We start from the raw sequence: 57,671 nt of genomic DNA, 5'->3' as shown, positions 1-57,671 counted from the left end.
GCCCTTTAGCAGTGGCAGTTGCACTGTATTTGAAGCCGGAGACTATCACTGTGCCTGTTGCAATAATTTATTGTTTTCAGGGGACGAAAAGTTTAACAGTGGTACAGGTTGGCCGTCATTTACAAAGCCGGCCTATTTAGAATCGATAGCGTATATTGGCGATAACAGCCATGGTATGCAGCGAGTCGAGATTGTTTGTAATGTGTGCGATGCACATTTAGGTCATGTATTTCCTGATGGACCACCACCGACGGGTTTGCGTTATTGCGTAAATGCGTTATCGATGACAAAAGCGTAACCTTAAACAATCATTCTACCGAAAGTCCCAGCTCATCGCAGGTGACTTTCAGTTTGTTTAAACGTTCTCTCTGATCTGCATCTAACTCAACATTATTTAAAAGTGCAAAGCACTTATTAAGTAAAGGAGTGTTGATGGTATTTTCTTTCTGATGATTCTTATCTAATAAGCATTGCGCCAAATTAAGGGCGATGCTGGCATTTTTTGGCATGACTCTAAACGCTTGAGTAAATGCCTCAAGTGCAACATCAATTCTACCTCGATTGAATTGAGTTACAGCATGGTTGTTAAGCTCTTTTGGCCCCATGCTAATATCTTGTTTTTCAGTTTTTTGTTGATGTATATAATGCAGGGTAGTGGGGTCGCTAATCCCTTTATGGCGCTCGCAGTGTTGAATAATCTGAGTGAATAAATCCTGAGCTTTGTGCTGCATCCCTAGCTCGTGACAAGCCTTGGCTTTATCGAGTGCAGCATCAATGGAGCGTATTGTTGGTTCATCATCTAATTGGTTAATTAATTGACGAGCTTTTTGATGCTCATCTTTTAAATAATGAATACGCGCGTTTAAAACATCTAGCTGGGTTTGATTGTCAGCATTTGGGAACTGCTTTTTTAAATCGCCTAAGTATTTTTGCGTTTGTCGTGTAATACGATTAATTTGCTCTGTTTGATCTGTGGCAAGGGCGAAATCAATCCCCGCTCTCGCTGCGTTTAAATAAATTTCTGGGCTATCATGAATAGAATGTTTAGCATACTGAGCAATATCTTTATGGGCATTATAGCTTGATTCATAATCATGATTAATTGATGCAACTCTTCCTAGGCTTTTTTGTCTTTCAATATTTCGAGGTGCCATCTCTGAAGCTTGTTGTAAAAAAGCTTGCGCGTTCTCAAATTGGTTTAACTGCATCTCCAGACGACCAAGTAAATCAAGCGCGACTAGCCGAGTTTCAGAGCGCTCCAACATGGTCTTTAGCATGCGTTGTGCAAGCACATGTTCTTTATTAGCTATTAATGCTTCGACTAAACCAATCTTGGCCCAAGCGAATTTTTGTAAAGAGAGTGCTGATTTGTAAAATGTTTTAGCCTCATCAACCCTTTTTAACCTAAGTAGCGCTTCACCTTTAAGCTTGAGCATGATCGGGCTGTAAGTATTGTCGTTATTATCGAGCTCTTTATCGATAAACTTGACAGCTTTTGAGTCATTACCATCGTCAATAAGGGTAAAAATTTGTTTGAGCGCAGACTTTCGCTTTAATACGCGGGTAAGCCGAGTTTTTAATTCTTTTATTGAAAATGGTTTAACTAAAAAATCATCGGGTTGAAGCTCAAGTACGCTATGAACCAGTTCCCCGCTGGTCTCTGCTGAGACAAAAATAAAAGCCGTAGTGTTCTTAATTAGAAATTTACTTTTCAGCTCTTCATAAAGTTGATAACCGTTTTGTCGTTTAGTTAAATCAAATGAGCAAATAATTAAATCAAACTTTTCATTAGCACATAGTTCAATTGCTGCAACGGCATGCTCTGCAATATAAATATGCTTAAACTGTAGCTGCTCTAATGAGCGCCTGAGGTGGCTCAGAGCGAGAGGCTGTTCTTCTACAATTAACAGCTTGATATTGCTAAAGTTGTTTAAGCTCATTGAATTAATTAGTAACGTTTAGGGCTAATGACAGTCTAGACCTTTAATGGGCTTTTTTAAATAGTTTGGAGATAAAACAGAGTAAGATTAAGAATTTAAGATTGGATTATGTGGTGGGTCGTACTGGACTTGAACCAGTGACCCTCGCCTTGTAAGGGCGATGCTCTCCCAACTGAGCTAACGACCCACATAATAATTGAGCTTGATATGGTGGGTCGTACTGGACTTGAACCAGTGACCCTCGCCTTGTAAGGGCGATGCTCTCCCAACTGAGCTAACGACCCATATCAATGTACTTTGCAAACCAAAAGAGTGGTGGGTTGTACTGGACTTGAACCAGTGACCCTCGCCTTGTAAGGGCGATGCTCTCCCAACTGAGCTAACAACCCGCAAAGTGTTTCTAAATGGTGGGTCGTACTGGACTTGAACCAGTGACCCTCGCCTTGTAAGGGCGATGCTCTCCCAACTGAGCTAACGACCCATTTAGAAAATGGTGTGTAATATGGTGGGTCGTACTGGACTTGAACCAGTGACCCTCGCCTTGTAAGGGCGATGCTCTCCCAACTGAGCTAACGACCCATATTACAGTTCTATAATGGTGGGTCGTACTGGACTTGAACCAGTGACCCTCGCCTTGTAAGGGCGATGCTCTCCCAACTGAGCTAACGACCCATTATAGATAAATTTAGATATGTGGTGGGTCGTACTGGACTTGAACCAGTGACCCTCGCCTTGTAAGGGCGATGCTCTCCCAACTGAGCTAACGACCCATATCTAAAAACAACACGTTACCGCGTCGTTGTGGAGCGGTATTATAGGGAGACTTGCAACAGAGTCAATAGCTGAATTTACAATTTTGATCTGTCTGCGGGTTTTATCATCAAATTGCAATTGCTCTTCATTATATAGCAAGCGCATTTTCATGCTAAAAAATCTTAAAAAGCTAAGAAAACTGACTCATTGAAAAATAAATCAGAACTAAAGTGTCCAATATTATGAATTAAATGCTGGGCTATTTTAGTTGGTAAATTAAAAAGTTTATGGTCTTTAAGCTTTTCTTAAAACTAATGATAGATGCTCTTTCTATAAGTCGGAATAGAAAGCTAAATTAGTAAACTTCATAACGCTAGCTGATATCTAAGTGCGGTAGGGAATAAAACAGAACAATTTGAGGGGTAGGGTGATGATATAGTGAGGGTTTAGTTGCCTCAAAACGCTTGTTGTGGTTATATATGCGCCTGTTTGCTGTTTTTTAAAGCGAATAGTAAAAAGTTAAGGAAAAATTGTTGACTTTAATTTTTCGGGTGCATAGAATGCGCCCCGCACTCAGCGATACAGGTGACTAACTGAAAGGTTAGATAAGCCCAAGGTAAGGGGCTATAGCTCAGCTGGGAGAGCGCCTCGCTGGCAGCGAGGAGGTCTGCGGTTCGATCCCGCATAGCTCCACCAATCTTCTAAGTGCAATTGTCCTAGAGAACACAGTTTTGTGTCCCCTTCGTCTAGAGGCCTAGGACACCGCCCTTTCACGGCGGTAACAGGGGTTCGAATCCCCTAGGGGACGCCAATTTCGCTACTTCTTCGAATGGAGTAGGGAAATTATGAAATACTCGTATGGTAAGAGTTTAAATAACCAGTCCTAGTGACACATTATCTACATGATACTGCGTCCCCTTCGTCTAGAGGCCTAGGACACCGCCCTTTCACGGCGGTAACAGGGGTTCGAATCCCCTAGGGGACGCCACTTTACTAAAAGTGCTCAAGATATATGCTCATATGGTAAGAGCCTAAATAACCAGTCCTAGTGACACATTATCTACATGATATTGCGTCCCCTTCGTCTAGAGGCCTAGGACACCGCCCTTTCACGGCGGTAACAGGGGTTCGAATCCCCTAGGGGACGCCACTTTACTAAAAGTGCTCAAGATATATGCTCATATGGTAAGAGCCTAAATAACCAGTCCTAGTGACACATTATCTACATGATACTGCGTCCCCTTCGTCTAGAGGCCTAGGACACCGCCCTTTCACGGCGGTAACAGGGGTTCGAATCCCCTAGGGGACGCCACTTTACTAAAAGTGCTCAAGATATATGCTCGTATGGTAAGAGCCTAAATAACCAGTCCTAGTGACACATTATCTACATGATACTGCGTCCCCTTCGTCTAGAGGCCTAGGACACCGCCCTTTCACGGCGGTAACAGGGGTTCGAATCCCCTAGGGGACGCCACTTTACTAAAAGTGCTCAAGATATATGCTCGTATGGTAAGAGCCTAAATAACCAGTCCTAGTGACACATTATCTACATGATACTGCGTCCCCTTCGTCTAGAGGCCTAGGACACCGCCCTTTCACGGCGGTAACAGGGGTTCGAATCCCCTAGGGGACGCCACTTTACTAAAAGTGCTCAAGATATTTGCTCGCATGGTAAGAGCTTAAATAACCAGTCCTAGTGACACATTATCTATATGATACTGCGTCCCCTTCGTCTAGAGGCCTAGGACACCGCCCTTTCACGGCGGTAACAGGGGTTCGAATCCCCTAGGGGACGCCACTTCATTCTGATCCTGACTTTCTTTTCCTCCTTTAATAAAAAAACTCTATTCAGAATCTTATTTTTTTATTTTCATTAAATATCTAAAACGTCTATATTTTATTAGTTCGGTATTCTCAATTGATCTCGATCAAATTTTGATAACGAAAAAGCTTTCCTCAATTTCTAATAAAAAATTATCATATCTTTTTTAATAAGTGTGAACGACGATGACCAAAGGCAGAAACCAAGTGACAAACAGAGAGTATGATTATCCCAATCATTACAACCTGTTATCTACAACTAACACCAACGGCCAAATTAAATATGCGAATAAGCAATTTTGCGAAGTCGCGGGATTTGAGCTACACGAACTAGAAAATAAACCGCATAATATTGTTCGCCACCCGAGCATGCCAAAAGCTGCTTTTAAAAATCTTTGGGATTATATTGGTAGTGGGCAATCTTGGATGGGAATGGTGAAGAACCGCTGTAAGAATGGTGATCACTATTGGGTGAATGCTTTTGTTACGCCAATAAAAGATGCTTCAGGTAAAACCGTTGAGTATCAATCGGTGCGAACTAAACCAGACAGATCCGTAGTTAATCGTGCAGAGAAAATTTATCAAAAGCTTAACTCAGGCAGTGCAGCTGAAAAAATATTAACTCCATCATGGTCTTTACCAACGCAAATCATGGCAATAATAGTCGCTTTTTATCTGTTGACTATGTTCCTTACTTCCTTACCTGCACCTTGGAGCTATATTTCGGAAACAGTACTTTTAATCGCTATTTTGGCTTTTACACATAAGCAATTGGCCCCAATTAGAAGACTCAGTGAGAAAGCGAAAGAAGTTTATGATAACCCATTAATGCAAAAAATTTATTTAGGAAAGGTAAATGATATTGCAGCAATTGAGTTAGCACTTTTAGCTAGAGAGTCTGAACTAAGGGCTGTATTAGGGCGAGTAAAAGATGCCAGTGCAACGGTTACTGAGCAGGCTAATGATACAGTGAGCGAATGTAATCGCAGTGCAGAGTTACTAAATAGCCAGCAAGCGCAGACAGATGCACTTGCAACTGCCATAAATGAAATGACAGCGACAATATCAGAAGTTGCAAGCAACACCACTAACGCTGCTGAGCGCTCTGAAGCTGCTTTAGAGTCGGTGAAAATTGGTAATAAAGCCGTTAATGAAAATATGCAAAACAACTATGCATTGGCAGAAGAGTTATCACAAACACAAACAGACATAGAAGAGTTAAATGCCCAGACGGTTAATATAGGCAGTGTGGTTGATGTGATTAGAGGGATCTCAGAGCAAACGAACTTACTGGCACTTAATGCTGCGATTGAAGCGGCACGTGCAGGTGAACAAGGAAGGGGGTTTGCTGTTGTAGCAGATGAAGTAAGAGCACTTGCACAGCGAACTCAAGATTCGACTAAAGAGATCGATACCATTATTGCAAATTTACGAAGCCGAGCTGAGCAAGCAGTTCAAGCTATTCAAAATGGTGTAAATAAATCAACCGAATGTGTATCTCAAGCCGAGGGCACACAGGCTAGTTTAGAGAGCATTAATGCTATAGTGAACGATATTTCAGGTTTAAACTATCAAATAGCTACGGCAACTGAAGAAATGTCAGGTGTATCTAATGAGCTAAATAACAATGCAGTACATATCTCGCAACTTGCGAATGACTCTATGCAAAGCTCTGATAGAACAATCTCAACCATGTCAAAGACACAAGAGTCACTCAATGCACAGTCTGCATTGGTTGATCAGTTTATTAATAAATTTATACGATAACTCACCTTAATGGAGAGGCTGAGCAAGTTTAAATCAGCCTCTTCTTGTATTCCTCTATTTATGCCTCTGCAGAAATTGATAACTCAGTTTTGAATGGTAGCTCATGTTTATAGGCTGAAAAGTCTAATCCTTTTATAAGTAACCAACAGCCAACACCTAATTCAAATAATGCACCTGGAAACATCACAAACATGGCTTCTCTTGGCAAATCGGCAATCAATAGCTTGGCAACAGGGTAAATGATTAAACTGCTGTAAGTGAACATGCCCCACACTGACCAAGCTTTTGGGATGTAATTGGTTTTAAAAAATAGATAGAAGGTCATGATCCCGGCCACGCCCATAAATATCCAGCTATATTCACTAGCAGGCTGTCTAAAGCTTGAAGCAATGACGATGATATGACGTATTTGTTCAGCGTCGAATACATTCAGTAAATAAGTTTTATTAGACAGAGCCAACATAGACATACTCACAGTGACGACAAAACTACCTATAATAATTTCAACTAACCGAAAACAAAGCGCAGTTTGCATAAGTGGTTTATTGATGGGTTTTAAAGCAAGGTAAAAACCCATTGATGCGGTTGTTACCGCTGTAAACATCACTATTTCTGCGAGTACACCCCAGCGAAAATGTTGCTCGTTGGCAAACACGCCATGACTTAAGAATTGTTCACTAGAAGCGAGCGTCGAGCTTAAAATAAAATTATCTAAAATGCCGGCAAGGGTGAAAATAATGTAGGAAAGGCCTGCTACTCGGGCGTAAAATTGCTGATTTTTATGTTGTGTATTCATTCTGCGTTCCTTTTTAAAGAGGCAAGTTCGTTTTTCTTCCAAGTTGCAGCGAGATAGATAATGAAAATTCCGGTGCATATCTCAAAGAAACTAAAAAATAGGTAGTGAAGACTGCCACCCATGGTGACGGTAAAAGCTTGTATTGATGTTGTAATTATTCCGGCAATAAGGTTAGCGTATTTATTTAACGGAAAAGCCAGCACCCTTGATAGTACAATCATGATCATGGGAATTTGCATAATGAAGGCAAATATCAATAAGAACTCTTCTGTGATGCTTATACTGCCAACTTGCCCAGCTAAAAAAGCTTCCAAGTAAGGTGCAAGATGTAGAGTAAAAACATCACAGTAAATGTAATTGACGGTGATAAATATCCATAACAAAGATAATAAGTGCTGTCTTTTTTCATGCCATTCAAAGATTTTCATAGGTCGCTTTAATTAGTTATTTTTGATGCGAACAAGATTGCCGAAAAAGTAAAAGTTGTGCGCCTTGATGGGCCTATTTGAACGAAATAATAGAAATTAATGCATTCTTTTTGAGTGAAAAATAGTTTGATAACGGGTTATTTTTACTTAAAAAAGATATAAAAGTTTCGAGATGTAAAATAAAATTAGCAATAGTATCAGGTGGATAGGTGTTGGACTGTAAGAAGAGTTAGATATATAGTTAGGTCGCTTATTTTAATAATTTATTGAATACGTGAATGGTTAATGTATTTCCGACAGTTTTGTACTCTTGCATGATAGGGATGGCTTTTATTGCCTTATTAGACTTGTTTAATCGTGGCAAAGAAAGGCAAAATTTATTTTTAAAAGGCTTACTTCTACTCCTTGTTATCCACTTAGCCGGTGAGCTGTTTATTTATTCGGGTGCCTATGTGTACGCCCCTGAATTAGCAGGGTTACAGTTTCCCTTTAGAATCTTAATGGGCCCAGCGCTGTTCTTTTACGCTCACGCGACAATGTCTGCTGATAAGAAAATAGATAAAAAGTATTGGCTGATGGCTTTATCGGGCCCTGCACTCGTAGTCATCGTTATGCTGCCATTCTTATTCATGATTACGCCTGCTGAAAAGCTCGCTTTGGCAAACCCAGCCACACGAGACCCTGAGTTATGGCGAATTTCAATATTAACCTGCTCGATCGTGACGACTCTGTTTATCATTTACACTGCGTATTTTTTATTGCTGGCTTTTCAGCTTCATAGAGCCCATAACCAGCAACTTATGGAGCGTTTTTCTGACATTGAACAGCGTTCTGTAGATTGGTTTAAACCTATACTGGTGATTTGGGGAGCAGTATGGTGCATGTTTGCGATAGAATTTACGCTTAATGCATTAGGTTGGCGTTGGTTTGGCACAGGTAGATTGCTGCCAGCTTTAGAGGTCGTTGCTTTAGCCATATTTATACAAAAAGCGTTAAGCCAAAAAGTACTCAGTCATGTCGACAAAGGCGTACCTAAAACACAAGGCACACGGACGGCTTTGTTGAGTGAGGATAAAATGCAAAGTATTGCGAATAAGCTCAGGCATGCTATGCAAAGTGAACAGCTATTTTTAGATGAGTCACTTTCTTTAAAACGTTTATCAGAAGAAATACGCGAGTCTGAAAATCATATATCAGAAACTTTCTCACAGCATTTAAATACAAATTTCTTTCAGTTTGTGAATGGTTTCAGGATTGAAGCTGCAAAAACGGCGCTGACCGAAACCACAAAGCAAGTCACAATTATAGCCTTCGAAGTCGGCTTTAATTCTAAGTCGACATTCAATACGGCTTTTAAAAAAATAGTTGGCCAAAGCCCCTCGGTATATCGTAAATCATTCTTAGAAAATAATTAGAGGGAGCAAGCTCCCTCTAATCTACAAAGCGCATTTTGTTTTGCCGTTTTCCACATAAACTTTTGCTGTTTCGCACGTTTGTTCTGGCAGCTTTGCCATAATATGGGCTCGGAAAGTCTTAATCTTGTTGTTCTCAACATTTTCTTTCAAGCTAATTTTGAGCGCCTTGTCTAGGGTCTTTATAGCCAGGGTGTTGTCTCCTTTACCTTCATACAAATAGGCGAGTCTGAAATAAGCATCAGTGCGAGTAGGGTAAGTACTGATAAGTTGTGTGTATATGTCAATGGCTTCGGCGTAGCGTTTGTCTGTAATGGCCTTTTCGGCAGCGTATCTGTAAGCCAGATAATCAGGTTTTAAATTGACCCCATACTGCGTAGAGAGTTGAGCATAGCATGCATCAATACCTGTTAAGCCCAGCGCAGCAAAATCAGGAGAGCATTTGAATTGTTCAAACAACTCAACATAGGCTCTGTTTTGTCCCACCATTGCTGATGTACTGTGATTCTCATTTTTTATGAACTCTAAATCATAATCAAAGCCTAGACGTGTTTGATTACCTAGTAATTCACGATATTGCTCAAAAGAACTCAACATATGGCCAGTTTCATCAGCGAGGTTTAAATATAAATAGTTATTTAGATTTTTCTTTTGTTTGTAAAAAGTGTGAGCTTGTTTTAACACTTTCCCTTTGTGCCACCAAAGGCTTGGGCTAAAAGCAAAATGCGCTTGGAATAACTGAGGTCGGGTTTGTAATGCATAGATTGATAGCAGTCCACCGAGCGAGTGGCCTGATAACACCTTAAAGCCATTGCTACGGTAGCGTTTATTGATATGAGGAATAAGCTCTTTTTCTATAAAGTCCAAGAAGTTATCAGCCCCGCCAGATACACCCCACTGGTTATAGCTTTCATCGTAAGTTGGCGTGAAATCGCGTGTTCTGTGCGTATTTTTAATGGCGACGATGATCATTTCTTTAGCATGATCAGACTGAGTTAGTAGATCTAAAGTACCAGCGGCATGTTTAAAGTTTCTTAACCCATCCGTCAAATATAAAACTGGGTAAGTTTGCGACTTATTTAGGTGATAAGCATTGGGTAAGTGAATTAATAGACCGCGATGCTCAGATAAAATAGAGGAATAGATCCCATCTTCTATCGTGGTGCCCCGTTCGGATGCATAAGCACTTAAATTAAATATAAAACATAGAGTAAATATAAAGACGATAACTTTCTTCATTTTAATTCCTTTAGTTGTACTAATTAACCTGTGTTTAAGTTGCTAGGAAAACCGCCGAAAGTAATGAAATTTGCAGGAAAAAAAGGGATGAAAAAAGGATAAATCGTTGCAATGCAATCAGTTTTTGCTCGATGATTGTTCGGACGTTTGTTTTTTGTACCTGTTAGATACTGTGATAAAGTGCTGAAATATAAATTTTTATCTATTGATTACAATTGTTTATGCTTAAGTTTGGCGATTTTATTTTTGACAGTCAGCAGCAACGTTTGCTCACAACACAAAACACGCAAGTAGAAATCGAGCCCAAACTCATTGCGCTTTTAGAGTTTTTTCTCACCCATCCAGAACAGTTAATTTCAAGACAAACGCTGCTAGAAACGGTATGGGCTAATACCTTAGTGACAGATAATGCGATTAATAAATTAGTTGGCAATCTGCGCAAAGCCCTTAATGACGACCCAAAACAGCCTAAATATATACAAACGGTACCAAAGCGAGGGTACCGATTTATTTGCACTATTTCTGAGTATAAAACTTCGCCTGTTAATGAAGAGTCAACGGTTAATGATAGGCAAGGTAATGAAGCCGCTAACTTTAATCTGTATCGTCAGCGCCTAGTTATCTTTCTGGGTTTGTTTCTACTTACTGCTGTTTGGTTTGTGTTTGAGCAAAGTGACAATGACAAGCTTGCTTATTCAATGGCATTAACGAGAGAGCAGGGGATAGAATTTTCTCCACGTATGCACCCAGATCAAAACCACTTGTTTTATTTAAGAACGCGTAATGTGTCTGATGATGTTGAACTATGGGTAAAAAATATAAATACCGCGTCTGTAAATCGAGCATCTCTGCCTCATCCTATCAGCGAAATTATTGCTGTTACTGAGCAAGATACGCGGAGTGACTTAATTTATTTAGATAAAGGTAAGGGACGGTGTGATGTTTATAAAGCCCGCTTGAATTATCAGCAAAGTAAGGGTTTTAGTGTCGCTGATGAAACGATGTTATTTAACTGCCAGGATAAAAGAGTCAAAGACATCGCTTATCACGTCCAGAAAAACGTCATTTATTATACTGCTCAGCCTGAAAACTTCTGGCCTAACCATATATATGCTTATGACCTTAATAAAAACGAACATGCTCTACTGAATCAACCTGCACCAAAAGGGTGGGGATATCACCACTTAGATGTGTCACCAGATGGCGAGAAACTATTGGTTATGAGCACAGGGAGTGACCATAAAACTCAACTGTTGTCATTCAACTTGATAAATCACCAAGTCACAGCTGGCAAGCAATTTGATAGGCCTGTTTATGAAGCCATTTGGGCACATGACTCTGAGCAAATCTTTTATTATTCGTCTTCGTCTATGCAGAAGATTATGCAAAGTGACTTTGATGGTGACAACAGTCGAGTTGTGGTTAATGTTTCAGAGCGACTTTCTAAGCGATTAAACCGTATAGCTGATGGGCATTCTCTACTGTTTAGCACTGAGCCAGATGACTATAATTTGAGGTTACTATTAGATGAAGAAACACGTTCGCTCTATAATTCGGCTGTGTTTGATTCATACCCAGCCTTGTTTCATCAAAGTGATGATTACTTATTTGCTTCAAATCGCAGTGGTGAAATGCAGATCTACTTTGTAGACAGTCATCGAGCACAATCAAAAATATTAACCCAGTTTACGTCATCTTATGCCCTGAGTAATATGGCGATTTCACCCGATGATAAACAAGTTTTACTCGTCATCGACAACGATGTCTTCGCGCTCCCACTCCATAAGCTGAAGTCTCAACAACCGCTCGATGTTCTTTCAGATGAAAAAGCTATTTTTACCAGTGATGTACCTGTGATCGCCGTAGATTGGCTTTCAAATAATATGGTTGCAATCACAGCGGTTAAACATGCCAAACCTAATCTGCATATTCGCAATCTAGTAGGAGAGCGCATCGATTTACCGCAAGGGGAGTGGGCTTATGGCTTATCTGATAATACGCAAATGGGAAATGCTTACCTCATTGAGCAAGGAAGTCACCGCTTGTATCAAGTGAGGTTAAATACCGCTAGTGATGGCCATCAAATTGAGCCGACCCCTTTGACTTTACCTAATGAGTTCTACTGGGCCAAAATAGATAACCAACACCTTTATTATATGAATGCAGAAGGTGAGAGTGAATACTTACATAAAGTGTCTATTAATACTGAGAAAAGCTTAACAAAAATGAAGGTAAATGCCTTTTCAAGTTATGATGTGAAGCAAGGTCGAGTAATGATAAGTGATAAGGCAAATCGCTCAGGGGATATACATAGAACTTATCATTAAAAGTCATGTGCGCCTTTAAAACGTTTTCTTGATTAGAGCCAAACTCCATGGCTCTACTCATCTAATCTGTTTTTTCTTTAAATTCACACAAATCTTCAATAATACATGAGCCGCACTTTGGTTTACGGGCAACACAGACATAGCGACCATGTAAAATCAGCCAGTGGTGTACGTCGACTTTAAATTCTTTTGGTACTACTTTTTCAAGCTTTTCTTCAACGGCAACCACGTCTTTACCCATGGCAAACTTGGTGCGATTTGAAACGCGATAAATATGGGTGTCGACTGCAATGGTTGGCCAGCCAAACGCGCAGTTTAAAACCACATTTGCAGTTTTTCGACCAACGCCTGGTAGGGCTTCTAATGCTTCACGGTTTTCAGGTACTTCACCACCGTGTTTATCGATGAGGATCTGACACATCTTATAGACGTTATTGGCTTTAGAATTATATAAACCAATGGTTTTAATGTGATCTCTGAGCGATTCTAAGCCAATATCTAAAATACCTTGTGGGGTATTTGCTTTTGGAAATAGTTTGGCCGTCGCTTTATTCACACTCACATCGGTGGCTTGTGCTGACAAGGTGACAGCAACAAGCAACTCAAAAGGGGTGGTGAAATCCAACTCTGTTTCTGGGTTTGGATTGTCATCACGTAAACGGGTTAAGATCTCAAGTCTTTTGGTTTTGTTCATTGTTCGTAACCCGTTTAAGTTAAGCTAGTAACACGTGCTCTGGGTGCTTTTTCAGCTTCTTGTGTAGGTTGTGCTTTAGCTTTAATTTGCGCATCAATGACATTTTTAGCGGCAATTAATAAACCCAAACCTAAGAAGGCACCGGGCGGTAAAATGGCCACTAAGAATTGGTTATCAAATTGGAAAACTTCAATACGCAGAACCGTCGCCCAATCGCCTAATAGTAAGTTTGCACCATCAAACAAGGTACCTTGGCCAATTAACTCTCGCATTGCGCCTAGTAGCACCAGCACCACCATAAACCCTAGGCCCATCATGATGCCATCGAATGCAGATAATAGCGGGGTATTTTTAGAAGCGTAGGCTTCGGCACGACCAATAATGGCACAGTTGGTTACGATTAATGGAATGAAGATCCCCAGCGCTTGATATAAGCCGAAGGTATAAGCGTTCATTAATAACTGTACGATGGTTACAAACGCGGCAATGATCATGACAAATACAGGAATGCGAATGTCTTTTGGTACAAAATTACGTACCAATGATACGGTGACATTCGAGCCAACCAGTACCAGAAGGGTTGCGATCCCCAAGCCCATAGCATTGGTAATGGTGCTGGTTACAGCAAGCAGTGGGCATAAACCAAGTAGTTGAACAATGGCTGGGTTGTTGGCCCACATGCCATCTTTTATGAGGGTTTTATATTCGCTCATTGTGTTTCTCCTGCGCACAGGTTGTCTTTGGCAAATAAAGCATCAAAGTGAGTTGTTGCGTACCAAGCGGCTTCTCCCACTGAACCAGTCACTGCTCTAGGCGTGATGGTCGCGCCAGTAAATTGGTCAAACTCGCCACCATCTTTCTTAACTGCGAAACGGGCATCATTTGCGCTATTGATTTGCATGCCATTAAATGTGGTGATCCAATCAGATCTAGAAAGCTCCACCTTATCACCAAGGCCGGGTGTTTCTTCATGACGGGTAACACGTACACCTGTGATTTCGCCACGTTTTGTAACTGCAGTTAAGATATCGATATTACCGCTATACCCTTTTGGAGTGATGTGACGAACAAGCAAAGCCGCGGGCTCGCCGTTTAATCTTGCACGATAAATAATATGCGGGCCTGCTGGGCCAAGCTCAGGCGCATCACTTTCTACGCAGTCAAGGTAGAGTTGGTTGTCGTAACGCTCACTTGGAATAACTTGAGACAGCAAAGACATCAGTTGTGCTTTTTCTTGCTCTGCGATCCGTGTTTCAGTCAGGCTCTGAACCACAGCTACACTGCCTGTGGTTGCCAATGCAAAAGCACACAATATGGCGCCATTTTTATACATAGATTTGGCTATCATTGTGCACCTCCATGACCAAATGTGCGCGGTCGACTGTAGTGATCAATCAATGGCACTGCCATATTCATGAGTAACACAGAGAAGGCCACAGCATCTGGATAGCCGCCGTAAGTACGGATGATATAAACCAGTACGCCAATGGCTGCACCAAAAATTAATCGGCCTCTATCTGTGGTACAAGCAGAAACCGGATCGGTGGCAATGAAGAATGCCCCTAACATAGTTGCACCACTGAGTAGGTGGAAAATAAGGCCTGCATGGCTACCTGGGGCAATGATGTAACCCACAGCACTACAAAATGCCAATGCAAAAATGAAGGCGACTGGGATATGCCAGTTAATAATGCTGCGCCAAAGTAAGAAAAGACCACCGGCCAGATAAGCTAGGTTAACCCACATCCAGCCTTTACCGGCGTAATCGGCAAACACGGCGCTTTGCATCGCCTCAGTAACTGTATAGCCCTGAGAAACAGCTGTTTTTACTGTATCGAGTGGTGTTGCCATAGTAACACCATCAATACCTGCTCTGACTTGCTCTAGGGTTAAACCTGACGTTGTGGTTTGCGTGAAAATTAAAGCAAGTTGATCAATAAAACTCACTGGTGTCACTAACAGTTCAGACACTGGCGACCAAGCTGTCATTTGCACCGGGAATGAAATAAGCAGTAAGACATAACCTGCCATTGCCGGGTTGAATAAATTAAAGCCTAAACCACCATAAAGCTGTTTCACGATCACAATGGCAAACAGGCAGCCGATGACGATGACCCACCAAGGTGCGAGAGGCGGGATACTGATTGCCAGCAGTACACCAGTTAGCCAAGCAGAGCCATCACTTAATGATGGCCAAATAGCTTTATTACGGATCTTCATGATAGCTGCTTCAAACGCACTGACAGAAATGAGTGCGATGAGTATTTGAATTAAAACAGCAGAGCCAAAAAAGTAACACTGAGCGATGATCCCGGGCACACACGCAGCGATCACTGTCATCATTAATTTATTCAGTGCTTTATGGCTATGATTGTGGGGCGATGAAGCCATGGTTAATTTCATGACGGTTCATTTCCTTCTTCTGATTCTTGCTTTAATTGTGCTTCTTTGGCTGCTTTCTTTGCTTTGGCACGTGCAATAGCGGCTGCAACAGCTGCTTTACGCGGATCTTCTGGCTCGCTACTTTGTTCTGCTTGCTCAGTTTGAGTATCCGTCTCATCTCTTTCTTCGCTAGCTGCTAGTTCAGCTTCTTTTGCAGCCTTTTTCGCTTTAGCTCGGGCGATGGCTGCAGCAACAGCCGCTTTACGCGGATCTTCTGGCTCGCTGCTTTGTTCTGATTGCTCAGTTTGAGTATCAGCTTCGACATTGTCTTCGCTAGCCGCTAGTTCTGCTTCTTTGGCCGCTTTCTTTGCTTTAGCACGGGCAATGGCTGCTGCTACTGCAGCCTTGCGTGGATCTTCCGGCTCGCTATCAACTACAGTTGCATCGCTTTGTTCAGCTTCTTTAGCTGCTTTCTTTGCTTTAGCACGTGCAATGGCCGCTGCAACTGCGGCTTTGCGTGGATCTTCTGGCTCACTATCAGCTACTGTTTCATCGCTTTGTTCAGCTTCTTTAGCTGCCTTTTTTGCTTTCGCTCGAGCAATGGCAGCTGCAACCGCGGCTTTACGTGGATCTTCCGGTTCGCTATCAGCTACAGTCTCATCGCTTTGTTCAGCCTCTTTAGCTGCCTTTTTCGCTTTTGCTCTAGCGATAGCTGCTGCAACAGCGGCTTTGCGTGGATCTTCCGGTTCGCTATCAGCTACAGTCTCTTCGCTTTGCTCAGCTTCTTTAGCTGCCTTTTTGGCTTTTGCACGGGCAATGGCGGCAGCAACAGCGGCTTTACGCGGATCTTCTGTGCTTTCAGTTTCAGCTGGCGCTTCATCTTGTTCTGCGTTTTGTGCCGCTTTCTTTGCTTTTGCACGGGCAATGGCGGCAGCAACAGCGGCTTTACGCGGATCGGTCGATGTATCAGTCTGAGTTGTTTGCTGTTCTGATTTTACATCATCAGCACCGGTTTGTTGTGCGGCCTTTTTCGCTTTCGCACGCGCAATGGCAGCGGCAACAGCAGCCTTATTATCTTTAGGCTTATCGGCACTGTCATCAGTGGCTTTCTCAGCCTTGTATTGGCGAGCTTGCTCTTTACGCTTAGCGCGTTCTAATGCAACAGCACTATTATCTGGTTCGAGTGAACCATCAGCCGCTTTTTTCGCTTTAGCTCGGGCAATTGCAGCTTCAACTGCTGACTTTTCTGGTGTTTTCTTGTTTTTAACACGCTCAAGTGCTTCAGCCACTTTTTCTTTACTTTGCGCTGATTGAGTAGAACGGCTAGCTGAACGTTTATGACGGTTTTGACGTTCTTCTTGTTCTCGCTCTAAACGTTCTTTACGGGCTTCGAAACGCTCTTTTGCTCGCTCAGCTTTGATTTGTTCTAGTTTTTGTTCTCGGATCTCAGCTTTAGCAACCCGGTAATATTGCACCAGTGGAATTTCACTCGGGCACACGTACGAACACGCACCGCATTCAATACAATCAAACAGGTTGTATTCTTCAAGCTTTTGATACTCTTTGCCTTTAGCAAACCATTGTAATTGCTGTGGTAGTAAAGTTTGCGGGCAAGCATCGGCACACGCACTACAGCGAATACAAGCTTTTTCATCGTTTGGCTCAGCCAGTTCTTGATTGTCAGGTGCCAAAATACAGTTGGTGGTTTTGACTACAGGAATGCGCACTGTTGGTAAGGTGAAGCCCATCATTGGCCCACCCATGATGACACGCTGCGCAGTAACTGGTTCGAACCCTTGGCTATCGAGTAGATGCTTAATCTCAGTGCCCATCAGTGCCCAAACATTTTGTGCTTGTTTGATGGTGTTACCGGTTACCGTAACAACACGCTCAATGAGCGGTTTGCCACGAAGCACAGCGTCACTTATCGCAAATAATGTACCGACGTTTTGCACTAATACGCCAATGTCTGCAGGAATGCCTGCACTGGGCACCTCGCGAGAAGTCAGTACTTTAATCAGCTGTTTTTCACCACCAGAAGGGTATTTGGTTGGCACCGAGCGAACTAAGATTTTATCGTTATGTGCTGAGGCTTTTTGCATCGCAGCAATGGCTTCAGGTTTGTTGTCTTCAATACCAACTAACACATATTTTGGAGAGAGTAGGTGCTGCATGATCTCAATGCCTTGCACGATTTGCTCAGCATGCTCACGCATTAACATGTCATCGGCTGTGATATAAGGTTCACATTCAACGCCATTGACAACAAAAAAGTCAATTTCTGCTTGGCTGCTGGCTTTCACATAGGTTGGAAAGCCTGCGCCACCCATACCGGCAATGCCTGCATCATGAATTTTATCGACCAGTTGTTGCTTAGAAACCTCTGCATATTGTTCAAGTGGTTCAAGCGCACACCAAGTGTCTTGACCATCAGGCTCAAGTACGATGCTCGGCTCTGGCAAAGCTGAAGGGTGTGCAGATGGTCTATGCTCAATGGCGGTGATGGTGCCTGAAGTAGCGGCATGGATAGGTAAAGACCAATTGCCAGCGGGTTTTGTCAATGCCTGGCCCTTTAAAACATGATCGCCCACATGGACAAGCAGTTGACCGTTGGCACCAATATGCTGCTTTAACGGAATAACCAATTTATCAGGTAAGGGTAACTGGCGAATTGGGAGTTGGTTCGACAATGTTTTTTGTTCAGGTGGGTGAATACCACCAGGAAATTGCCACAGTGCTCCACGTTCAATTTGTTCAAATAACGATTCCACGGCAACCTCTAATCAATCTGAGTGACGTTAATGGCGTTTAACTGCCATTTCCATGTTTGCTTAGTTTCAGCAACAGGGATCATATCAATACAATCAACTGGACATGGCTCAACACATAAATCACAGCCGGTACATTCATCTTTTAATACGGTATGCATTTGTCTTGTGGCACCAACAATGGCGTCAACCGGACAAGCTTGAATGCATTTAGTACAGCCGATACATTCATCTTCACGAATATATGCCACAGTTTTAACAGGTTCAGCTTCTTCGCCGCCAGCTAAAGGTTTAGGCTCAACGCCCATTAAATCGGCTAACTTTTTAATGGTGGCATCACCACCCGGTGGACATTTATTAATTTCGTCGCCATTGGCAATGGCTTCAGCATAAGGGCGGCAGCCAGGGTAACCACATTGGCCACATTGTGTTTGCGGTAAAATGGCATCGACTTGGTCGACAACAGGGCTACTTTCGACGCGATATTTTACCGCGGCATAACCTAAAATAAGGCCAAAAATCAGCGCCAGTGAACCTAGCGCAATGAGTGCATAAAACAAGGTCATGGTTAAAACTTCACTAATCCAGAAAAGCCCATAAAGGCAAGAGACATTAAGCCAGCGGTGATCATGGCGATTGACGCACCTTTGAACGGGGTTGGTACATCAGCAACAGCAAGACGTTCACGCAGTGCTGCAAATAAAACCAGCACCATAGAAAAACCGACCGCGGCACCAAAACCGAACACGGCTGAACTCATAAAGGTATGCTCATTTTTAATGTTTAGAAGGGCAACACCTAATACTGCACAGTTAGTTGTGATAAGCGGTAAGAAAATACCTAGTAGACGATAAAGTGTAGGGCTGGTTTTTTTAACCACCATTTCTGTAAATTGAACCACCACAGCAATAACAAGTATGAAGCTCATGGTGCGTAAAAACTCTAATTCGAGAGGTTGCAATATATACTCGTTAACAAGGTAACTCGTTACTGAGGCTAGCGTGAGCACAAAAGTGGTGGCCATTGACATACCAACGGCAGTGTCTAACTTGCCTGATACGCCCATGAAAGGACATAAGCCTAAGAATTGTACTAACACGAAATTGTTTACTAATACTGTGCCGATCAGCAACAGAATATATTCAGTCATTATAGCCCCTAACGTTGACGCCTTTTTATTGAGTGCCTAGCGATTGTTAATTTTACCAAGTTTGGCGCTGAATATCACAACAAAAACGGCAGAAATGTTTTGATAAATGGGTATTTTTGTAAAGATTTACGGATATACGCAGCGAAATCAAAAAAGGCCCTGAAAGGGCCTGGTTTTTGCTGCTATATTTCTTTGGGTTTCTCTATGTAGTAACCCTGAACACCGTCGAGGCAGAGTGTTTCGACTACGTGTTTTTCTTCTTGGTTTTCGACCCCTTCAGCAAACACACTCACACCAATTCGGTGAGCAAGATCAACCATCAAACGCATGAAGTATTGGTTATTTTTATCTTCTTCTAGACCACGGGTATAACTTGCATCCATCTTGATGAAATCAGGTTTTAAATCTCTGAAGAACTTAAATGAGGTTAAACCAACACCAAAACGCTCAACGGTGATACGCGCACCAACGCGGTGAACCATATCGATAAAGCGTTTGCTGGCTTTAATATTTTGCTGTAAACCAAACTCGCTCACTTCAAAAATCAATTTCGAAGCAATGTTGGCATCTTTTAACAAACGACGTTCTAGCCAGATCACAAATTGATCTGAGTGAGCGCTTGACGCGGTAACATTGATGCCAAAAAACTTTTCAGTGAAGTTACGGGTTTTTATTAGTTCGAGTGACGTATCTATGATCAACTTATCAATTTCAATGGCCATCTCAAGTTTTTCTGCCATGGCTAAGAAAGACGCTGTTGGCAGCATTTGATTATCTTCAGTTTTAAAGCGGGCTTGAATTTCTGCGTAGGCTTTAACATTTTTACCAATCGGCATAATGTTTTGCATCATTAAACTGACACGCTTAGATTCGATCACATCATGGATCACCTTACGCCAGTTTTGATTACCAAAGCCTGCACCAACATTATTGATGAGATCAGACTCACGTTGTATATGCCACGCATTTGCTTGTTTACTCTGGGCCATACTCATGGCGTTATCGACCACAGATAATATCTCGCCTAATGGCTTACCGGTTTCGTATGGGACAATCCCCGTATTTGCTACAGAGCTGAGTTCTTGGTTTTGCTGATATTGAGTGAATCTAGCTTGTAATGTCTCACCAAAATGTTCGGCTTCTTTTGCCGGAATGTTTGGCAAAATAACCGCAAAATCAGAACTATTTAGTCGGAATGTTTGCCCGCCAGTGTAGGTACCACAAACATGAGTAATAATCTCAGACACGGACTTTATGTACTCGTCACCTTTTTGGTAACCGCGAGTTTGGTTGATCACTTGTAGTTCACTACAACGGATCATGGCAAGGGTACCGAAAGATTTTTTACTACTTGATTCAATATGGTGCTCGTAATATTCCACGAACATGTTACGGTTGCCTAGACCAGTTACAACATCTTTATATGCTTCTTGTTTGATACTTTGTGCGGCGCTTTGAATATCTTCTTGTTTACTCTTTAAGAAGTGGGCTAAACGGTTAAATGAGGGGGCCAACTCAGCGCCAAGAGCTTGAACTTTGCTTGCATTAAAATCATTTTCGATGCTTTCTGTAACTTGATTTTGAGTGATATACATATCTACCGCATCGGCAACAGTCATACTTACGTTTCGATTTAAACGTTTGTAAATGGCTTTCATATAGAAGACAGGGATAAAAGCGAGTAGAGCTGTAATAATAAACATCATAATAACGGCTTGTTGCAGAAGCTGAGCTTGACTTTGCGCATTTATAATAAATTCAATTTTGATGTCTTTGGTCACATTTACTGCAAATTGCGGACGAATGGCATTAATATTAGATTCGATGATTTCAGCAATAAAGGGCAGGGGATTATGTGTATTCACATTTAAAACCGTATCACCATTAAAGTCTCTAACAATGAAGGTTGAAAAGACGTTGCCGTTCGCGAGTGCTTGTCGAATATGTTGAGGCGTGACCTCAGCCATGGTTTTTTCTTTAATATATTGAGTCACCATAACCTGCGCACTTTGCTGAGCTTTTGACACTGCAGAGTCAAAGCTAGTCGCAAAGAAAAATATTCCAACAAGTGAAAACAGAAGCCAAGAGATCAACTGCACAAATATAAGTTTTTTAAAGCCTGCCATTATTGTGTCTTTCAGTTCTTTTTAGTTTTATTCCAATCTGCAAATCATTTAGGCGCGATTTTGAGAACCTAAATTTTTTGAGCGCATAATTTTAGCCAAGATAATACGGTACCTTATCGTCAGGCCAATATAAAAATTGAGGAACAATCATCGCAAAATGAGCAAAATTTTAATGATTCAATTAAGCCGAACTAGCGATTTTAAAGGAAAAATTTAACAGTAGTAGGGTAGTGCAATGTGTGTGAAAAGTCTATTAGAATCTGAATATTGGCTCCCCCTCCCCGACTCGAACGGGGGACCTGCGGATTAACAGTCCGTCGCTCTAACCAACTGAGCTAAGGGGGAACAATATAAAAGAGATGGTAGTGTTGGCTCCCCCTCCCCGACTCGAACGGGGGACCTGCGGATTAACAGTCCGTCGCTCTAACCAACTGAGCTAAGGGGGAAATACACTATAACGATTGGCTCCCCCTCCCCGACTCGAACGGGGGACCTGCGGATTAACAGTCCGTCGCTCTAACCAACTGAGCTAAGGGGGAATCGTTATTATTAAGAAACTTGGCTCCCCCTCCCCGACTCGAACGGGGGACCTGCGGATTAACAGTCCGTCGCTCTAACCAACTGAGCTAAGGGGGAAGCGTGTCTCTCAACGGGGCGAAATATTAATGACCCCTTGGCAAGGTGTCAACAAATAAAATGAGAGAAAGTTAAAAAATCCGTTTATCCGCTGGTTTTATATCCGATTTGTCGATTTTTTAGTGGAAGTTCGACCATTGAAATAAAGAAAAATCCTGAAAGCCTTTTTTTGTTGTAGTTAAAATGAACAAAAATGCTTTTTTTGAACATCTAAAGTGAGATTTAGTCTTAAAGGCTTAAATTTTAACTTTTTAACTTGATCTTACTTTTATTTGTTCTATGGGATCTGGATCGCAAAAATGCAAAGTATATTGTTTGTTACATTTATTCGTTTTGTGCAGAAAATAGACATATAAAATTGTTTGATAGCATAAAATTTATGATATGTGTTTATTTGGTCTTTTAAAATAAGGGGTTACATAAAGATTCAATAACTTAAATCGCTTGTAGAACGTCTGTTTATAACAGTAAAGTTATCAACAGACGAACAAAATGATCATTTCTTGTCACATTTATGAAGTAAAGATCCTTTTCTCTTGGTGCTTTACTGATCTTTTGATCGCCCTATAAGTCTTTATTTTATTAGCTTTGTGACAGTTACCCACAGAATCTGTGGATAACATTGTTTATTAATCTTTAAAAAGTATTGCAAAGCCATATGTGTCGGGCTGTAGGGGCTTTGCAATACTTTTTGTTAAATTTTTTTATTTTAATAGAATCAATGGTTTGCTGTTTTTTGTTCTGGTTTGGGTGGTTTTTGCTCAGTACAGTATTTTTTATAGTCAAATAAGCGTCATACTTGTGCAAAAAAATCTCAGTGGCTACTAAAGCGACAGGTTAGTAAGTGCTTATAAAAGATGTTTTTGTACTTTTTTGGTGCAAAATAAGCTCTAAATTGTATTAGGGCTAAGATCTCAGAGTTGTTTTATTATTTATTGTTGATAAATGATCACGATCCTCTGGGTTTAGTTTTCATGATGATCTAGAATGCTCAATCCACTGGTCGGGCTTATCTTAAGGTTTCTATTTAATATGGCATCAGCGCAGCAGTCTCAAGTCTCCAATGACATCCTAGAAGGGGACATCCCGTCCACACTTAAACGTATGACCATTCCCATGATATTTGGCATGATCACGCTGATGATGTTCAATTTAGTCGATACTTTTTTTATTAGTATGTTAGGGACTGAAGAGCTTGCTGCCGTTAGTTTTACTTTCCCTGTTACTTTTACGGTCATCAGTCTAGCAATAGGTTTGGGCATAGGTACGTCAGCGGTGATTGCCAAAGCGTTGGGTGCTAATAAAGTAGAAGAGGCCAAGTTTGATGCCACCATTGCACTTTTATTATCAGCAGTGATGGTGTTCTTGTTGTCTTTATTTGGCTTTTTGATGATAGAGCCGATTTTCAAACTACTGGGTGCTCACGCTGAAGTCATGCCACATATATATGACTATATGTCTATTTGGTTCTTGGGCAGCGTATTCTTAATCACGCCTATGATTGGTAATTCAGTACTACGTGCCAGTGGCGATACTAAAACGCCAAGTATTATTATGGGCGCAGCAGGTTTGATAAATGCAATCCTCGACCCTTTACTTATTTTCGGTATAGGCCCATTCCCTGAGCTAGGTGTTAAAGGTGCAGCGATTGCTAGCGTGATTGCTTGGTCTGTGGCTGTAGGCATTATCTTTTATTTACTCGCAGTGAAAAAGCGCCTACTCAGTGTTAGCCCTGGAGAGCAGGGTGTTATGCAGGCAGTGAAGAAAATCCTAAAAATTGGTTTTCCTGCTGCAGGCGCGAATATGCTGACACCTATTGCCATGGCTGTTATGACAGCGATTGTCGCAACTTACGGACCTGAAGCGGTTGCGGCTTTTGGTGTAGGTAGCCGTATTGAATCTATCGCGAGTTTAGTAGTGCTTGCATTGTCGATGACATTGCCGCCTTTTGTCAGTCAAAATTATGGGGCGCAAAATTACCAGCGTGTGACAGAAGCCTATAAAACTACATTAAAGTTCGTAATGGTTTGGCAGTTTGCTATTTATATCGTATTACTTCTTTGCTCAGGCTTAATTAGTCAAACCTTTGGTGCTGAAAAAGAAGTTCAGCGTATCATTGAGCTGTTTATTTATATCATGCCATTGAGCTACGGTTTTCAAGGGGTGATCATCTTAAGCAATTCGTCATTTAATGCCCTTCACAAACCAATGAATGCATTGTTACTGAGCGTGATCAGGTTGTTTGTGTTTTTCGTACCATTCGCTTATTTAGGATCGCATTTAGCTGGTCTGAAAGGGTTATTTATTGGTGCTGCAATCGGTAATTTGGTCACAGCCATTGTGGCGTATAATTGGTTCTGCGCAAGTTTAAACCGAATGCAATCTGTGCCTGAGCAGGAATTAAAACATGACTGATGTATTTAAACTTCACTCTGAATTTTCACCAAATGGGGATCAGCCAACGGCTATCGCGCAATTGTGCGATGGCTTAGAAGCGGGCCTTGCACACCAAACTTTACTGGGTGCAACGGGTACGGGTAAAACTTTTACCATGGCGAATATAATCAGTAATCTGAATCGCCCGACCATTATTCTTGCACACAATAAAACTTTGGCGGCACAGCTCTATGGTGAGATGAAAGAGTTCTTTCCTGAAAATGCAGTCGAGTACTTTGTCTCATATTATGACTACTATCAGCCTGAAGCGTATGTGGTGGCAAGTGATACCTTTATAGAAAAAGATGCGTCGATAAATGAACACATTGAGCAAATGCGTTTATCGGCAACCAAAGCGTTATTAGAAAGACGAGACACCATTATTGTTGCGTCTGTGTCGGCCATTTATGGTCTTGGTGATCCTGATTCTTACATGCAAATGATGTTACTGCTGAAAGTCGGTGACACAGTTGATCAGCGTGACATCCTTCGTAAGTTAGCTGAGCTGCAATACACTCGTAACGACATTGATTTTAGTCGGGGTACTTATCGCGTAAGAGGAGAGGTGATCGATATCTTCCCTGCAGAATCGGACGATATTGGTGTGCGTGTTGAAATGTTCGATGATGAAATCGAACGTTTGAGCTTATTTGATCCGCTGACGGGTGCCATTGAAAAGCACATCGTTCGTGCAACTATCTATCCGAAAACCCACTATGTTACTCCCCGTGAGAAAATCCTAGATGCCATTGAAAAAATAAAAGATGAGCTAAGAGATAGAAGAAAGCGCCTTCTCGATGACAATCGCTTAGTTGAAGAGCAACGTGTTGCTCAGCGTACACAGTATGATATTGAAATGATGACCGAGCTTGGTTATTGCTCTGGCATCGAAAACTACAGCCGCTACCTTTCTGGCCGTGCGTCAGGCGAGCCGCCTCCAACTTTACTCGATTATTTGCCTGATGATGCGTTAATGATCATTGATGAGTCTCATGTGACCGTCTCTCAAGTGGGCGCCATGTATAAAGGGGATAGAAGCCGCAAAGAAAACTTAGTGGAATACGGGTTCCGTTTGCCATCGGCTATGGACAACCGACCGCTAAAATTCGATGAGTTTGAAGCAATTTCACCACAGACGATTTATGTATCAGCGACACCAGGTGATTACGAATTAGAGAAATCAAATGGCGATGTAGCAGAGCAGGTTATTCGTCCGACGGGCTTACTTGATCCTGAATTAGAAGTACGCCCAGTTGGGTCACAAGTGGACGACTTACTCTCTGAAATTTATAAACGTGTAGAGAAGAAAGAGCGCGTCTTGGTGACCACATTAACCAAGCGTATGGCTGAAGACTTAACTGATTATCTTAATGACCATGATGTGAAGGTGCGTTATTTACACTCGGACATTGATACCGTTGAGCGTATGGAAATTATCCGCGATTTACGTAAAGGCGTATTTGATGTGCTAGTGGGCATTAACTTACTTCGGGAAGGTCTGGATATGCCAGAAGTATCTCTTGTCGCAATTCTTGATGCAGACAAAGAAGGCTTCTTACGCTCTGCACGCTCTTTAATACAGACAATTGGTCGGGCGGCACGTCACTTAAATGGTAAAGCAATTTTATATGGTGATGTGATCACCAAGTCGATGAAAAAAGCCATTGAAGAAACAGAACGCCGTCGCTCAATACAAGAAGCTTATAATGAAAAACACGGCATAGTGCCAACGGCATTGAATAAGAAAATCACGGATGTTATGGATGTTGGTGAAAGTGTCGATGAGTCATCAAGCTCACCGGTATCTGCAAAAGTGGCAGAGCCTAAAGCGGGGTATCTAGATCCGAAACAAATTGCAGAGCAGATCAGCGCACTTGAAACACAAATGATGCATCATGCTAGAGAGCTAGAGTTTGAAAAAGCGGCCAAGTTACGTGATGAAATCCACCAATTACAGCAGCAATTGATCGATGCTTAGTAATTCTACGTTTTAACACTTTAAAAGAGTGAAAAGGTCATGACAGAGAAGAAAGCTCTGAATGTATTGGGCAGTGAATTACAGCTGTGTTGTAGTGATCCGTTAACCGGGTTTATGAGGGACGGGTTTTGCAACACAAATCATCTTGATATCGGTACTCACGTTGTGTGTGCAGTTGTGACAGAAGCGTTTTTAACGTTTACACGTTCAAGAGGCAATGACCTAAGCACGCCGATACCTGAGTATGGTTTTCCAGGGTTAAAACCTGGTGATGGCTGGTGTTTATGTGCATTACGCTGGAAAGAAGCATATGAAGCAGGCGTTGCGCCACCGGTAAAACTTCATGCAACCCATGAGAAAGTTCTGGACTACATACCGCTTGATGTTCTAAAAACACATAGCTTGGATTAATAAATCCATTTATCTAAAAAAGGTTAACACTGGTGTTAACCTTTTTTGTTTTTACTTTCGTTGATGAGCTGAATTAAAAACGGTAGCTTAAACCTACACCCAGTGTATAGGTATCTAGGTCACCCATATCCATGTACTGGTAAGATGCATTGATGCCGAGACCATTATTAAAATCATACTCCCAACCTAGCTCAGCAAACAAGCCTACGCCATCATCAGAATTTAGCACTTTGCTGTTTTGTTTAATGTCGTAATCGTAAAAGTTCGCACCTAACTTAGCATAAAGGCTATTGTTTTTTGTTAGGTAGTATTCACCTTTACCTGCAAACACTAAGTTACTGTACTCTAATTTATTTGCATCTAAATTAAACAGCGGCTTATCGTTATTCTTACAGGTGAATTTATTATCGTTCTCTTCAGTACATTCCCAGTCATCAGCTTCACTGCCGCCATTTAAACCGACTTCTAAAGCCAACATTGGTGAAAACTGGTAGTTATAGTAAAGATACGCTTGACCAACACCGTCACCGTCTTTACTTGAGCCTTTGTATTCTGCACCACCACCAGAAAGTTGAATACCAACTTTGTGTTTTTCTTCAGAAGCCTGAGCTTGGCCCATTAGAGTTGTTGATGATAGTAAAGCCATTAATAATAGTGCGCGAGTTTTCATTATGAACATTCCTGTTTGGTTTTGATGTGCTCATAGTAGAGCGCAAGCTTGTTAGAGTCTGTTGGAGGAATGTCAGCGGTTGTAGGCGGAATGTATGAGAATGTGAAAAAGTGTCAGATAAGATGTGTAGATATTTCAATTTTTTATATTTATGGCCAGTTTACTGAAAAAGTTCTCATAGTCTGACTGAGTTGCTCATAAATCTCGTGGGAAATAGGGTTACGCAGACTTTGACTGCGGATCAAAGCTACATTAGCACCGGGTAAAGTGGGTAACTCAGCGTTACTTAACACGCTATAGTCTGCTGTAGATATATTTGCGATTGCACCGATGGCGACACCTTGTTTTACCAAACCCAGTAAAGCCGCAAGGCTGCTACAACTTGCGACGACTTGAAAAGGAATTTTTGCTTTCATGAGTCCTTCAATGGCACCTTGGTGAAAGCGACAATCTGGTTGAAATACTGCAATTGGCAAAGGTGATTTAAGGTGAGCCGTGTGCTCAGGGTTATACACCCACACCCCTTTGTCTTGGTAAATGAGCTGGCCTTCTTCAGAGTCGGGAGAGCGGGTAATAAGCCCAAGGTCTAAATCGCCCGCATCCAATAATTGTTTGATTTTAAAACTTGGCAAACAAGTTATTCTTAAGTCCAAATTATAGAATTGCGCATGCAAGAGCTTAATCAGCTCAGGTAAAAGGTTGTCGGCATAATCATCTGGGCAACCCAGTCTGAGCAGCGTATTGCTCGCGCTGTGACGCATCGTCTGCAAAGTTTCATCATGGAGCTGCAATAGCTGCTTAGCATAGTGACTAAACTGGCGACCATCTTGGCTTAGGGTTAATAATCGACCTTGTTTTTCAAATAGGCATTTACCGACATCTTCTTCAAGCTTTTTCATCTGCATACTCACTGCAGCTTGGGTCCGATGCACCTGTTTTGCAGCGCGAGTAAAACTGCCTGTTTCTATAAAAGCTAAAAAGCTGCGCAGCGCGTCAATATCCATTATGAGTACCTATTCGAATTTCTTATAGGTTGTATAAGAATAATCAGTTAGTCAAGGTTTATAAAAATACTTACATTGACGTTCAAACAGAACAAAGCCGTTAACAAGGAAATCATTTATGCAGCTATATATCGCCAATAAAAACTACTCGACTTGGTCATTAAGAGCCTGGCTTATGCTCGAAAAATCAGGTGTTAATTTTGAAGAGACTAAGCTCAATTTAGAAACACCTGAATTTTTTAGCACGCTTAAAAATATCACGCCTACAGCGAAAGTCCCGTGTTTGGTAGATGGTGATAGCCTTGTGTGGGAGTCCCTTGCAATTTGTGAGTATATAAGTGAAACTTATTTATTAGGGAAAGGTTGGCCGAGTGAAATCAGTCAAAGGGCAAAAGCAAGAGCGCTTGCCTCTGAAATGCATGCAGGGTTTAACGCTTTACGTAACGAAATGCCGATGAATATCCGAGCGAAGCGTAAACTTGTCTTAAGCGAACAAGCAAAGCGTGATATTCAACGTATTGAGCAAATATTCACGGAGCAATATGAGCAACATCGAGGCTGGTTATTTGGTGAGTGGTCTATCGTGGATGCCATGTATGCGCCAGTGGTGTTACGTTTTCAGACTTATGGCATTGAGCTTAATGAGTTGGCAACTGCCTATATGCAGCAAGTACAGGATTGCCCCGCTTTGCAAAAGTGGATCAAAGCAGCCCTCGAAGAAACTGAATGGGTAGAAATGGATGAAGCTGGAGAAGATATTACCTAACGCTCATAATTCTCCATACGCCCATTCATCTTGTTCTAACCAAAAAATTTTGCCAAAGCCTGCGATAAAGCGGGCTCTTACCATATTCAATTCCCAAATATGAAAATCGGTTAGATCTTTATATTGCTCGCTACTTGGGAAGTGTTCTACAAATTGGGCAATTAAACCTTCACTGTCATCTCTAGCAAATTTAGTGGCCTCAGCGACGAGAGTTAAGCGCGACATTTGTGGGTCATCACAGTCTTGTTGCTCAAATACCGTTAGAGATAATTTGTTGTCATGAGACAAGTTTTTAGCGTGCTGAGCTATATCGCTAATGAATAGATAGACTTGTCCCTTGGTATTAGCAAAAAACTGTACTGTTGAACCAAACGGGAAGCCTGGCAAAGTATTTGAATGAGTAGAGAGCACCGCAATCTTAGCGTTGGTGAGTAGCTGCTTGGCTTCTATCAGGGCTTGTTCGCGCATGGCGCTCTCCTTGTTTATACAAATGTTACTTCGGCTCGACAACCTTGTTCAGGGTTACTTTGTAGTGAGAATTGCCAATGGTATTTTGCACAAATATCTTCAACAATTTGTAAACCCACACCAAACCCTTCATAGCCTCTGGGCTTTTCATCAAGTCCTATACCTGAATCTATCACGACGACACCTGATTGACTGACGAATAAATCAACTTCGCCATCAAAGGTACAGTTTATGGCATTGTCTAATAGATTATATACAAGTGTCTGCAACAGGATTGCTTCACAGTTTATCTCAAAAGGTTCTTGTAATTGCCAATTTAAAGTGACTTGATTCGCCTGGCATTTACTTTGTAGAGGTGCAATGAGCATTTCAACCCACCTATTATCGAGTGTAATTGGAGTAGGCGCTAGCTCTGACTCTCTGGCCAAACACAAAAAGGTGTGAATTAATTCATTCACGTTATCTAAGGCTTTATTAATTCCTTTCAATTGTTTATTGTCGCCATGTCGCTTTTGTAACACAGACACATTCCCCTTAATGGCCATCATAGGTGTTCGCAATTCATGGCTGACATAGCGAGTAAAGGTTTGCTCTCTATGGAGCATTTGTTTCATCCGTTGGCGATAATGGTTCACAGCCGTTTCGATGTGATAGATCTCCGCGCAACTTTTCTCATTGACAATGTCTGTATCTAAATCATCTTTGTTTTTATCGCTGATATGATGCACTAAATCCTGAAGCGGTTTTGCTAAACGGCCCGCTTGAACACGGATCAGATAAGTTGCCAGTAAAAAAAGTAAACCACCAGCACCGGCAAAAATAACCTCAACTTTTAATAAATCAGCATCACTCCACTCAATTGGGTTCACATCCTCTACGGCATAATAGGTGTGTGTCTGACCATCTAAAGCGGCTGCATATACACTAAATTCACTGTCATCATCAAACTGGAAAGTTTGCACACCTGTCCAACCCTCTGAGATAGCCGCTTGTATCTTTTGGGGTAAAGACGAGTAATCTTTGTAGAGTGTTAGGAGTGGGTTTATCTCTATCTCAGGTGTTTCGGTCGTTGCAAACTGTTTAAAATGATGGGGGGCAATAATACTGAGTCTCTGTTCACTACTTCTATTTTCGGTATACATAATGGCAGAGCTCAATACCAATGTATAAATAGAGATAAGCATAATTGCGCCGAGCCACGTTGCTCTAAAAAGTTGCTGTTTAAGAGTTTTCATCTGCGATCAACTTATAGCCAAATTTAGGCATGGTTATTAACATATCTTGCTCGAAAGGTTTATCAAGCGCTTTACGCAATTGGTAAATATGTCGGCGTAATAGATCTTGGTCGGGCACGTCATCGGGCCAAAGTGCGTGTTCAATTGCCTCTCGAGTCACTGGGTTCGGGCTTTGTTTCGCTAGTGCCAGTAAAATTTTATAGCCACTGGGATTAAGCTTGATTGACTGACCTGCTCGGCTGACTTCTCGAGTATTTAAATCAATCATTAATGAACCCACAATTAATTGTGTTTTAAAACCAATGCCTTGGGTGCGTCTGATAACCGCTTTGATCCTGGCTTCCAAGAGCATAAGGTCGAAGGGTTTAATGATGTAGTCATCCGCACCACAATTTAAGCCACCTAGCATGTCTTGCTGGGTATCTCGGGCTGTAAGCATGATGATTGGGGTATTGTTTCCATGTGCGCGTAAGCGTTTACAAATTTCGATGCCGTCGAGACCAGGCAGCATGATGTCTAAAATAATACAGTCATAGCGATTAGCGCAGGCCAATTGCAATCCCATAATGCCATTGGCTGCATAGTCTAATTCGTACTGTTCTTCTTCAAAGTAGTCGAAGATGGTCTCAGCGACTTGCTGAGAATCTTCGACCAATAAAATGCTCAACGACTTTTCTGTGTGCACGTCAGTAGAACCCCTTTTTGACTCGTGTTAATAGTTAAGCAGGTATGCGTGCTGGGTAAAGTGAGTATCTTTTTTTGTGTATGTGTCAGCACCAAATAGCTTTGTTTCTGAGTATTAAGTATGTCTGATAGTTCAGCAACTTGCTCAATTAATTGTGCTTTGCCACAACTGTAGAAGCGTGCTGAAAATGGTCGTTTTTCTATATAGAAAACAGGCACCGAAGGGCAAGGCTTCGCAATCACTTCGAGTAGTTCGATTTCAGAGTATTTACTGTGCCAGCCTTTAATGACAGCTGTGATGATTAAACTATATAGTGCTAAACACACTAGACCTATTGTCAAAAACGGCTTATCAGCCTTTGTTTGTAATACAGGCCTATTTGATACAGCTAGCAGTTTTTCATGTGAAAACACGATGGCCATCAATAGTGCAAATGCAGGTAAGCCTGGGAGCACGTAGGCAGATAAAATATTACTCGCCAGTGTAAACAACAGCATTGGTGCAATGGCCCAAGCAATCAGGTAACGATTCAGGTCTATTTTGCATAAAGCTTTTAGTTGTTTCGGTGCGGTGAGTAATTTAAAGATTAAGGTAAACGACCACGGAAAAGCCACACCTAGCCAGAATAGCCAGATAGTGCCTTTCGTTTCTAAATGAGCACTGCCATATAAGTCACCTTGCCAACCAGGTTCTAAAAAGCGTTGAATATGCTCGCCAATAATGAAGTAATTTATAAAGCCCGGCGTCTTTTGCTCAGCAAGTAAATACCATGGTGCAAAAGTTACGATAAAGACGGTGAGCCCTAACACCCAAGGTAACGATTTGATGGCATTGAATAGCTGGTTTTGCCAAATAGCCCAAACGACAAGGGCAATCCCTATGATAACAACGGCAACAGGACCTTTTATAAGCATACCTAGTCCACATGCGAAGAAGAAAACAAGGCCTGCTAGGCGGTTTTTTTCTGTATAGCAGAGCCAAAAGCTGGTCATGGCTAAAGTACTTGCAAAAAGGAGTGCCGGATCGGTCATCACCATGCTGGTGGCGACAAAAAAGCCCAGACACGTGACCAAAATAAAACTGCTATATATGGCAAGAGTGTGACCTAGAATACGTTTGGTAAAAGCGAAAAGTAATGCAACTGTTGCCGCGCCCATTAACCAATGTGCAAAGCGCGCGCTCCATTCATTGATACCAAATATCTCAAAGCTGAGAGCGGTGATCCAAGTATGGGCAGGAGGCTTGCCCCAAAACGGCACATTGATATCAAACCAAGGGGTGATCCAATCTTGGCTTTGCACCATTAATCTGGCTATCTCTGCATATCTTGCCTCTGTTGTATCGTACAGCGGATACATGCCCAATGTGAATAATCTGATTAATAGCAGTAGGGCAGTAATGACCAACAAGCAATGACTAAACCTCATGGCGCTGCTCCGCAGTGTGACAAGGTTTATAATGCTCTGTCATGACTAAGTAGATAGGTCGTTGTTTTGCTTCGGTAAACAGCCTTGCTATATATTCCCCTAGAATGCCAATCGCCAGTAATTGCACTCCACCCAAGGCGAGCATAGTGAGCATCATACTCGGGTAACCTTGTACGACTTCGCCAAATACAAGCGTCTTTATCACCACCCAAGCGGCAAAAATGAAGGCATATAAAGACACTAATGCCCCCATCCAAGTTGCAAAACGCAGCGGTTTGACACTAAACGAGGTGATCCCTGACAATGCGAGTTTGATAAGTTGAAAGTAGTTCCACTTGGTGGTGCCAGCTGCGCGTTCGGGGCGTTCAAATTCTAATGTTATTTGTTTAAAGCCGGGCCAGCTCATTAAACCTTTCATGTAGCGATTTCGCTCTGGGAGTTGTTTAATTGCCTCAACGACATTGCGAGATAATAATCTGAAGTCTCCGACATCTTCAGCAACAGGGCTGTCTGATACCCAATTTAGAAGGCGGTAATAGGCATGCGCACTGGCTATTTTGAACCAAGATTCGCCTTGACGACTTGCGCGTTTCATATTGACCACGTCAGCACCTTGTTGCCAAGCTTGTATCATTTCAGGGAGCAATTCAGGAGGGTCTTGTAAATCGGCATCAAGTAGCACCACTGCATCACCAGTTGCATGTTCGAGGCCTGCCGTAACGGCAGCTTCTTTGCCAAAGTTACGGCTCAGTTGTAAGCATCGAACATCACAGAATTGATGAGTCAGGCTTTGCAGAATTTGCCATGAGTCGTCATGACTGCCGTCATCGATATATACAAGTTCGAAATGACATTGTTTAATGCCTGCGCTCACCGAACATACTCTATGGTGAAATGCTCTGAGCACCTCTTGCTCGTTAAATACAGGCACAATGAGGCTAATAACTGGCTTGTTTTGAGTGCCTTCTTTTTGCTGTTCAATGGATACTGCTTTTTGAGATTGTGTATCACTAGAAGGGCTCAGCTTAACCAATGAAAGTGGTGTCATTTTGACTACTCCGAGTTGTTCAATACGCACAGTTTAAACAGGAGAATGTCGAAAAAATGTCGCTCAGTTGTAGACATTTTTTAGACCTGCCTTTTTGTAGTTTTTAACGGTGTTTGTCATTTTGGAGATAGGTGTTTGGGTCAGCAGTTTATTAAATTTGCCATGGTGGGGGTCCTCGGTTTTGTGGCCGACCTAGTGATATTTTATCTTCTGGTTTTTATGAATATAGAGAGTTTGCTTGCGCGGGTATGTGCTTTTTGGTGCGCCACAATAGTGACTTGGTTGGGCAATCGTCTTTTTACTTTTGCAACCTATGACTCTGGGTGGTTTAAACAACTTATTCGGCATCTATCGGTGAGCCACTTGTTTGGTATGGTAAATATCAGTGTGTTTTATTGCCTTAGTTTGATTGTGCCACTCTTTTTGGCTTTTGCGGTGGGCACGACAATAGCTATGCTAGGGAATTATACTTTTAGCAAGTTTTGGGTATTTTCTGAGAAAGATGAAAAAGCCGCAACCTGAAAGGTCACGGCTTAGCACAACTTTTACATGTTGAAGTGACGATTAAAGAAGTTTGTGATCGTCTGGTGTAAGTGTGTTTGTACTTTTTTACCACGCAAGCTGTGCTTAGACCCTGGATAAGTCATCATTTCAAATGGCTTAGCATCGTCTTGCAGTTGCTTAAATAGCTTAGTTGCGTGTGTAAATAATACGTTGTCATCGGCCATACCGTGATAGATCATCAGTGGACCTTTTAGGCCATCAGCATACGGGAATACCGCACTCATTTCGTAGCCTTTTGCATTTGTCGCAGGGTGGCCTAAATAACGCTCAGTGTAGTGTGTGTCATACAGCGCCCAATCAGTTACTGGTGCACCAGAAACACCTGCTTGGAAGTAGTCGCCAGCTTTGAACATGGTCATAAGCGCCATGTAACCACCGTAACTGTGACCATAGATACCAATGCGGTTTGCATCGACATAATCTAGTGTGCGTAAGAACTCAACGCCGCGGATCTGATCTTGTACTTCAACTTCGCCTAGATACTTGTAGATAGGATCTTCAAACTTTTTACCACGGTTGTACGAACCACGGTTATCTAATTGGAAGATCACATAACCTTGTTGCGCCATGTATTGGAAGTATAAGTTTTTGCTACGCCAGCTATTAGTTACACGTTGTGCGTGTGGACCGCCGTAAACGTTAACCATAACAGGGTGCTTCTTACCTTTTTCCATGTTCGCAGGTTTGAAGATACGGTAGTGCATTAGCTGACCATCTTCAGCTTTAAGCGTACCGTATTCTGGCTCAACTAAGTTACTTAGGTAAGGTGTAAGAGGGTGCTTGTCATCTAGCTTGTTTTCTTCTAACCAAGTGATGAAATCACCGTTCACTTTACGTAAAGCGACAGAACTTGGTTTGTTTACTGATGAGCTCTTATCGATAAAGGTTTTCGCGTCTTTTGCTACAACTACACGGTGGAAGCTACCTGGTTGAGTGATGCGAGTGATATGACCTTTTTTGAATAGCGGTACGCTGTAAAGGTGGCTTTCTAATGGCGTATCTTTACGACCAGAGAAGTAAACAATGCCTTTTTTCTCATCGATTGCCTTGATGCTTTCAACAATCCAATCACCTTTTGTGATTTGGCGAATAAGCGTGCCGTCTGTGCGATATAAGTAAAGGTGCTTAAAGCCATCGCGCTCTGAGGCCCAAACAAAATGCTTTTTGTCTTTTAAGAAGTGAAGGTCAAAGTGCAAGTTAATCCACGTATCGCTGGTTTCAGTCAGTGCCACTTTTTGTGTTTTGCGCTTGCTGTCGTAGAAACGTAATTCAAGTTTCTGCTGAGAGCGGTTCTGCCATTGGTAAGACAGTGTTTTATTGTCTTTTAGCCATTTTGCGCGGGCAATATAAATATCTTTGTCTTCGCCAAGGTCAATCCAATCCACTTTTTGATCGTTCAGCTTTACCACACCCAGTTCAATTTCTACGTTTGGTGTGCCCGTGAACGGGTAACGTTGGTTGAATAGCTTTACTTCGTCAGCGTAGATTTCATTACGAATGGCTTCTTGTACTGGGCTTTCGTCGATACGGGTGAAAGCAATTTTGCTCTCATCACCTGACCACCAGTAACCCGTCATACGGCTCATTTCTTCTTGCGCTACGAACTCAGCCATACCATTTTTAATGGTGCCGCCACCGTCTTTGCTCAATTGAATTTCTTTACCTGAACTCAACTCTAAGGCATATAGGTTTTGCTCACGAATGAACGAAACAAAGTTACCTTTTGGCGAGAAACGGGCATCGGTCTCAAACGCTTCAGTATTAGTTAGCTTACGGCTTTTGCCAGATGCGATTTGGTAGTAGTACAAGTCGCCATTAAGTGGAAAAAGTAATGCTTTACCATCCGCTGACCATTTGTATTCTAAAATACCACGACCAAAAATACGCTGACGTTCACGACGAGCTTTCTCTTCGTCAGACAAGGTTTCAGGACCTGAGAAAAGTGCTTGAGAGTCAACTAATAGGCGATTTGTGTTGTCTTTTAAGTTGTATTCCCATAAATCATAACGGTTGTAGTCATCCACTTTACCTTGTAGATAAGTAACACGACTGCCGTCAGGAGAAAACTTAAGTTGCACAGGGGCTTTACCAGCCAAACCTGGATCATCAAAAATACGCTCAAGGGTTAATGGTTGAGCAACGGCTGTGGTTGCAGCGGCCATTAACGGTAAGCTTAGCGCCATTGATTTGAATGTAATGCGCACAAAATCACCTTGTTAGTTATTAAAAGTAGAGCGATGGTAACGGCAAGCATGGGCATTGGCAATGTATTAGGATAAAGTGAACAACATAATTGAAAGAGGATTTTTATTATGGCATTTGAATTAGCGCCTGAATTACAACGAGATTGCATTGAACTGGCTGATTGGTCACTGTGTAAAGTACTCTTAATGAACGACAGTCAGTACCCTTGGTTTATTCTCGTTCCCCGTGTTGAAGGCTGCCGTGAAATCATTGATTTAGATGACAAACTGCAAGCGCAGTTTTGGCAAGAGTCGGCCCAGCTAAGCCGCACATTACAAGCGGTATTTAGCCCAGATAAGCTCAATGTCGGAGCGCTAGGTAATATGGTCCCTCAGCTACATGTTCATCATATCGCTCGCTTTACAAATGATGTTGCTTGGCCAAAACCTGTGTGGGGTCTCCACCCAGCTAAGCCTTATACCGACGAGCAAATTGCTGAGCTGAAGAAGGTGTTCTAGCTTCTAATTAAATCTATAGGAAGTAAAAGTATGAGTCGTGAGTATAAATATCAAAATGAAACCGGCACTAAAATCGGCAAGTGGTATTTAAATCGACTCGACTATTTTGAGTTTTATGGTTTTCCCGGTGAGTGGAAAATAAAAGCGAAGTGCTTAGTCTGCTTAGGCTTGTCAATCTGGCTAATTAAACTCCTGCCGGTTTTCTTTGCGCCAATATTGGTCTGGGTGGCGTATGTATCAATCCGTACTTTTGTTATTTTGATTGAAAAAAAGTGTCGTTATCGTGGTTACTTTCTTTTTCCTGAAAAGATAATCAATTTTTTTAGAGAATACAGAAAAGATGTGGATGTCACAGACTTTGATAGCTTGGCGACAGTTGAAAAGGCTGGACAAGGGTCAAAAATAGCAAAACAATATCTGACTCAGAAATTTAAAAACTAAGTAAGTCGAACGCTTTTTTAGACGTAAAATTTGCTATGTTTTGTAAGGTGCTTTACTTAGTAAAGGTGGGCTTATGTAATGGATGTAAGCGCTTTAAATGTGATGAATGTAAGTCGAGTTGGTAACTACTTTCATTAAACAAACAACAGATTAGGGATGAGTAGGTTAATTGCAACTAACTTTCACTAGTTTCATGATTATGCTCTGTTTCTTGATGTGTGAAATTTTTTATTGTTGCGAGATAAAAGTTGCTAAAGGTCCTCTTATGTGACTATATTTTCTTTAAAGCATAACAATTTATTGATATAGATTTGTTAGTCATATACCCAGCTAAGTAAATAATAAGGGTATAAAAAAACAATACGTTTGCGCGTATCATACGTTACTCGAGGGACTTTAGCTTATGTCTACAGAAAATGCATTATTGACGATCCTAATAGATAGGATTAATAACGACACCTTGGTGTTACCAACATTACCAGAAATTGCAGTTAAGGTGAGACAAGCTGCTGATGACCCCGATGTAAACTTGATGCAAATGGCTGATGTGATTTCACAAGATCCTGCGCTTGCTGCACGCATGATTAAGGTGGCAAACAGTGCGTTTATGGGGCGTTCTGTAAAAGTAAATACGCTAAATCAGGCTGTGACCCGAATAGGTCTTAGACAAATCAAAAATATAGCAACAGCTATGGCAATGGAGCAGCTGTTTGTTTCGAATAACAAGTTGATAAAAACCTATATGGATAAAGCTTGGCAGAAAACATTAAAAGTAGCTTGCCAAGCAATAACCTGTATGGACTTTTATTTGCGTCTCAATAAACATACATCACTAAATAAAGACACCATCACTCTTGCATCTCTAGTATTTAATATTGGTGTTTTACCTATCTTAACTGAAGCAGAACGTCACCCTGAAGTGTTTGCAAACCCAAGCTTCTTAGCGCATGCCATTCAAAAATTAGCAGGTAAAATAGGTGGTTCTATTATGCGTGAATGGGGCTTTACTGATGAGTTTGTTGAGGTTGCAGAAAGCTGGTCAAACCCAAATTATAAGCCTGAGCATGTGTGTTATGTAGACTTTATTCGCGTTGGTGCAATTGCTGAGGGTATTTTACAAGTTTCTGACAAAGCTGCGTCATTAAAAATGTATGAGGATAAGAGTGTAATTAACTCTTTAGAGATGTTTACCAGTGATGAGTATCTATCAACACTTGAAGATGTGAAGAGTATGTTCGCTTAATAACTAGGGCGTGTTGACCTTTGCTTCGTAACTCATTTCGCGTATTGAAAGCCTTTGATTTGAATAAAATTCATACCTCAAAGATAAACACGCCCTAAAAAACAAAAAAGCCATTCAATTTTGAATGGCTTTTTTGTTTTTAATATGATGATTAAACGCCCTGTTTTTAGCTATTAACGACTAATTCTTCGTTCGTTGCATGTGTTGTTTTCTCTGACACATACCAAACACTATTTTTTTCTCCGTTATAAGCTCTTTTGGTAACTTTGCTTGCGCATACATAGAAGAACCAAGCAAAGGGAAGTGTCATCACTTCCAACATGATTTCACCAAAACTATCCGCATACCAAAGCCCAAGGCTAGGTAGTAAAAGCGCAATCAAAGAGTTAAGTGGTACGATTAGACACAATATTGCGCTGATTTTTAGCGTATAAATGGCTGTAATAGAAGGGCCCTTGATAAAAGCTGCTATGACCACTGCAAAGAAAGTCAGGTAGTACAGCCAAAGATAGGCAATATTCACGTTTAGTGATGTTAAGCTAATCCATTTTGTGGTTGCAAATGCAAGTGAGATAGCACAAATACAGCCCAGTGCGATACCTACAGTTAATTTGGCCAGTACAAGATTTGATTTAGATTGTGTCGCTTGCTTTTGTCTTCTGCGTTTTTCAATCCATAGCAAATTGCCGGTATAAAACAACAGTGCACCGAGTAAGCCCATAACAAAATAAGCCCATTGTCCAAGTGTGCCGCCATAACTACCGAAGTGCAGAGCAAACATCGAAGAGACAATACTTACCCAAACTCCTTGGTCGCCACCTTGTATACTACTGGCATTGATTTCTAGTGTATAAGGATGCATAAAAATAAAATCAGTCGTCGGTCCACGCATCATCTCTCTTGGGTGCGTAATATTCACGGAAGCGCTTGGTCTGGTGGTATTTAGTCGAGATAATGTAATACGCTCAATTTGATAGCCTGGAGCATACGCCTCTATTTTTTCTGTGATTTCATTTAGCTTAGGCAGTTCTTTTACATTGTATTGGTATTCAGACTTTTGCTGTTCTGGAAATAGTTTTTTCTCTCCATATACGCCAAACAGCCCACCATATAAAAAGTCATGGAATGCAAAAACAAATACAGTAAAAGCAATCACGATATGAAAAGGTAAGCTGCTCACGCCAATTAAATTATGACTATCGAGCCAAAATCGGCTTGCCGATTTGTCTTTTCTCAGTGCAAAGAAGCTTTTTACCAGGGTAGGCAACAAAAAGATTAACCCTGAAATTAAAGCAATAAAATACAAAAAGGATGCTATGCCAAGAATATAACCACCAAATAAGTGGTGACCTATTTCGCCAAAAATACCGCCTGTTTGGTGCAAATAGTCGAGTAGGCCAGAAAGGTGATTGACCTGACTGAGTTCTTTATTTATTTCACCATGTTCATTGAAGCCTGCATGCCAGACTTGTTCGTTAACATTAACACCGCGGCCATTGCCTTCTTCATACCAAGTGATGGGAGAGTGATTTTCTGAATAGTGAAGAGTAACGGCATTGATGGCTTTTTCTTCGTTCGCAAGTACATGATCTAACAGTTCTTGATGCTGTCCATCACTGACTTGAGAAAACTGCTTATAGGGAGGGGTACTCCACTGATCTATGGTATCAGTAAACATCACTAATGCACCCGCGAAGAAACCTATAAATAACAAGAGTCCGGTTGTGATCCCCGTCCATGTATGAAGTGTTTGGTAGGTACGAACAATATCAGCTCTTATTTTCATAGCATACTCCTTAAGCCAAAAAATACGGTATAGATGATTACATTTGCTGATAGCAGAGAAATAAACGCCTGTTTGGTTGTCTTGAACATGTAAATAAAGCTGACGATAAGCATCCAAATAGGAGTGACAATCCACATGTTAAATTGTGTTTTCCAGAAAAGCCGTTGATCGCTGAGCTGGCCATTAATGCCGTCAGGGCCAAACCACACGATTAACGCCACAATGCCATAACTTAACGCTAAGCCCAGAAAAACTCCGACAGCTGTTTTTCCCCACCATTGAGGCTGAATTTTTTGGGTAACTTGACTCATCGTAATCTCCTTAACCAAAAACTAGAAATAGGCACGATGATCAGACCAAGCATAACAAGCATGAGCCACATAAAGATGTTTGCCGCACCACTGAAGATCAAAGGAGGGATCACAACAGAGATGATTAAAAGTAAATAACCGAGTAGTTTACACTTTTTAGATAGGGGGTTGCTTAAAGCCAACTGATGCCGATTAGACGCGTATATAAAAAATACCCCAGTTGCTATTAACATTAATAAAACGAATAGCACTACTCACTCCATGTATAGTTGATTGTAAAAAGAGGGACAGATTATACACAGACAGGTCGCACTATCAATGATAATGCGACTGAGAATTGATGTTATTTAGTTGTTCTTTAGTCTAATTAGGCTATTTGTTTTTCTGCAAGATTAAGTTCCATCGTTGCTTTTAATAAGCGATATAAATTAATTGATGCGTCAATTTCTTCTTTACGATTGGTCAGGCTTTCAATATTCAAACCAAGTGGTACATTCAGATGCGCACAGCTTTGAATGATCAGGTCTAAATTCTCACGACAGATGCGGATTGATTCGCTTAACGGGTTTTGCGAGTCAAGCATGCGCCATTTAGTTGCTTCAGGAACTGAAATACCTAACCATTCCATAAACTGCAGCGTCTTTTCGCCACCACATGGCGTAAACGTAAGAATAATACGCTTTGGCTCTAGCCCTTGTTGACGGCAACTGCGTGCGTAGCTGGTGATTAAATCAATTGTTGCTTGCGCGTTGTAAACAGCTTGAGAAATAAAGAATTCACACCCTTGTGCTGTTTTCTCTAATAAACGCTCATGTTCATTTCGCTTATTTGCATGACGCTCAGCAATCGTTACACCACCTAAGAAAAAGTCATCCGGGTGCGCTTCGATAGTTTCATACGCTTTAGGTAGACTTAATTTTACGTCGCCGTTTGAAGAAGGGCTGCCTACTAAAACCAAGTTATTCAAGCCGTGCTTGCTCTTTGTATTATCTAGCCACTGATGAAATTCGTTTGCTTCACGCTGCGCCACACTTTTATAGGTGATGACATCAAGTTGTGATAGCTCTTTAACGAGCTGGCTATACTCACATGGATCTACAGTGTGCTTAAACGGAAAAGGGCGCGGTACTTGAGTTCGACTACTTTCATCTTGAATGTCGTAAATAACGACACCGTCATATTCAATTTCATGTAAACGGCCAAGTAGCTTTTGTGCAATGGTTTTGACTTGTGCTTCATCAGTTCCCATCTTTGGCGGAGTAGTACCAATTAAATATACGCCTTGATTAGGGTCCAAAATTTTCTCTTGTAATGATAAAGCCATGGTCCTCATTCCCATTGGTTGTGCTGATGAGGTAAATATAGCAGCCATTTAGACGTCTAGATAGATTTTTTTCATGAAACTTATTCAAATACTATGAATTTTTCTCATGTTTATTTTGAGGCGCAAGGGATAATTCCGCAGCTCAGATATATTTATTTACATAAATTTTGCTGTGAAATGAGCGAGTCACAGTAATTTATTGCATAATTGAAGCGGTGTCATATGTGATACCAATCCTCAATAATACTCAATTATTTTGAGAGACTAAAACTGACGTTAACTTCGTTGGGAATTTCTCATTTAGAACAACTAAATAGCAAAATTTCCGCCTTGTTATCGACAAGTTTTCCTTACCTCAAAATAGATTGCTTAATTTAGAGGAATGGTATGACAAAATAAAAACTGAATTTGGAAATCACATGAAATTTAAACTTTTGGCAACTAGCCTTGCAGTGACTTTAGCACTGTCAGGTTGTATGAGTAATAATGCACAGACAAGCAATACAGCGAATGCCACTGTTGCATCAGCGTCTGTTGAGAATAAAGTATTTGCACAAGACTATGTGTTAGAAGAACTAGAAAATGGTCTTCGTGTGATGGTTGTTAAAACTGATTATCCTGATGTTGTATCGCTACAAATTCCGGTATCTGTAGGCTCTCGAAATGAAATCGAAGCAGGGAAAACCGGTTTCGCTCACTTCTTTGAACACATGATGTTTAAAGGCTCTGAAAAATTCCCACAAGATGTGTATGCAGATATTCTGAAAAACTCTGGGGTAGATAACCGCGCTTACACGACAAACGACTATACAAACTACCACTTAAATTTCTCTAAAGAACATTTAGACAAAGTACTTGAAATCAAAGCGGACATTTTCCAAAACTTAAAGTATTCAGAAGAGCAGTTTCGTACTGAAGCACTGACGGTTAAAGGTGAGTATTTAAAAAATAATGCTAGCCCAATCCGTAAACTACTTGCGGCAGTGCGCAAAGAAGCATTTGAAAAGCACACTTATAAGCACACCACAATGGGCTTTTTCGAAGATATTGAAGCCATGCCAGATCAAATGGCGTATGGGCAGACGTTCTTTGAGCGCTTTTATAAGCCAGAGTATGTTTCACTTGTGATTGTGGGTGATGTTGATCCGCAAGAGACCATGAATATGGTTAAGAAGCACTGGGGTAATTGGAAAAAAGGTGACTATCAAGCGGATATTCCGGTAGAGCCAAAACAACAAGCGCCTAAATATGTGCATGAACAGTTCGAAGGCATGCCGGGTCACTGGTTACTCGTATCATACAAAGGCACTGCTTGGCAGCCGACTAAAAAAGATCGCGCAGCACTTGATCTGATCTCACAGCTTTATTTCTCTTCGAATTCAGAGTTATATCAAGAGCTCGTAGTAGACAAACAGCTTGCTAGCCAAATGTTTACTTATAATGCAGAGACAAAAGACCCAGGTTTATTACATGTCTTTGTTAAAGTTGAAAAAGAAGAAGATTTAGCCGCAGTACGCGATGCAATTGCAAAAACGTACGCTAAAGCACGCACTGAGCTGGTGGATGCAGATAAGTTAGCTGCACTGAAGTCAAACCTTAAGTACAGCTTTATCAATGGCCTAGATTCATCACAAGCCATTGCATCAACGCTTGCAAGTTATATGCACTTTGAGCGTGACCCAGAAGTGATCAACCAATTATATGCGTCAGCAGATGCCATTACAGCTGAAGACATTCGTGACATTGCAAACAAATACTTTGTTGATAATGGCCGTACGACAGTGACCATGTCTGCTCTTGAGACTGTTTCTGGTTTCGATAAAGAAGTGTCTGTATCAGCACTTGCTAAACAAGCGAACCAGCCTGTTGAGCGTCACTTCAAGGTATTAGATAAAACCAATAGTTCACCATTGGTTGATGTGAACTTATTATTTTACACTGGTGCAGCAGCTGATCCGGTAGGCAAAAAGGGTGTAGCGGCATTAACTGCAGCTATGATCGCACGTGGTGGTTCACAAACTAAGAGCTACAAAGAAATTCAAAAAGCACTTTATCCAATTGCAGGTAGCTTTGGCTATCAGTTAGATAAAGAAATGATTTCTTTACGTGGCCGTGTACACAAAGATAATGCTGAGCAGTGGTATGCACTTGTTAGTGATCAATTGTTAAACCCAGGTTTCAGAGAAGATGACTTTAAACGTCTTAAGAAAGAGCTAATTGACGGCATTAAAGCGGGCTTGAAATCTTCAAATGACGAAGAGCTGGGTAAAGAAGTGCTTTATCATAAGCTATATGAAGGTCACCCTTATGAAAGTTATAACTTAGGTGATTTGTCGGACCTTGAAGCGCTAACGCTAGATGACGTGAAAGCATTCTATGCAGCACAATTCACCCAAGCTAAGTTAAACGTAGGTATTACGGGTGATTTAGACAATGACGTGAAAACACAGATGCTAAATGATTTAGCTAGCTTACCAAAAGGTGATGAAGCGCGTCTAAGCATTCCTGATGCGCCTAAACTAGCGGGCCGTCATGCGACGATTGTTGAGAAAAATGCTAAATCTACTGCAGTATCATTTGGTTTCCCAATCGACACAATCCGTAGCTCTAAAGATTGGACTGCACTTTGGTTAGTTCGCTCTTATTTTGGTGAGCACAGAAGCTCAAACAGTTTCTTGTATCAGCGCATTCGTCAGGTACGTGGTATGAACTATGGTGATTATGCGTATATTGAGTACTTCCCTCGCGGTATGTTCCAAACTAAGCCAGATTCGAACCTAGGTCGTTCTGAGCAAATCTTCCAAGTGTGGTTACGTCCACTTCGTTCAAACAATGATGCGCATTTCGCAACGCGCGTTGCTTTGTTTGAATTAGACAAGCTAATTAAAGATGGCATGACTGAAGCTGACTTTAATGCAACACGTAATTTCTTGAGCAACTTTGTGCCTCAGTTAGTAGCAAGCCAAGATCGTCAGCTAGGTTATGCACTTGATAGCGAATTCTACAACACTGAAAGTTTTGTTGAGTACGTTCGTAAACAACTTGCTTCACTGACAGTGGAAGATGTGAACCGCGTTATTCGTGAAAACCTACAAACTGATGATGTGCATTATGTGTTTATCACAGGTGACGGTAAAGATATGCAAAAACGTCTTGCAAAAGAAACGGTTTCACCACTGAAATACAACTCAGATAAGCCTGCAGCACTTATCAATGAAGATAAGCAAATTGAAAGCTATAAGCTGAACATTCCTGCGAAAAACATTGAAGTGTTAGATATAGATAAAGTATTCAAATAAATACAGATTTCTATTTAGCAGACAAAAGTTAATGTCAAAAAGCATGGTATGAAGATACCATGCTTTTTTATTTTAATGACTTTATAACTGCATTGAAGTCAGAATAGTCATGAAGGTTGGCTGAACTCAGGTTTTTTACGCATATCAACCTTCTTTTTTCAGTTATCTTTTAAGAGGGAAATTTTAAACACAGTGCCCAAACTATCTAGCTTCAGATAAGGCAATACAGGTTTATGCGCTATTGGTACAAAAATACACAAGTGAGTTACATATAATAACAGACTTATCAATGAGTTAATTGTTAGCATCGCAGTTAAAGATAAACAATTAAGAAGTAACGGAATGAGAAAAGTCTTTTATGCACTCAGTGCATTAGCAGTAACATTATTAAGTGGTTGTGGTGACTCAAATAAAGGTAGCTCTAAGCCAACAAGTGGTTCAGGAACTAATGGAACGCAAGTTGCAAATACAACTGAGTTAGATAGGAAGCTCTTCAGCCAAATTAAATTAGCTGGTGAACATGTAACTCCTTGGCGCGGATATGCTTTTAAAAGTGTGCCCTTATATTTTGTACACAGTAAAGAAAACCAAGCTCAAGAAGCCTACATTTTCAATCCGACAAAACTCCACTCAGGCTCTAGGCCTGTGAGTGATAAAGAAAGTAATGGTCTTGCAATACATCAATATAACGATGGTGCGGTTGCCGCACTTGATAAGCTAAAAAGTGGAAATGGTTTATTTGAGTTTAAATATGGCTTGTATGGAGACAATTATTATTTGCAATCTTATACATCGCATCAAGTAGATATCGACCATATACTCTCAACACCTTCTGTTACGCTTGCTTATCACGAAGCGTTCCATTTATACCAAGAAAAACACTTTCAAAGGCCTGAGTATTATCAACAGTTAGCCTTTGATAAATTCAATGAGTATCCTATCAATGAGGAAATGTTAACGCTTAAGCTTATGGTACTTGAGCGGTTCAAATCGCTGCCAATAGTCAACTTAGATAAAGAGCAAGTGAAGCAACAGCTTAAAGAGTATGTTGTATTGGTTGATGAAATGCTTCGGATTGACACAAGTAAGGTGGATGACTTTAAAAGCGGTTATATTTATAAGCATGCTTTAGGGCAAGAGTTATATGAAGGCAGCGCTATGATGGTTGATACACTCATGTCACGAGATGTATTACCTCTCCACAAAGAAAAAAGATTTAATGTTTTTGAGCCTACGAAGCTAAATGAAGAGCAACATGGCTTTATTAAGCTTAAAAATAAACAAGCGGTAATAGACTATTTCGCATTCGAAATGTTTTATGATTCAGGTTCAGCCATTATTTGGTTACTACTTGAGGATGGTGTTGATTATAAACAGTTTGAAAAAGGTTTATACCCATATGATATCGCTAAGCAAAGGGTCGATATTAGTGAACAAGACGCATATTACTTACTGCAAGAATTAAAAAATAGTGAAGCATGGGAAGCCGCAAATAAGGCCGCTAAAAAATATATGTCTCTTAAATAACAGAAAAGCCGCTCTTGGAGCGGCTTTTTTTATTCATAATGAGCGCAATTAAGCCTGTTTAATAGGTGTGATTTTTTCATCGTCGTTGTCACCTTCATCAGTATCGGCTTCTTTCTTTGATTTCTTTGGCGCACTTGGCTTTGAGCCTTTTAGCACGTTAATAAAGTCATCCTTTTGTTTCGCCATTTCTAATGCCAATGACTCGACTTGTTGCTCACTAAGCGGCACATCTACTTTACCCAACATCTCTTCTAGAGACTCAGCAACATCAAGCATTTTGTCGTAAGCATCAGCCTCTTTTTTGCTGGTAAAGGTCATGCGCTCGACTCCATTTCTTTCTACCACATACTTAACAACAACAGCCATGATACACTCCCAATTGCACTGTTTTTTTATACAGTAATCTTTTGAGGCTTATTTTGCAAGTTATTCGATCAATATTCATACTTTAGTTATATGTGTAAGTATTAAGTTTGACATTCACACTATTGTCATCTTTATTTAATATTGCTCGTATGAGTGATCTGGGTAAGGAGTTTTACCCGTGATTAATTACATTTCAAGGATTTTCCAGGAGGGAAATATGATCAAAGCACTACTTTTAGCTACTAGTCTTTTTACTGCGCCAACTGTACTAGCTGAATTTCCACAGCAGCAAACTTCACCAGAAACTCAACCTCAAACTCAGTCAGCAATTAATATCAATGAAGCTTCTCTTGAAGAGCTTGTAAAACTCCCAGGTATCGGAAAAGGCAAGGCGAGGGCCATTGTTAGTTTCCGAGAGCAAAATGGGCCTTTTGACAACCTTGACTCCTTAATGGCTGTTAAAGGGGTTGGTAGAAGCATTGTCGCGAAGTTAGAAGGGAAGGTGAAGTTTTAAACTTTAAATTCTTAGATGAGAAAAATAAAAAAGGGCGATTTCGCCCTTTCTTAGTTTTGGTTCTGCTTCTCGAACTCTGCAACTGCATCATTCAGTTTGTTTTTGGTAAATGCAATTTCCAGCGGCGTAGTAAGAAGGGGATACAGGATACCTGCCAACAATAACGGTGGCAGTAAATACCATCCTTCAAAGTAAGCTAGAGAAATAAAAAATGGCATCAGGATTGCGAGCTTACAGCAACCTAATAGGACTTTTTCAGGTGCTTCTAAGTGACTCAAAGCAATAGCGATGATTTGTTGTTTATCACGAAGCTTGTACGGTTTTAACAACTCAATGTTGCGAAGATTAAAATGCATTTAAGTTTACTTTTTTACTAAAGACCAAAGAATAAAAGGTACAACAATTAAAAAACTTATCGCATAAAGCGCGAAAATGACTTCCATCCAGCCAGGCATACTCAAGCCAATAAATTCCCAATCTATGCTGCCACAATCACCAGTTGCGGCAAAGAATGCCGGGATCCACTCATGTAGTGGCATAAACTCAGGGAAGTTAGGAACAATATCGCATGTAAACGCAAATGGATCAGTTGTGGTTTGCATATTTAAATGCTCTTTTGCCAGCATGTAACCCCAAATACTGCTCACCCCCCATGTTGCAGCACCAATACCACGGAAAATCCCGTTACTTGGGGAAATAAAACCAATAAGACCTGCGGCAAGCACGCCTAACACAGCCGTTCTTTGATAAATACACATGATACAAGGCTCTAAGCCCATTGCGTATTGAAAATATAAAGCCGTGACTTCAAGTAAAAATGCTGTCAGTGCCAACAGGCCCCACGCTTTTCTGGAAGTAGGAAGGGTGTTCAACCAGTTCATAAGATTCTCTTATTGTTATATTAAGTTAGCTATCAGATAACTTGCATTACAAATAGGTTCAATTTTTCAGGTTAAGTGAACTTAAATGCTGCGAAACTGAATTATGTTGTTGGTATTATGCTGACAGAGGTTACAAGCTGCAAGAATTAACGGTATTTGTTAATTTTACTTCCTCATTAGTTAAAGGGACTGTATGAATATCCTTTTTTATGCACTGCTAATATCCAACGTAGCAAAACCGCTGAAGAGTTGTTTAGTGTCGCAGATAAATCAAATGTTTATCGCTCAGCAGGACACAGCAAAAAATATGTAGAAAAATCTGGCTCAACTCTTTGTACTGAAGAGATGCTGAAATGGGCAGATGAAACTATGTGTTTGAACAAATGCACATTGAACGGATTAGGGAATATACTGGTGATGATACATACCTTCACAAAATGGCTAATCTCGAAATCGAAGACAGTTATCGATACTTTCAGCGCGAATTGGTTTTGCTGCTATTAGAAAGATTGCCTTTAGAGCATATGCCGCCCGCATGCCCAAACCTTTAGTTACTTCGTGAATAAATCCGCGCTACGATAACTGTGCAAATGCAACTTTGGTTGCTTCATACTCTAAGTTTTATTGTTACATCATTTATAGGTTTTAATGATTTGGTTTTGCAATTATAGAGAGAAGGTCTCTAATGTGGATTTGGCTTAATTAATTTAGCACTAAATTGGACATTGTAAGTGATTATGAGAAACCTATTATAGGTTTCTCATAACTAATGCAAGGAATTGAAAAATATAAATATTTGACTGGTTTGGCCTAGCTGAGAGATGGTTAAACCTTCGAGTTTTCTCTTTCATCGATCAAATTTCCGAGGTTTACAACAGTCGGTCTACCATAATAATTGGTATCAATATGATATGTGTTACCTATCCAAATAGGTATTTGCGTTGAGTTATGTCCATGAATCGAAAAATTAACCCCAATATTGCTAGATTGCTTCTGAGATTTAAATAATTCACGGCTCCAAAGTAAAGACTCTACAGTACCCTCTGATTTTTCAGGTGGGGATGACCAGTTCCAACTAGGTGGTAATGTATGTGACAAGCCAATCTCTATACCTCTGTATTCCAGTCGTATAGAGAGCGAACTGTTTAAAAATAGGTTACAGACTGAGTCTAATTTTGCCTTATCAACATCATGATGCCATGCTCCACCATTTGAAGACCAAAGATGCATAGCTGTTTCATCCTGAGAGATAATTGATTCGAGCATAAGGTGTTCGTGATTACCTAATACAAAATCTGCATTAATATCTGAAAGATATTGAATCAATTGGACTGATTCACTTCCGCGGTCAATCATATCGCCTAGGCATATGAGGTGGTCAACATGCTCAACAAAGCCTTTTCTAATTAATGCTTTTTGGAGTCCTGATAAACTTCCATCCAAATCACCAACGACATAGACATCCTTAACGGAGTCAATAGTTAGAGTTTTTTGTACTGTAACTTTCTTGATTGCATTAGCACCAATTTTCAACATTTTGTAATGCCCAAATCCTAAAAGACAAATCTAAGTTTAGCATTATCTCATTATCTCATTATCTCATTAGCGATATTGATACTAGGTAAGTTTTCAAAAACATTTAAGGAAGTACTTAGGTGAATGTTAAAATTCAATTAGGTAGTAGGACTTAATGGGATGGGGGTACAGTAATACGAGCTATTAATTCTTCTAATCTCAACTTTTGCATTAAGTTTATAAACTAAATGGTTACTTAGTGTGTTTATCTTTAATGTTCAGGTCGTTACAATAGCTAAAGTTCAAAGATAATTTAGCCAGTTGTTACTTTAAGTGTTTGTATAGGAAGTTACTAGCCTTTGTATAACTAATAGTTAACTAGGTAAAGTTTAAATTGAATCGTTAAATATCTCAAAAGGAAATCTGATACATATGCTTAAAAAAAACACGCTATTAGCATTAATCCTAGTCTTCGTGTATGCATCAAGTGCACATGCAAAAGGGTACCTAAATCCACTTGGTACAGGTACTGGTATAGACAAATATCAATTTCTAGGAAGTAATGGTGGAATGATTGTTTGGTTATCTGAACCCATACCGCAGAACCCTGGAAATTGTAATGTGACGACGAAAGTGCATATTAAGAGTAGTTTGACTCATTTCAAAGAAATGGCTGCTACGGTTATGGCTGCTCATGCTCAAGGTAAAAAAGTTGGATATTGGTCTAGCGGATGTGGCACAAATTACTTCTGGGGACCAAATCATACATTTCCAGTGATTCGAGATTTATGGATTACTAATTAAGTAGGGAGACAACATTTTCACTATTAAGTTTATAAACTTAAAGTGATGATGTAGCCAGTGGGTTGCAATGAATATAAAAGGTGAACTATCTGAGGCTAATCTTTATTAGTTTATTAATAAATTTATGTTGTAACTCACTCTATTTGTTAAACAAAGCCCTTCCTCATAGACGTTATGTAGTTTAAAATTCTTTAAGTAAATAAAAAGTAAGTTTTTTTTGCTTTTAGGTGCACTAGTCACAATTCTATTTAAACCTAGATATTAAGTCTCTTATCCACACTCGTCATGAGTTTTAGCACTTGATAAAGACTCCGCTGGCTTTAAAGAGAAGTACAGCATGGCTTTAACTGCATACACAACAGGTGAAAAGTAGGTTTCTGGTCTAATAAATGTAGTAGCAGTCCTTGGGGGCAAACTGTTAATACTGCGTATGCTAGTTACTTAGCAAAATAGTTAAGTGTACTTTTAGTAATAGAAGGTTTTAATTGCAGTGATAGATACCTAATTTTATTACCAATGCTGCTAATTTACGGACGACAAATTATAAGATTTAAAATAAAGCGTTCGTAAAGTTGACTCTATTTTAAGGATTAAAATGAAAAAAATAATAGTATTATTTTTATTAAGTTTGTCTACATTTGCTTTTTCAAACGATGTAGTTGTGAGTAAGTTTACAGTTGATTCAATAAGAATTAGTTCATCTACAGGAGTTACCTACGTAAAGCCAAGCACTCCAATTCAAAAGAAAAATAGCACTTGCGGTACATCAGATTTTTACGCAATTCACGAAAGTTCAGTGTCTTACAATCAAATTTATTCTGCTTTATTAACTGCTGCTTCACCATCTAAATCTGTCACAATTTGGGTGACGACAGGCTCGAATGACTGTTTATATGGGCGACAGAAGATAACTAAGCTGGAAGTAGATTTCTAATAACAAAAACTATTTCTGTTCATTCTTATTAAATTTCATAAAGGATTTATTTTGAAGTTTTTACTTTTACCTCTCATTTTAACCCCTTTCTTTTCGATGGCTGGCGATATAGTTGAGAACGCAAGAATAATCGAAGTGAGAAATACCTCTGCTAATGAAGATATTTTTGAAATTATAGTACAAGGTGGTGTTGGGCCTTGCGCTAATAAAACCATTCAATTCCCTCACGCAAGTGCAAAGTCTAAATCCGTTCACGATAGAGCGTTTTCTATGGCGTTAACTGCTTTTAGTACAGGCTCAAAAGTAAGAGTACATAACTATAAAAGCAATGATTGTAAAACGGCTGTATACATAACTCTAAGACACTAGATTTAATTAAGTAAAATATGTTTTGTGCCTAAGAGTTAGTTCATAAATAAGTTTTTACATTAATGCGCAGGGTTAGCTATTAACTTTTATAAAAAGGAATGCTGATTTCAGCCCATTAATACTTTAAAAGGAAATCATAAGTTGAGTATTTATTTTAGAAAAATACTTTCCATTTTATCTATCACCTGCCTATTCTGGGTGGGGGGATCTGTAGCAAAGACTACATGGATCCCGATTAATAATGGTGGAGTTACATTTGTCATTCCATTAATACCTAATGGCTTGTTTGCAGCGCCAACCAATGTTCAAAAAACATCGCAAAGTGGCATTGTTACCATAAAATGGGACGATGTTCAGCATGCAAGCAAGTATCTTATCCAAGGTCAAAATAATGATGGGACCTGGGTTGATGTAAAAGTTGTTTCTGGCAACGAGGCAATTTTAGATTTAGCCTATAAAGGTTATCAAGCTGTAAGGGTTCAGGCATGTAATTACAACACTTGCCAAGGAACAGGTCAGCCGAGTGAACCTGTGTCTACATCAGCCTTCTGTGAAGCGAACAGCAAAACTTATGAGCAAGAAGGAATTGTAGCTGCAGCAAGTGGCTGGAATACGCAGTCTGATTTCAATTTTCAACCGCCATTTTGTCTTGGATGTGGAAACATCCCTTATAATCTAAAAATATCGAATGCAAACAGTTACCTTCTTTTCCAGTGGGAAAGTAATAATGTTGCGGGCCCAGCTCCTGTGGGCCCTTGTGAAGAAGATTTTGTTTCACCATTACCGAATTCATCTGACATATTCTTTAAAGTTTCTTATAAAAAAGATGGGGTGATTGCAACAGAGTTGCTGAAGAGCAATTCAACATACAAATTTATAAGAGCCGCATATGGTAGTACTTATCAATTTAAAGTGCAGGAGTGTCGCTATACCTATAACCAATCGAATGTAGGTGAGAGCTGTGAAGGTTTTTCTGATTGGAGTCCATCATTGAATGTTTTAAGTAACATCCAAAACCTTGCAACACCAAGCGCACCTCTTTTAAATAAGTCTTCAGAGGGGTTAAACGTAAGCGGTTACCTTAACAATCTGGCAGATTTTTATGAAATCAGCATTCTAAATTTAGAAACTGGAAATGAGGTATTTAAAAGGACTTCATCTAGTGTATTTACTTTCAATGAAATAGCGCTTAATACAACCTACAATGTGAAAGTTAGAGCATGTACATATGATAGCTGCAGTGGTTGGTCAGAAGAGTCTGAATTATTTTTGGTTGATATAGAGAATGATTACTCTGCAATTAGTTTAGATACAGTTATAGACGATGAATCGTTACCACAGGGTGAAGAGGCTCCTTTGGTAGCGAAAATAGGAGTTGTTAAGGGGCGAGCTAGTGTTCAAGGTGGTGCGGCTGTTTTCAATATCCCTATAGAGTTACCACCGGGCCGCGCTGGTATGCAACCTAATGTATCTCTTAACTACTCTTCAAAAGCTGGAAATGGTATTGCAGGTATCGGATGGTCACTGTCGGCTGGTTCTAGCATTACTCGATGTTCAGCCACTTTCGCACAAGATGGGTTTACTCAAAACCCGCAATATAATGATAATGATAAGCTCTGCTTAGATGGCCAAAGGCTAATTATTGCTGAAGGTGGTACGTATGGCGCTAGTGGTGCTATTTATCGTACTGAAATAGATAGTTTTGCTAGGGTTACTCAAGCGGGTGGAATAAATGGCTCAGATACTTCATTTACTGTTGAGTATAAAAATGGCCGTACTGCTGTATTCGGTGAGTCTGATGAAAGTCGTGTAATCCACGAAGGGAGAACAGAAACTAACGCATGGCTGATTGAATATGAGCATGATGCTACAGGCAAAAACTTTATAAACTATGAATATGCGGTTTTTGGTCTCGGAGAGAAGCTTTTAACTAGCATTTATTATACTAAAAATAGTTCTGAAATTAGTGATACAGGTGACAGGTTAGTTAAATTTGTATATCAACAAAGCTATAAACCTACCTTTGGTTATGTATGGGGGGGGAAACACGAAAATACGCAAAATCTTGTCAGAGTTGATGTCATTCCAAATGATATTACAAAAAATGTGGAAAAAAGTTATCACCTTATTTATGACCAATATTATTTAAATAGTGTTGAACTATGCAAATCATCTATTTGTGGTTCTGAGAATAAATTGGCCAGCACTTCTTTTTCTTGGAATAAAGAAGAGTTGTCTTTTGGCCTGAGTGAAGAGCATCCATATGCTAATGACGAGATAGAGGCTACAGATATGGTTTTAGCTTCAGGCTCATTTTACGACACAAGTAGTGATTACACCGGTGATGGATTAAACGACATAAAAATGCTTGAACAGGTAAAAGAGATAGCTGGCAACCAAAGTACTTTCAACATTAGTAATTTTCCTGATTATTATCAGGTTAATAATGGTGCTGTTAATGTCCATAAAATAAGTGGTTATATAGACTATAACTTGAATGGTATAGCGGACTTTGTTTATCTAGATTCTAATTTAAAGCTATCTATTGTTGAGCTTAATCCCAAGACTGGGGGTTATGAAGACGTATTTTCAACTGATATTCCAGCATCTTGTGATATGTTGCCGCCAGATGATGAATACCACCCCATGAGTGAGCCCTGTCATAGTTTTGCTCATGACATTAATAAAGATGGTTTCTCTGATTTTGTTATTCAAGACAGAGAAAGTAACTCTATCAAAATATATCTTAGAAATACGAACGCCTCAGGTGAACCAACCCAAGGGTTTAAGCTAATTGGGAGTGTATCGTTACTTATATATAAATTTGGGCTTTCTGATATAAATGGGGATGGTACAGCCGATATTTACTATCAGGATAATGGTAATTGGGTAGAGTTGAGTATTGATGGTGATGAGTTAATAAGTGAACGTCATGATCTGGACATTAATTATTATCATTATCTTTCACGAAGAAATAAAAACACAATATGGCTAGATGTTAATGGAGACAATTTACTCGATGTAATGACATTAAAGGAAGTTGGAACCGCAAAAAAGCCGTTTTGGTTTATTCATTTTAACTTGGGTGGGGGACAGTTTTCATCAGGTTCAAATACTGGACTTCCTGAGTTTAATGTTTGGGCAGATGCTCGGGTGAATACGCGTGAAGAGGCGATTTTAAATAACTTTGTTCAAGTATTCGACTATGATAACGATGGGCGAATGGATATTTTAGCCCCTTACAAAAGAGAATATGCTTACGACTGTTGGGATGCTACTAACAGACAAGTTTGCTTAATTAGAGATGAAGATACCAGAGAGTTTAATTATTTTCATAAATATGATGTATGGTCTTGGCGAATCTTAAAGCCCGATGTAAGTGGTTTAGCATTTGAAGAAGAAGTTCTTCATGTAGATGGAGAAAATCTATTAGGAGGGTTAGGAACAACAAGTATTGCAGATCTAAATGGTGATGGCTGGCAGGAAATTGTAACTGCCCTAGGGTTTAGACAGCATTCTTCAAACGTACAATGTGGAAATCAGTTACCTTATTCGAGAGGGCGCTTTTACTGTTATCCAAATCTAGCGCCAGATGCTGGCATTTATGCCTACTCGTTAAAAGGTGGTGCTAGCCGTACTTTAAGACGGGTTGATAATGACTTTGGATTGGTGGCTGAGTATGAATATAAACAACTTGGTCGTGATGCAAACCTTACCTCAGGTATTTATAGTGTAAATAATGAACCTTTGAACGATGTCTCTCTGAGAAAGTTAGGTTCTGCCCAAAAAGTAGTTTCTGGGTTTATTCAGCCTGACGGTTTGGGTGGAGTAGTAAATAAACAGTACCATTATATCGATGGAGTTTACCAAACCCAAGGTAGAGGTTTTATGGGCTTTAAATCCATCGTTGAAGAAGATGTTGAAAAAGCCCTGATAACACAAACAGACTTTCATCAAGACTTTCCTTATCAAGGAAAAATACAAAGGCAAGCCACCTTTAAATCAGAAAACTATACCAGTGGTGGCAACCCATTGGGCGACAACGTGTCAGGTGCGATAAACTTAACTACATATACTTGGGCTGAAAATCCAAGTCATGGCTTAAGCGGTATTTATCATGTTTACCCATCACAAATTGTTAAGAATGTTTATGATTTAGAAAATGGTGGGTTGCTTACAACTAATACAACGCGAAATAATGATATTGATGAATTTGGTAATATTACTGATTCAACTGTAATCATTGATGATGAAGGCTTAACTAGGTATGAAACCAATACAGTGCGTGCTTATGATAATGATGCAAATATATGGTTTATTAACAGGCTTACATCAAGCAAAGTAACAAAAACTTCCTCAGGTGATACTAAAACTATTTCAACCGTTTTAAGTAATTATCATGAAAGTCGACAGCCTGAAACTATAGTGTTAAAAGAAGGTTCTGTAGATGAAATTGACACAGAGCTAAAAACAACCACGAGGGTTTTAAATGACTATGGTTTACCGACGTCTATCACGGAATCAGCCGATACTTATAAAATCAATGGGGCTAAACAACGAAGCAGCCGAACTACATCGATAAGCTATACCAAAAATGGTACCTCAGTGTCAGCCGACGGGTATTTCCCGCTTGAAGTCATTAATGCAAAAGGTCACACGGTAACAACGCACACAAACCCTGCTACAGGACAGCCAACGAAAGTACGCAAACAAATCGGTGCGTC

At 40.5% G+C, this 57,671-nt stretch carries 46 protein-coding genes and 19 tRNA genes (2 of these 65 only partly in view); 27 read left to right on the top strand and 38 right to left on the bottom strand.

The genetic code is table 11. The annotated features are described in order from the left end of the window. On the top strand, positions 1-298 hold the 3' portion of the coding sequence (gene msrB / locus PP2015_RS13325) for a peptide-methionine (R)-S-oxide reductase MsrB (RefSeq protein WP_058030784.1). It extends 143 nt beyond the left edge of the window; the window shows 298 of its 441 coding nt (coding positions 144-441); its start codon lies beyond the left edge, outside the window; the stop codon is at positions 296-298. A gap of 10 nt (positions 299-308) precedes the next feature. Here msrB and PP2015_RS13320 read toward each other — a convergent pair whose 3' ends face one another. The 8 genes from PP2015_RS13320 to PP2015_RS13285 form a co-directional block, all read right to left on the bottom strand. Then, positions 309-1,940 carry a response regulator gene (locus PP2015_RS13320; RefSeq protein ID WP_058030783.1) on the bottom strand — a complete coding sequence of 544 codons (1,632 nt, stop codon included), beginning with the start codon at positions 1,938-1,940 and terminating at the stop codon, positions 309-311. A gap of 111 nt (positions 1,941-2,051) precedes the next feature. After that, a tRNA-Val gene (locus tag PP2015_RS13315) sits at positions 2,052-2,127 on the bottom strand. Positions 2,128-2,148: 21 nt separating this feature from the next. Beyond that, positions 2,149-2,224: transfer RNA gene (locus tag PP2015_RS13310), tRNA-Val, on the bottom strand. Positions 2,225-2,253: 29 nt separating this feature from the next. Beyond that, positions 2,254-2,329: transfer RNA gene (locus PP2015_RS13305), tRNA-Val, on the bottom strand. 16 nt (positions 2,330-2,345) lie between these two features. After that, positions 2,346-2,421 (bottom strand) — tRNA-Val (locus tag PP2015_RS13300). 22 nt (positions 2,422-2,443) lie between these two features. Beyond that, positions 2,444-2,519: transfer RNA gene (locus PP2015_RS13295), tRNA-Val, on the bottom strand. 17 nt (positions 2,520-2,536) lie between these two features. Then, positions 2,537-2,612: transfer RNA gene (locus tag PP2015_RS13290), tRNA-Val, on the bottom strand. Positions 2,613-2,634: 22 nt separating this feature from the next. Continuing rightward, positions 2,635-2,710, bottom strand: a tRNA-Val gene (locus PP2015_RS13285). Positions 2,711-3,313: 603 nt separating this feature from the next. On the opposite strand from PP2015_RS13285, the gene PP2015_RS13280 reads away from it, so the two are divergent. The 9 genes from PP2015_RS13280 to PP2015_RS13240 all read left to right on the top strand — a co-directional run bounded on the left by PP2015_RS13280 (position 3,314) and on the right by PP2015_RS13240 (position 6,281). Continuing rightward, positions 3,314-3,389 (top strand) — tRNA-Ala (locus PP2015_RS13280). 39 nt (positions 3,390-3,428) lie between these two features. Then, positions 3,429-3,504: transfer RNA gene (locus tag PP2015_RS13275), tRNA-Glu, on the top strand. Positions 3,505-3,605: 101 nt separating this feature from the next. Beyond that, positions 3,606-3,681 (top strand) — tRNA-Glu (locus PP2015_RS13270). A gap of 86 nt (positions 3,682-3,767) precedes the next feature. Then, a tRNA-Glu gene (locus tag PP2015_RS13265) sits at positions 3,768-3,843 on the top strand. Between the two features lie 86 nt (positions 3,844-3,929). Further along, positions 3,930-4,005: transfer RNA gene (locus tag PP2015_RS13260), tRNA-Glu, on the top strand. Positions 4,006-4,091: 86 nt separating this feature from the next. Continuing rightward, positions 4,092-4,167 (top strand) — tRNA-Glu (locus PP2015_RS13255). An 86-nt stretch (positions 4,168-4,253) separates the two neighbouring features. Continuing rightward, positions 4,254-4,329, top strand: a tRNA-Glu gene (locus PP2015_RS13250). 86 nt (positions 4,330-4,415) lie between these two features. Further along, positions 4,416-4,491: transfer RNA gene (locus PP2015_RS13245), tRNA-Glu, on the top strand. A gap of 209 nt (positions 4,492-4,700) precedes the next feature. After that, positions 4,701-6,281, top strand: coding sequence for a methyl-accepting chemotaxis protein (locus PP2015_RS13240; RefSeq protein WP_058030782.1), 1,581 nt, complete (start codon positions 4,701-4,703; stop codon positions 6,279-6,281). Between the two features lie 58 nt (positions 6,282-6,339). Here PP2015_RS13240 and PP2015_RS13235 read toward each other — a convergent pair whose 3' ends face one another. Together PP2015_RS13235 and PP2015_RS13230 are read right to left on the bottom strand one after the other, a co-directional pair. Beyond that, positions 6,340-7,077, bottom strand: coding sequence for a DUF4386 domain-containing protein (locus tag PP2015_RS13235; RefSeq protein ID WP_058030781.1), 738 nt, complete (start codon positions 7,075-7,077; stop codon positions 6,340-6,342). Next, on the bottom strand, positions 7,074-7,505 hold the full coding sequence (locus PP2015_RS13230) for a DUF6326 family protein (RefSeq protein ID WP_206646021.1): 432 nt from the start codon (positions 7,503-7,505) through the stop codon (positions 7,074-7,076). Before PP2015_RS13230 ends, PP2015_RS13235 begins: the two co-directional genes overlap by 4 nt. A gap of 278 nt (positions 7,506-7,783) precedes the next feature. Between PP2015_RS13230 and PP2015_RS13225 the strand changes: the two genes are divergently transcribed. After that, a complete protein-coding gene (locus PP2015_RS13225) occupies positions 7,784-8,920 on the top strand; it encodes a helix-turn-helix domain-containing protein (RefSeq protein WP_058030780.1) in 1,137 nt (378 codons plus the stop codon). Between the two features lie 21 nt (positions 8,921-8,941). On the opposite strand, the gene PP2015_RS13220 is transcribed toward PP2015_RS13225, so the two are convergent. Further along, positions 8,942-10,156, bottom strand: a complete 1,215-nt coding sequence (locus PP2015_RS13220) for an alpha/beta hydrolase (RefSeq protein WP_058030779.1) — start codon at positions 10,154-10,156, stop codon at positions 8,942-8,944. A gap of 221 nt (positions 10,157-10,377) precedes the next feature. Between PP2015_RS13220 and PP2015_RS13215 the strand changes: the two genes are divergently transcribed. Further along, the gene (locus PP2015_RS13215) at positions 10,378-12,483 is read left to right on the top strand and encodes a winged helix-turn-helix domain-containing protein (protein WP_058030778.1); all 2,106 of its coding nucleotides are present in this window, start codon (positions 10,378-10,380) and stop codon (positions 12,481-12,483) included. Positions 12,484-12,544: 61 nt separating this feature from the next. Here PP2015_RS13215 and nth read toward each other — a convergent pair whose 3' ends face one another. The 12 genes from nth to PP2015_RS13155 all read right to left on the bottom strand — a co-directional run bounded on the left by nth (position 12,545) and on the right by PP2015_RS13155 (position 22,239). Further along, positions 12,545-13,177: an endonuclease III gene (gene nth / locus PP2015_RS13210; RefSeq protein ID WP_058030777.1), complete on the bottom strand. Its 633-nt coding sequence runs from the start codon at positions 13,175-13,177 to the stop codon at positions 12,545-12,547. A gap of 14 nt (positions 13,178-13,191) precedes the next feature. Then, positions 13,192-13,890 (bottom strand): electron transport complex subunit E, encoded by a 699-nt coding sequence (locus PP2015_RS13205; protein WP_058030776.1) that lies wholly within the window; start codon positions 13,888-13,890, stop codon positions 13,192-13,194. Then, entirely contained in the window at positions 13,887-14,525 is a 639-nt protein-coding gene (rsxG, locus tag PP2015_RS13200; RefSeq protein ID WP_058030775.1) for an electron transport complex subunit RsxG, read from the bottom strand. The genes PP2015_RS13205 and rsxG overlap by 4 nt, the downstream gene beginning before the upstream one ends. Beyond that, positions 14,522-15,580 (bottom strand): electron transport complex subunit RsxD, encoded by a 1,059-nt coding sequence (gene rsxD / locus PP2015_RS13195; RefSeq protein ID WP_058030774.1) that lies wholly within the window; start codon positions 15,578-15,580, stop codon positions 14,522-14,524. Before rsxD ends, rsxG begins: the two co-directional genes overlap by 4 nt. After that, positions 15,577-18,330 (bottom strand): electron transport complex subunit RsxC, encoded by a 2,754-nt coding sequence (gene rsxC / locus PP2015_RS13190; protein WP_058030773.1) that lies wholly within the window; start codon positions 18,328-18,330, stop codon positions 15,577-15,579. Before rsxC ends, rsxD begins: the two co-directional genes overlap by 4 nt. Positions 18,331-18,338: 8 nt before the next feature. Continuing rightward, the gene (rsxB, locus tag PP2015_RS13185) at positions 18,339-18,893 is read right to left on the bottom strand and encodes an electron transport complex subunit RsxB (RefSeq protein WP_058030772.1); all 555 of its coding nucleotides are present in this window, start codon (positions 18,891-18,893) and stop codon (positions 18,339-18,341) included. A gap of 2 nt (positions 18,894-18,895) precedes the next feature. Continuing rightward, a complete protein-coding gene (rsxA, locus tag PP2015_RS13180; RefSeq protein ID WP_058030771.1) occupies positions 18,896-19,477 on the bottom strand; it encodes an electron transport complex subunit RsxA in 582 nt (193 codons plus the stop codon). 182 nt (positions 19,478-19,659) lie between these two features. After that, positions 19,660-21,603 (bottom strand): EAL domain-containing protein, encoded by a 1,944-nt coding sequence (locus PP2015_RS13175; protein WP_058030770.1) that lies wholly within the window; start codon positions 21,601-21,603, stop codon positions 19,660-19,662. A gap of 268 nt (positions 21,604-21,871) precedes the next feature. Beyond that, positions 21,872-21,948, bottom strand: a tRNA-Asn gene (locus PP2015_RS13170). 24 nt (positions 21,949-21,972) lie between these two features. Continuing rightward, positions 21,973-22,049, bottom strand: a tRNA-Asn gene (locus tag PP2015_RS13165). 16 nt (positions 22,050-22,065) lie between these two features. Beyond that, positions 22,066-22,142: transfer RNA gene (locus PP2015_RS13160), tRNA-Asn, on the bottom strand. A 20-nt stretch (positions 22,143-22,162) separates the two neighbouring features. Then, positions 22,163-22,239: transfer RNA gene (locus PP2015_RS13155), tRNA-Asn, on the bottom strand. A 1,032-nt stretch (positions 22,240-23,271) separates the two neighbouring features. On the opposite strand from PP2015_RS13155, the gene PP2015_RS13150 reads away from it, so the two are divergent. From PP2015_RS13150 to PP2015_RS13140, 3 genes are read left to right on the top strand one after another with little or no spacing between them, the layout of a single operon-like run. Beyond that, a complete protein-coding gene (locus PP2015_RS13150) occupies positions 23,272-24,654 on the top strand; it encodes an MATE family efflux transporter (RefSeq protein WP_058030769.1) in 1,383 nt (460 codons plus the stop codon). Beyond that, positions 24,647-26,653 (top strand): excinuclease ABC subunit UvrB, encoded by a 2,007-nt coding sequence (uvrB, locus tag PP2015_RS13145; RefSeq protein WP_058030768.1) that lies wholly within the window; start codon positions 24,647-24,649, stop codon positions 26,651-26,653. The genes PP2015_RS13150 and uvrB overlap by 8 nt, the downstream gene beginning before the upstream one ends. A gap of 39 nt (positions 26,654-26,692) precedes the next feature. Further along, on the top strand, positions 26,693-27,064 hold the full coding sequence (locus tag PP2015_RS13140) for a DUF2237 family protein (protein ID WP_058030767.1): 372 nt from the start codon (positions 26,693-26,695) through the stop codon (positions 27,062-27,064). Between the two features lie 73 nt (positions 27,065-27,137). On the opposite strand, the gene PP2015_RS13135 is transcribed toward PP2015_RS13140, so the two are convergent. Both PP2015_RS13135 and PP2015_RS13130 read right to left on the bottom strand, forming a co-directional pair. After that, complete coding sequence (locus PP2015_RS13135; RefSeq protein ID WP_058030766.1) at positions 27,138-27,734, bottom strand: porin family protein; 597 nt, start codon at positions 27,732-27,734, stop codon at positions 27,138-27,140. Positions 27,735-27,883: 149 nt separating this feature from the next. Next, positions 27,884-28,738 carry a LysR substrate-binding domain-containing protein gene (locus PP2015_RS13130; RefSeq protein WP_058030765.1) on the bottom strand — a complete coding sequence of 285 codons (855 nt, stop codon included), beginning with the start codon at positions 28,736-28,738 and terminating at the stop codon, positions 27,884-27,886. 118 nt (positions 28,739-28,856) lie between these two features. Here PP2015_RS13130 and PP2015_RS13125 point away from each other — a divergent pair, with 118 nt between their 5' ends. After that, the gene (locus PP2015_RS13125; RefSeq protein WP_058030764.1) at positions 28,857-29,504 is read left to right on the top strand and encodes a glutathione S-transferase family protein; all 648 of its coding nucleotides are present in this window, start codon (positions 28,857-28,859) and stop codon (positions 29,502-29,504) included. 3 nt (positions 29,505-29,507) lie between these two features. Here PP2015_RS13125 and PP2015_RS13120 read toward each other — a convergent pair whose 3' ends face one another. Genes PP2015_RS13120 through PP2015_RS13100 form a run of 5 tightly spaced genes read right to left on the bottom strand, consistent with a single transcriptional unit; the run spans position 29,508 to position 34,367 of the window. After that, positions 29,508-29,972 carry a HugZ family pyridoxamine 5'-phosphate oxidase gene (locus PP2015_RS13120; RefSeq protein WP_058030763.1) on the bottom strand — a complete coding sequence of 155 codons (465 nt, stop codon included), beginning with the start codon at positions 29,970-29,972 and terminating at the stop codon, positions 29,508-29,510. A gap of 14 nt (positions 29,973-29,986) precedes the next feature. Next, on the bottom strand, positions 29,987-31,207 hold the full coding sequence (locus PP2015_RS13115; protein WP_058030762.1) for a sensor histidine kinase: 1,221 nt from the start codon (positions 31,205-31,207) through the stop codon (positions 29,987-29,989). Further along, positions 31,194-31,892 (bottom strand): response regulator transcription factor, encoded by a 699-nt coding sequence (locus tag PP2015_RS13110; RefSeq protein WP_455430553.1) that lies wholly within the window; start codon positions 31,890-31,892, stop codon positions 31,194-31,196. Before PP2015_RS13110 ends, PP2015_RS13115 begins: the two co-directional genes overlap by 14 nt. Beyond that, positions 31,871-33,319, bottom strand: a complete 1,449-nt coding sequence (locus PP2015_RS13105; protein ID WP_083496592.1) for an ArnT family glycosyltransferase — start codon at positions 33,317-33,319, stop codon at positions 31,871-31,873. Before PP2015_RS13105 ends, PP2015_RS13110 begins: the two co-directional genes overlap by 22 nt. After that, positions 33,309-34,367, bottom strand: coding sequence for a glycosyltransferase family 2 protein (locus tag PP2015_RS13100; protein WP_083496591.1), 1,059 nt, complete (start codon positions 34,365-34,367; stop codon positions 33,309-33,311). The genes PP2015_RS13105 and PP2015_RS13100 overlap by 11 nt, the downstream gene beginning before the upstream one ends. A gap of 135 nt (positions 34,368-34,502) precedes the next feature. On the opposite strand from PP2015_RS13100, the gene PP2015_RS13095 reads away from it, so the two are divergent. After that, complete coding sequence (locus tag PP2015_RS13095) at positions 34,503-34,889, top strand: GtrA family protein (RefSeq protein WP_058030759.1); 387 nt, start codon at positions 34,503-34,505, stop codon at positions 34,887-34,889. A gap of 23 nt (positions 34,890-34,912) precedes the next feature. Here PP2015_RS13095 and PP2015_RS13090 read toward each other — a convergent pair whose 3' ends face one another. After that, positions 34,913-37,114, bottom strand: a complete 2,202-nt coding sequence (locus PP2015_RS13090) for a S9 family peptidase (RefSeq protein WP_058030758.1) — start codon at positions 37,112-37,114, stop codon at positions 34,913-34,915. A 129-nt stretch (positions 37,115-37,243) separates the two neighbouring features. On the opposite strand from PP2015_RS13090, the gene PP2015_RS13085 reads away from it, so the two are divergent. The 3 genes from PP2015_RS13085 (at position 37,244) to PP2015_RS13075 (ending at position 39,317) form a co-directional block, all read left to right on the top strand. After that, positions 37,244-37,633, top strand: coding sequence for an HIT domain-containing protein (locus tag PP2015_RS13085; protein ID WP_058030757.1), 390 nt, complete (start codon positions 37,244-37,246; stop codon positions 37,631-37,633). A gap of 30 nt (positions 37,634-37,663) precedes the next feature. Beyond that, entirely contained in the window at positions 37,664-38,074 is a 411-nt protein-coding gene (locus PP2015_RS13080; protein ID WP_058030756.1) for a hypothetical protein, read from the top strand. A 403-nt stretch (positions 38,075-38,477) separates the two neighbouring features. Continuing rightward, positions 38,478-39,317: an HDOD domain-containing protein gene (locus PP2015_RS13075; protein ID WP_058030755.1), complete on the top strand. Its 840-nt coding sequence runs from the start codon at positions 38,478-38,480 to the stop codon at positions 39,315-39,317. Positions 39,318-39,483: 166 nt separating this feature from the next. Here PP2015_RS13075 and PP2015_RS13070 read toward each other — a convergent pair whose 3' ends face one another. The 3 genes from PP2015_RS13070 to PP2015_RS13055 all read right to left on the bottom strand — a co-directional run bounded on the left by PP2015_RS13070 (position 39,484) and on the right by PP2015_RS13055 (position 42,738). Further along, complete coding sequence (locus PP2015_RS13070; protein ID WP_058030754.1) at positions 39,484-41,103, bottom strand: PepSY-associated TM helix domain-containing protein; 1,620 nt, start codon at positions 41,101-41,103, stop codon at positions 39,484-39,486. Beyond that, positions 41,100-41,414, bottom strand: a complete 315-nt coding sequence (locus PP2015_RS13065) for a hypothetical protein (protein WP_058030753.1) — start codon at positions 41,412-41,414, stop codon at positions 41,100-41,102. The genes PP2015_RS13070 and PP2015_RS13065 overlap by 4 nt, the downstream gene beginning before the upstream one ends. A 367-nt stretch (positions 41,415-41,781) precedes the next feature. Then, positions 41,782-42,738, bottom strand: a complete 957-nt coding sequence (locus PP2015_RS13055; protein WP_058030751.1) for a methylenetetrahydrofolate reductase — start codon at positions 42,736-42,738, stop codon at positions 41,782-41,784. Positions 42,739-43,157: 419 nt separating this feature from the next. On the opposite strand from PP2015_RS13055, the gene PP2015_RS13050 reads away from it, so the two are divergent. Continuing rightward, on the top strand, positions 43,158-46,037 hold the full coding sequence (locus PP2015_RS13050) for a M16 family metallopeptidase (protein WP_058030750.1): 2,880 nt from the start codon (positions 43,158-43,160) through the stop codon (positions 46,035-46,037). A 342-nt stretch (positions 46,038-46,379) separates the two neighbouring features. Continuing rightward, positions 46,380-47,564 (top strand): hypothetical protein, encoded by a 1,185-nt coding sequence (locus PP2015_RS13045; protein ID WP_058030749.1) that lies wholly within the window; start codon positions 46,380-46,382, stop codon positions 47,562-47,564. A 48-nt stretch (positions 47,565-47,612) separates the two neighbouring features. Here the strand turns inward: PP2015_RS13045 and PP2015_RS13040 are convergent, their stop codons facing one another. Then, positions 47,613-47,930, bottom strand: a complete 318-nt coding sequence (locus tag PP2015_RS13040) for a YebG family protein (RefSeq protein WP_058030748.1) — start codon at positions 47,928-47,930, stop codon at positions 47,613-47,615. 217 nt (positions 47,931-48,147) lie between these two features. Here PP2015_RS13040 and PP2015_RS13035 point away from each other — a divergent pair, with 217 nt between their 5' ends. Next, a complete protein-coding gene (locus tag PP2015_RS13035) occupies positions 48,148-48,444 on the top strand; it encodes a ComEA family DNA-binding protein (protein WP_058030747.1) in 297 nt (98 codons plus the stop codon). A 50-nt stretch (positions 48,445-48,494) separates the two neighbouring features. Here the strand turns inward: PP2015_RS13035 and PP2015_RS13030 are convergent, their stop codons facing one another. From PP2015_RS13030 to PP2015_RS13020, 3 genes are all read right to left on the bottom strand, one after another. After that, entirely contained in the window at positions 48,495-48,800 is a 306-nt protein-coding gene (locus PP2015_RS13030) for a DUF6170 family protein (RefSeq protein WP_058030746.1), read from the bottom strand. A 6-nt stretch (positions 48,801-48,806) separates the two neighbouring features. Further along, positions 48,807-49,325 carry a disulfide bond formation protein DsbB gene (dsbB, locus tag PP2015_RS13025; protein ID WP_058030745.1) on the bottom strand — a complete coding sequence of 173 codons (519 nt, stop codon included), beginning with the start codon at positions 49,323-49,325 and terminating at the stop codon, positions 48,807-48,809. Positions 49,326-50,150: 825 nt separating this feature from the next. Then, entirely contained in the window at positions 50,151-50,861 is a 711-nt protein-coding gene (locus PP2015_RS13020; protein ID WP_227009226.1) for a metallophosphoesterase, read from the bottom strand. Positions 50,862-51,272: 411 nt separating this feature from the next. Between PP2015_RS13020 and PP2015_RS13015 the strand changes: the two genes are divergently transcribed. The 4 genes from PP2015_RS13015 to PP2015_RS13000 all read left to right on the top strand — a co-directional run. Further along, positions 51,273-51,644, top strand: a complete 372-nt coding sequence (locus tag PP2015_RS13015) for a hypothetical protein (protein WP_058030744.1) — start codon at positions 51,273-51,275, stop codon at positions 51,642-51,644. Positions 51,645-52,239: 595 nt separating this feature from the next. Next, on the top strand, positions 52,240-52,578 hold the full coding sequence (locus tag PP2015_RS13010; protein WP_058030743.1) for a hypothetical protein: 339 nt from the start codon (positions 52,240-52,242) through the stop codon (positions 52,576-52,578). Positions 52,579-52,629: 51 nt separating this feature from the next. Next, entirely contained in the window at positions 52,630-52,947 is a 318-nt protein-coding gene (locus PP2015_RS13005; protein ID WP_058030742.1) for a DUF5992 family protein, read from the top strand. A gap of 141 nt (positions 52,948-53,088) precedes the next feature. After that, a protein-coding gene (locus tag PP2015_RS13000) for a SpvB/TcaC N-terminal domain-containing protein (protein ID WP_083496590.1) crosses the window boundary here: on the top strand, positions 53,089-57,671 show its 5' portion. It continues 3,013 nt past the right edge of the window; 4,583 of the gene's 7,596 nt are visible here — the first part of the coding sequence; it begins with the start codon at positions 53,089-53,091; the stop codon falls past the right edge of the window.

This window comes from Pseudoalteromonas phenolica, assembly GCF_001444405.1.
Classification (GTDB): Bacteria; Pseudomonadota; Gammaproteobacteria; order Enterobacterales; family Alteromonadaceae; genus Pseudoalteromonas; species Pseudoalteromonas phenolica.
This window is presented reverse-complemented; position numbering and strand designations above follow the sequence as displayed.

What these genes read in the sequence shown, in the direction of transcription:
- PP2015_RS13100 (WP_083496591.1), bottom strand. Translation starts at nt 34,367, where the DNA reads ATGACACCACTTTCATTGGTTAAGCTGAGCCCTTCTAGTGATACACAA.
- PP2015_RS13115 (WP_058030762.1), bottom strand. Translation starts at nt 31,207, where the DNA reads ATGAAAACTCTTAAACAGCAACTTTTTAGAGCAACGTGGCTCGGCGCA.
- PP2015_RS13225 (WP_058030780.1), top strand. Translation starts at nt 7,784, where the DNA reads ATGGTTAATGTATTTCCGACAGTTTTGTACTCTTGCATGATAGGGATG.
- PP2015_RS13230 (WP_206646021.1), bottom strand. Translation starts at nt 7,505, where the DNA reads ATGAAAATCTTTGAATGGCATGAAAAAAGACAGCACTTATTATCTTTG.
- nth (WP_058030777.1), bottom strand. Translation starts at nt 13,177, where the DNA reads ATGAACAAAACCAAAAGACTTGAGATCTTAACCCGTTTACGTGATGAC.
- PP2015_RS13215 (WP_058030778.1), top strand. Translation starts at nt 10,378, where the DNA reads ATGCTTAAGTTTGGCGATTTTATTTTTGACAGTCAGCAGCAACGTTTG.
- PP2015_RS13050 (WP_058030750.1), top strand. Translation starts at nt 43,158, where the DNA reads ATGAAATTTAAACTTTTGGCAACTAGCCTTGCAGTGACTTTAGCACTG.
- PP2015_RS13090 (WP_058030758.1), bottom strand. Translation starts at nt 37,114, where the DNA reads ATGGCGCTAAGCTTACCGTTAATGGCCGCTGCAACCACAGCCGTTGCT.
- PP2015_RS13040 (WP_058030748.1), bottom strand. Translation starts at nt 47,930, where the DNA reads ATGGCTGTTGTTGTTAAGTATGTGGTAGAAAGAAATGGAGTCGAGCGC.
- PP2015_RS13070 (WP_058030754.1), bottom strand. Translation starts at nt 41,103, where the DNA reads ATGAAAATAAGAGCTGATATTGTTCGTACCTACCAAACACTTCATACA.
- PP2015_RS13130 (WP_058030765.1), bottom strand. Translation starts at nt 28,738, where the DNA reads ATGGATATTGACGCGCTGCGCAGCTTTTTAGCTTTTATAGAAACAGGC.
- PP2015_RS13125 (WP_058030764.1), top strand. Translation starts at nt 28,857, where the DNA reads ATGCAGCTATATATCGCCAATAAAAACTACTCGACTTGGTCATTAAGA.
- PP2015_RS13220 (WP_058030779.1), bottom strand. Translation starts at nt 10,156, where the DNA reads ATGAAGAAAGTTATCGTCTTTATATTTACTCTATGTTTTATATTTAAT.
- PP2015_RS13120 (WP_058030763.1), bottom strand. Translation starts at nt 29,972, where the DNA reads ATGCGCGAACAAGCCCTGATAGAAGCCAAGCAGCTACTCACCAACGCT.
- PP2015_RS13080 (WP_058030756.1), top strand. Translation starts at nt 37,664, where the DNA reads ATGAGTCGTGAGTATAAATATCAAAATGAAACCGGCACTAAAATCGGC.
- dsbB (WP_058030745.1), bottom strand. Translation starts at nt 49,325, where the DNA reads ATGAACTGGTTGAACACCCTTCCTACTTCCAGAAAAGCGTGGGGCCTG.
- PP2015_RS13020 (WP_227009226.1), bottom strand. Translation starts at nt 50,861, where the DNA reads ATGTTGAAAATTGGTGCTAATGCAATCAAGAAAGTTACAGTACAAAAA.
- rsxB (WP_058030772.1), bottom strand. Translation starts at nt 18,893, where the DNA reads ATGACCTTGTTTTATGCACTCATTGCGCTAGGTTCACTGGCGCTGATT.
- PP2015_RS13035 (WP_058030747.1), top strand. Translation starts at nt 48,148, where the DNA reads ATGATCAAAGCACTACTTTTAGCTACTAGTCTTTTTACTGCGCCAACT.
- PP2015_RS13045 (WP_058030749.1), top strand. Translation starts at nt 46,380, where the DNA reads ATGAGAAAAGTCTTTTATGCACTCAGTGCATTAGCAGTAACATTATTA.
- uvrB (WP_058030768.1), top strand. Translation starts at nt 24,647, where the DNA reads ATGACTGATGTATTTAAACTTCACTCTGAATTTTCACCAAATGGGGAT.
- rsxA (WP_058030771.1), bottom strand. Translation starts at nt 19,477, where the DNA reads ATGACTGAATATATTCTGTTGCTGATCGGCACAGTATTAGTAAACAAT.
- PP2015_RS13150 (WP_058030769.1), top strand. Translation starts at nt 23,272, where the DNA reads ATGGCATCAGCGCAGCAGTCTCAAGTCTCCAATGACATCCTAGAAGGG.
- PP2015_RS13320 (WP_058030783.1), bottom strand. Translation starts at nt 1,940, where the DNA reads ATGAGCTTAAACAACTTTAGCAATATCAAGCTGTTAATTGTAGAAGAA.
- PP2015_RS13010 (WP_058030743.1), top strand. Translation starts at nt 52,240, where the DNA reads ATGAAAAAAATAATAGTATTATTTTTATTAAGTTTGTCTACATTTGCT.
- PP2015_RS13205 (WP_058030776.1), bottom strand. Translation starts at nt 13,890, where the DNA reads ATGAGCGAATATAAAACCCTCATAAAAGATGGCATGTGGGCCAACAAC.
- PP2015_RS13055 (WP_058030751.1), bottom strand. Translation starts at nt 42,738, where the DNA reads ATGGCTTTATCATTACAAGAGAAAATTTTGGACCCTAATCAAGGCGTA.
- PP2015_RS13175 (WP_058030770.1), bottom strand. Translation starts at nt 21,603, where the DNA reads ATGGCAGGCTTTAAAAAACTTATATTTGTGCAGTTGATCTCTTGGCTT.
- PP2015_RS13105 (WP_083496592.1), bottom strand. Translation starts at nt 33,319, where the DNA reads ATGAGGTTTAGTCATTGCTTGTTGGTCATTACTGCCCTACTGCTATTA.
- PP2015_RS13135 (WP_058030766.1), bottom strand. Translation starts at nt 27,734, where the DNA reads ATGAAAACTCGCGCACTATTATTAATGGCTTTACTATCATCAACAACT.
- PP2015_RS13085 (WP_058030757.1), top strand. Translation starts at nt 37,244, where the DNA reads ATGGCATTTGAATTAGCGCCTGAATTACAACGAGATTGCATTGAACTG.
- PP2015_RS13235 (WP_058030781.1), bottom strand. Translation starts at nt 7,077, where the DNA reads ATGAATACACAACATAAAAATCAGCAATTTTACGCCCGAGTAGCAGGC.
- rsxD (WP_058030774.1), bottom strand. Translation starts at nt 15,580, where the DNA reads ATGAAATTAACCATGGCTTCATCGCCCCACAATCATAGCCATAAAGCA.
- PP2015_RS13065 (WP_058030753.1), bottom strand. Translation starts at nt 41,414, where the DNA reads ATGAGTCAAGTTACCCAAAAAATTCAGCCTCAATGGTGGGGAAAAACA.
- PP2015_RS13240 (WP_058030782.1), top strand. Translation starts at nt 4,701, where the DNA reads ATGACCAAAGGCAGAAACCAAGTGACAAACAGAGAGTATGATTATCCC.
- PP2015_RS13140 (WP_058030767.1), top strand. Translation starts at nt 26,693, where the DNA reads ATGACAGAGAAGAAAGCTCTGAATGTATTGGGCAGTGAATTACAGCTG.
- PP2015_RS13015 (WP_058030744.1), top strand. Translation starts at nt 51,273, where the DNA reads ATGCTTAAAAAAAACACGCTATTAGCATTAATCCTAGTCTTCGTGTAT.
- rsxG (WP_058030775.1), bottom strand. Translation starts at nt 14,525, where the DNA reads ATGATAGCCAAATCTATGTATAAAAATGGCGCCATATTGTGTGCTTTT.
- PP2015_RS13075 (WP_058030755.1), top strand. Translation starts at nt 38,478, where the DNA reads ATGTCTACAGAAAATGCATTATTGACGATCCTAATAGATAGGATTAAT.
- PP2015_RS13030 (WP_058030746.1), bottom strand. Translation starts at nt 48,800, where the DNA reads ATGCATTTTAATCTTCGCAACATTGAGTTGTTAAAACCGTACAAGCTT.